Below are 56,156 nucleotides of genomic sequence, written 5' to 3' on the forward strand. Positions count from 1 at the left end.
TGATGACACCTCCGTGACGTCCTGTGTCCGGTGCCGAGAACCGTGACGCGCGCCGCAGCGTCGTATGCCCGGGGCACCTAATATCTGGTCATGGCAGATGGTGGAGCGGTGAGTGACGTGGAAGCGGGCGGGCCGACGGCGCACTGGGCCCCCGGGAGTCAGATCCTGTGGCGGTACCGGGAGAACGCCGGCCCGCGCTTTCACATCTGCCGCCCCGTGACCGTCGTACGGGACGACGACGAGCTGCTCGCGGTGTGGATGGCGCCGGGCACGGAGTGTGTGAAACCGGTGCTCGCCGACGGTACGCCGGTGCACGGGGAGCCGCTGGAGTCGCGCTACACCAAGCCGCGCGCGGTGCGGCGCGACCGCTGGTTCGGCACCGGGGTGCTGAAGTTGGCGCGGCCCGGCGAGGCCTGGTCGGTGTGGCTCTTCTGGGAGCCGGGCTGGCGTTTCAAGAACTGGTACGTGAACCTTGAGACCCCGCTGGCCCGTTGGGAGAGCGGGGTCGACTCCGAGGATCACTTCCTGGACATCTCCGTCCACCCGGACCAGAGTTGGCGCTGGCTCGACGAGGACGAGTTCGCGATGGCGCAGCGAGCCGGCCTGATGGATGCTCAACTGGCCGCACAGGTAAGGGAAGCGGGGTGGTCGGCGGTGGACGTGATCCGCGCCTGGGGCGCGCCGTTCTCGGACGGCTGGCAGCACTGGCGCCCGGATCCGTCGTGGCCGGTTCCCGCCCTGCCCGATGACTGGGACCGTACGCCCGCGCACGTGTCCTCATGAGACCCTTGATGCGCCCCCGTGGTACAACCGTAGGATCGTCTTCCGCAAGGGCGCACGGCAGCAACAACTCCCGCAGTACGAACTGGGCTTGACCATACGTCACCGAGGGGCGGCAGGACGTGAGCGAGGGGTACGAGGGCCACGACGGCGCGGCCCGCATATGGCCGTGCCGACCGCGCGGGCCCGCCATGGCGGCCGCGCCCGTCGTGGGGCCAGGCCCCGACGACGCGCAGATTCCGTTCCTGGGACACACATTCCGGGTATCGGGGCTGCGGGACGAACTGCACGCACGGCGCGCAGCCCCGGACGGATGGATTCGACACGCGTGACGGAGCACCCCACCTCGCACGAGCGCCGCCAGCCCGGCGCCGGCCGGCCGCCTGCCCCCGCGGACCCCCGCGGGGCGCTCCTGCGTACCCCGGAGCAGCCGTCCCCGCTGCCGGGCGCCACCGCGTTACCCGTCCAGGCCCGCACCGGCGACGCACCCAAGGGTCCCGGTACGACCACGTCGTGCGGCAAGCACGGCGCCACCGGCGGTCAGACCTCCGCCGGCACCGACATGTCCCCTTCCTCCGGCTCCGCCCCGGTCCCCGGCACCGGCGCGCCCACGCCGCCGCCCGCCTCCCCCGGCTCCGAGCACTCCCAGCCCTCGGCCGCCGAGCCCGATCCGCACCGCCCGCGGCCCGCTCCCGAGGCCATTCCGGCACAGCCGGCCAACGAGCAGGACCGGCAGTCGGGGAGCCCCGGCGGCAAGGACCGGCGCACCGGGCAGGGGCTGCCGCCGGGTGGCCCGATGCCGATGCGGCGCGACGGCGACCGGCTGCGCTTCGTGGGCGCCGCGACCCGTCGGATCGCCCGGGGCATCGACCTGGACGAGATCGTGATGGGCCTGTGCCGGGCCACCGTGCCGACGTTCTCCGACGCGATCCTCGTCTATCTGCGCGACCCGCTGCCCGTCGGCGACGAGCGGCCCACCGGCCCCGTCGTGCTGCGGCTGCGGCGCACCGACCGGATCCCCGAGGAGCGGGACACCGACGGCGGCTTCATGCCCGCGCTGCAACCCGAGCCCAGCGAGCTGCAGGCGATGACCGCCGAGCTGTGCGAGGTGCGCCCCGGCGGCGCCCTCGCCGAGGTGCTGCGCGGTGTCCGGCCCGTGTTCGCGGACGCGCCCGCAGCCCGCGCCGCGCTGCCCGAGTTGCTCGGCGACGACCTGGCCGTGCCGAGCGGGCAGCGCGCGATCCTGGCTCCGCTGCGCGGTCGCCGCCGGGTGATCGGCGCGGCGCTCTTCCTGCGCCGTCCGGAGCGGCTCGCCTTCGAGGCCGACGACCTGCTGGTCGCCGCCCAGCTCGCCACGCACAGCGCGCTCGGCATCGACAAGGCGGTGCTGTACGGGCGCGAGGCGTACATCGCCGACGAGCTGCAGCGCACGATGCTGCCCGAGACGCTGCCGCGGCCCACGGGCGTCCGGCTGGCGTCCCGGTATCTGCCGGCCGCGGAGACCGCGCGCGTCGGCGGTGACTGGTACGACGCGATCCCGCTGCCGGGCAGCCGCGTCGCCCTCGTCGTCGGTGACGTCATGGGCCACTCGATGACGTCGGCGGCCATCATGGGCCAGCTGCGGACGACCGCGCAGACCCTCGCCGGGCTCGATCTGCCGCCGCAGGAAGTGCTGCACCACCTCGACGAGCAGGCGCAGCGGCTCGGCACCGACCGCATGGCGACCTGCCTGTACGCGGTCTACGACCCGGTATCGCACCGCATCACCATCGCCAACGCGGGCCATCCGCCGCCGGTCCTGCTGCACCTGGGCGGGCGGGCCGAGGTGCTCCGGGTGCCGCCGGGTGCCCCCATCGGTGTAGGCGGGGTGGATTTCGAGGCGGTGGAGCTGGACGCGCCCGCGGGCGCCACACTGCTGCTGTACACGGACGGTCTTGTCGAGTCCCGCCTGCGCGACGTGTGGACCGGCATAGAGCAACTGAGGGAGCGGCTCGCGGCCACCGCGCAGCTGACCGGCCCCGACCATCCGCCGCCGCTCGAAGCGCTGTGCGACGAGGTGCTCGACATGCTCGGCCCGGGCGACCGGGACGACGACATCGCGCTGCTCGCCGCCCGCTTCGACGGGATCGCGCCGAGCGATGTCGCCTACTGGTTCCTGGAGCCGGAGGACGCGGCCCCGGGGCGGGCCCGTCGGCTGGCCCGTCGCGCGCTGTCCCGCTGGGGCCTGGAGGACATGACCGACTCCGTGGAGCTGCTCGTCAGCGAGGTGGTGACGAACGCCGTGCGCTATGCGTCACGACCGGTGACACTGCGGTTGCTGCGGACGGACGTGCTGCGCTGCGAGGTCGGCGACGACGTGCCGCAGCTGCCGCGGCTACGGCAGGCGCGCGTCACGGACGAGGGCGGGCGTGGGCTCTACCTGGTGAACAAACTGGCCAGACGGTGGGGCGCGACCCGGTTGAGCACCGGAAAGGTGGTCTGGTTCGAATTGAACCGCGGCTGAGGGGTACCCGCGCGGGGCGCCCCCGGCAGTCGTTCAGAACCGTGCCGGAGTTGGACCCAGTCCAAATGTTGCCGACATCCTGTCGGCGGAGTTGACTGCTGGGGTGAGCGAAGCGACCTAACCGACCCTCTTCTTCGACGGGAGGACGCTCGTGACGCAGGCACCCCAGAAGGCTCCGTACACCACGAACAACGTCGGAATACCGGTGGAGAGCGACGAACACTCGCTCACCGTCGGACCCGACGGCCCGATCCTGCTCCAGGACCACTACCTCATCGAGAAGATGGCCCAGTTCAACCGGGAACGGGTACCCGAGCGCGTGGTGCACGCCAAGGGCAGTGGCGCGTACGGATTCTTCGAAGTCACCAACGATGTCAGTCAGTTCACCAAGGCAGATCTCTTCCAGCCGGGCAGGCGCACCGAGATGCTGGCCCGCTTCTCCACCGTCGCCGGCGAGCAGGGCTCGCCGGACACCTGGCGCGACCCCCGCGGCTTCGCGCTCAAGTTCTACACCGAGCACGGCAATTACGATCTTGTGGGCAACAACACCCCGATTTTCTTCGTCCGTGACACGATCAAGTTCCAGGACTTCATCCGCTCACAGAAGCGCCACCCGGCGACCGGGCTGCGCAGCAACGACATGCAGTGGGACTTCTGGACGCTCTCGCCCGAGTCCGCGCACATGGTGACGTGGCTCATGGGCGACCGCGGCATCCCGAAGACGTACCGCAACATGAACGGCTACGGCTCCCACACCTACATGTGGATCAACGGCGCCGGTGAGCAGTTCTGGGTGAAGTACCACTTCAAGACCGACCAGGGCATCGACTTCCTCACCCAGGCCGAGGCCGACGAGCTGGCCGGGACGGACGCGGACCTGCACCGCCGGGACCTGTATAAGTCGATCGAGTCCGGGAACGCGCCGACCTGGAGCCTGAAGGTCCAGATCATGCCGTTCGAGGACGCGGCGGACTACCGGTTCAACCCGTTCGACCTGACCAAGGTCTGGCCGCACGGGGACTACCCGCTGATCGACGTCGGCCGGATGACCCTCGACAAGAACCCCGAGGACTACTTCATCCACATCGAGCAGGCCGCCTTCGAGCCCTCGAACCTGGTGCCGGGCATCGGCCCCTCGCCGGACAAGATGCTGCTGGGCCGGCTGTTCTCGTACCCGGACACCCACCGGTACCGGATCGGCCCCAACTACGCCCAGCTGCCACCGAACCGGCCGCACGCCCCGCTCAACTCGTACGCCAAGGACGGCCCGATGCGCTACGAGCCGTCGAACGCGGCCCGCCCGTATGCGCCCAACTCCTACGGTGGTCCCGCGGCCGACTACGGGCGCTTCGGCGACCCGGCGAGCTGGCAGACCGCCGGTGAGCTGGTGCGCGAGGCGTACAAGCTGCACCGCGAGGACGACGACTGGGGCCAGCCGGGCACGATGGTCCGCCAGGTCCTCGACGACGCGGCCCGAGACAGGCTCGTCTCGAACGTCAGCGGGCACCTGAAGGCCGATGTGTCGCGCCCGGTCCTGGACCGCGCGGTGCAGTACTGGCGCAACATCGACAAGGAGATCGGTGACCGGATCTCCCACAACGTCAACGGAGGCTGAACACACGGGAATTGGTCGTGGGGGCCCGGGAGAGGGGAACGGGCCCCCGGGGAGAAGAAACGTGTCACTCCCTCCCTGTCGAGGGCCGCGGACCGCGCCGGAGTCCGCGACGATGTAGTCGATTGCGGGCGTGGTGGCCATGGTGTTCCTTGTGATGACCACGTCCGCCCCGGGCGGCACGACCGTGCGTCACTCCCGCCGTGTAGCGTGCCGGGGCCGTCGTTCCTCGTGCCGGCCCCGAGCAGCGTCCATCCCGTGCTGAGCGGCTTGGCGTAGAGCTGGGTGCACTCCTTGCCCGAACTCACCACCTGCGGAGGCATGCCACCGCTCTGACAGGTCGCCGCGAAGGGGTACTCGTCACAGCTCGACGTGCTGTGCGGCGGCTTTGAATCGGGGTCGGGCACCCACTTGTCCGGACCGCTCTTGGGGCAGATTGACGTTGCGATTCGCCTTCTGGCCGTCGGAGTTCGCCAGATGGTTCAGCGGCGATGTGTGGTCCCGGGGGGTACGGCAGCTTCTGCATGAGGATCCAGTAGAACGCCGCCGCCGACGAGTTCGCCTCGGTGTTGACGACGTACGTCGGGACGTACTTCGATAAAAAGGGGCGCCCGGTGGATTACCGGGCACCCCTTTCGCACGCTGAATGACTGCCTCGCTATTGACTGTTCGGATCCAGCGGATTGTCCGGGACTCCGTCGGTCGGCGTGCCCGTCGGCGTGGTCGGCTTCGTGGTCGTCGGCTCCGTCGTCGTCGGCTCGTCCGTCGGAGTCGGCGGGCTGCTGCTCGTCGGCGGCTCGGTCGACGGCTCCTCGGTGGTCGGCGTCGACGAGGGGGTACTCGAAGGCGTCCGCGTGAACGTGGGCGTCTCGGTGGGCTCCACCGCGGCGCCCGACGTGGTGTTCAGGTCGAACTCGCTGACCTTGCCCATCGCGTCGAAGGTGTACGCCGCCCAGATCTGGGCCGGGAAGCCACCACCGTTGACACGGCCGCTCTCCGCGACCAGGCCCGTGGCGCCCTTCATGGAGACCTGCTTGCCCGCATTGGCGCTGCCGACCGCGCCCTCGCCGAACAGGCCGACCGAGGTGACCAGGTTCGGCGTGTAGCCAGTGAACCAGGCCGACTTGTTGTTGTCGGACGTACCCGTCTTGCCGGCGACCTGCTGGCCGTCGCGGTTCGGGTTGTCCCGCACCGAGACGCGGGCCGTACCGTCGTCGACCACACCGGTCAGCACCGAGGTGACCGTGTCGGCGGCCTCCTCGCTGATGACCGGGTCGCCGATCGGGTCGGGGAACTTGACCGCACGGTCCTTGTGCTCGGCCGAGGCAATGAGGGCCGGGGTGACCTTCTTGCCGTGGTTGTCGAGCGTGGCGTACACGCCGGCCATCTCCAGCGGGCTCGCCCCCATGGAACCGAGGGTCTGCGCGGGCACCGCCTGCAGTCCCTTGGTGTCCATGCCGAGCTTGCCCGCGACCTTCAGCACCTCGTCCATCCCGACGTCGACGCCCATCTGCGCGAAGACGGAGTTGATGGACTTGTTGGTCGCGGTCTGGACGGTGACGTCGCCGTAGCTGCGCTCGTCCTCGTTCGGCGGCGAGAAGGCGATGTCGCTGCCCACGACCGGGCGCCGGTTCGTGCCGTCGTAGATCGTGTTCGCCATGATCGGCTTGCCGCTCTGGGTCTTGGCCTGCTCGTCCAGCGCAGCCGCGAAGATCAGCGGCTTGAAGGTCGACGCGACCTGGTAGTCACGGCGGGTCGCGTTGTTGTAGTAGTGCTTGACGTAGTCCTGACCGCCGTACATCGCCAGGACCTTGCCGGTCCTCGGGTCGACGGACGCGGCACCGGCCTGGATGTCGGCGTCGACCTTGCGCTTCTTCGGGTTCAGCTTGCTGGTCAGCTGCGCCTTGACGGTCTTCTCGAGCAACGACTGCTTCTTCTTGTCGATGTTGAGCTTCACGGTCCAGCCGCCCGCGTTGACCATCGCCTGGGCGTCGTCGAGGCTGGGCGCCGTGCCCTCCGCGAGGAGTTGCTTCGCCAGCGCGCTCTCCGCCGCCTTCACCAGATAGCCGGTCTGCCCTTCCATGCCCGGCGCGGCCTTGGGGGGCTTGGGCACCGGGAACTTCATGGTCTGGCGCTTGGCGGAGTCCAGCCAGCCCTCCTCGACCATGTTGTCGAGGGTGTAGTTCCAGCGGGCCTTGACGAGCCTCTTGCCGGTGTCCGTTGCGTTCGCCCAGTCGTACTGGCTCGGGGCCTGCAGCAGCGAGGCGAGGTACGCGCCCTTCTCGACCGTGAGATCGCTCGCGTCGACGTGGTAGTACGCCTGCGCCGCGGCCTGGATGCCGTAGGCGCCCTCTCCGTAGTAACTGGTGTTGATGTAGCCCGCGAGAATGTCGTCCTTGGACTTCTGGCGGTCCACCTTCAACGAGATGACCAGTTCCTTCAGCTTGCGCGTGACGGTCTGGTCCTGGCTGAGGTAGTAGTTCTTCACGTACTGCTGGGTGATCGTCGAACCACCCTGCTTGCCCTTGCCGGACAGGGTGTTGATCAGACCTCGGGCCGTGCCCTTGAGGTCGACGCCCGCGTCCTTGTAGAACGACTTGTTCTCCGCGGCGACGAAGGTCTTCTGGACCCCCTTGGGCACCTTGTCCAGGTCCACGATCTCGCGGTTGACGTCACCGGTGCGGGCGAGCAGCGTGCCGTCGCTGTACTCGTAGATGTTGCTCTGCTGCTTCGCGGCCGCGTTGCCCTCGGGGACGCTGACGACCATGTAGAGCACGATGAAGGCGCCCATGCCGAGCAGGCAGAGTCCGAAGAACGTGCCGAGGATCGTCTTCCAGTTGACGAACCGGCGTATGCCGCTGCGGCGGCTCTTCCCGCCGGTGCGGCCGGACTTGCCCCCGGCCGACGCTCCGGCCGACGCGTTGGCCGTCGCCCCGGACGAGCGCTTGGGCGCCGCGCGGCGGCCCCGCGCCTGCCGCGCTCGTCTCTCTTCCGCTCGTCCCATGGGTCGATCCGCTCCGCTTCACTCTCGTGTGGCACACAGGTTCGTCGCTCAGGTCAGCTCAGAAAGCTAACACCGCGCGCTATGACAAAGGGCCGCCGATCCGGTCTTTTCCGGACGTGACAATCAGCACGCCACGCGCACCCGCCCCAACAAATCCGACGAGTAAGTGGGGTGGAAGGTTGCTGGGATGAGTAAAGTGTTATCACTTAGCTAGACCAAAGCTATGCCGCAGGAGCGATCGAAGCGGGGATCACCTATGTCCACGCACGACTCGCCCACCTCCTCACCCACGGCCGATGCGCCAGGGACGCCCGCTCCGCGCGTCCGCGAGTTCGCCGCGCACAGCATCGGCGGGGGGCTCACACTGCTGCTCGGCCTTGTCTGGCTGCTGCCGGGCGCCGCTCTCATCCCCCTCGACGGCGGCGTGGCGCAGGCGAGCGGCGCCAAGGCCCCGCTGATCACCGTCGGCATCCTGGTCGGCATCGCCGCGTTCTTCGCGATGTCCGGTCTGAACACCGTCGCGCCCGGAGAGGCCCGCGTCGTCCAGCTCTTCGGGCGCTACCGCGGAACGATCCGCCAGGACGGACTGCGCTGGGTCAGCCCCCCCCCCACGGGGGCACCTCCCACTCCTGTAGCCAGTGGGGGAGGAACATCGTGGAGCTGGACTCCGAACGGAAGGCGGCGATGGTGTCGAATCTGATGGTGGTGCTGTGCGGGGACCGTGCGGCGCAGCCGGTCCTGAACACCGGGTCCCTTTACCCGTGACGGCTCCTTCCGAGGGGTCCTCACCCCGGCGGCAGCCGCAGCAGCGCAAGCAGGTGCTGCTGCGGCTGGATCCGCTGGTGTACGAGGCGCTGGCCCGCTGGGCCGGGGACGAACTGCGCTCCGCCAACGCCCAGATCGAGTTCCTGCTGCGCAGGGCCCTGGCCGAGTCCGGCCGCCTGCCCGACGGGGCCGGACCGATCCCCCGCCGGGGGCGCCCGCCAACTTCCGGCGAGCCGGAGAGCTAGGAGAACCGTGGGGGTTTTCGCCCCTCCGCCCCTACCCGTCCCGACCAGCCTTTCGGCTGCGGGTGGGTGGGGGCTGGTCGCGCAGTTCCCCGCGCCCCTTTTTAGGGACGCGGGGAACTGCGCGATCTTTTAGGGGGGCCTGGGGGCGCAGCCCCCAGGGACGATGGGGGTCCCCCGCTCGAGCGAAGCCGAGAGTGGGGGAGGGCAGGGGCGGAGGGGGCGAGAAAAGCCGGTGACAGAACCGTGACAATCAGCCCTGACCTGCGGAACCACGGACCTCTCCATGATCTATTCGCCCCGTGTATACGCAGGGTGTATACGCCCTGTGTAGAGTGCTCCGCATGTCCATCGGTCACACCCTCCTAGGGCTCCTGGAGTCCGGCCCCCGTCACGGTTACGACCTGAAGCGGGCCTTCGACGAAAAGTTCGGTCACGACCGGCCGCTGCACTACGGCCAGGTCTACTCGACGATGTCGCGACTGCTCAAGAACGGGCTCGTCGAGGTCGACGGGATAGAGGCGGGCGGCGGCCCCGAGCGGAAGCGCTACGCGATCACCGAGGCCGGGATCACCGACGTACAGCGGTGGCTCGCGACGCCGGAGAAGCCCGAGCCGTACCTCCAGTCGACCCTCTACACGAAGGTCGTCCTCGCACTGCTCACGCACCGCAACGCGAGCGAGATCCTCGACACGCAGCGCTCGGAGCACCTGCGCATGATGCGCATCCTGACCGACCGCAAGCGCAAGGGCGACCTCGCGGATCAGCTGATCTGCGACCACGCCCTCTTCCATCTGGAGGCGGACCTGCGGTGGCTGGAGCTCACCGCCGCGCGCCTCGACAAGCTCGCCGAGGCGGTGACGACCCGATGACTCCTCCCCCCGGCTCCCTGCTCGCCGCGTCGGAGCTTCGCAAGACGTACGGACCGACCACCGCGCTCGACGGCGCGGAGTTCTCCATCCATCCCGGCGAGGTCGTCGCCGTGATGGGCCCCTCCGGCTCCGGCAAGTCCACCCTGCTGCACTGCCTCGCCGGGATCGTGCCGCCCGACTCGGGATCGATCACGTACAACGGCCGGGAGATGGCCGGCATGAGCGACGCCCAGCGCAGTGCGCTGCGGCGCAGCGAGTTCGGGTTCGTGTTCCAGTTCGGGCAGCTCGTGCCCGAGTTGACCTGTGTCGAGAATGTCGCGCTGCCGCTGCGGCTGAACGGCACCGGGCGCAAGGAGGCCGAGCGCACCGCCCTGTCGTGGATGCAGCAGCTGGAGGTCGACGACCTCAAGGGCAAACGGCCCGGCGAGGTCTCCGGCGGTCAGGGCCAGCGCGTGGCGGTGGCCCGTTCGCTGGTCACCAACCCGCGTGTGCTGTTCGCTGACGAGCCGACCGGCGCGCTCGACTCGCTCAACGGTGAGCGCGTGATGCAGTTGCTGACCGACGCGGCCCGCTCGACCAACGCCGCCGTCGTGCTCGTCACGCACGAGGCGCGGGTGGCCGCGTACTCGGACCGCGAGATCGTCGTGCGCGACGGCAAGTCCCGGGACATGGAGCGCGTCGTATGAATGTGCGTCAGTGGTCCAGGGACCTGGCCATGGGGGCCAAGTTCGCCTTCACCGGCGGGCGCGAGGGCTGGACCCGGGTCCTGCTGACAGCGGTCGGCGTCGGTCTCGGCGTGGCACTGCTGCTGCTCACGACGGCGATACCGAATGCCCTGTCGGTCCGGCACGACCGCGAGAGCGCGCGCACGGACATCACCTACAGCAACGCCCGTAAGCCCAAGGCCGACAACACCCTCCTCGTCGCGAACGTCGACACCTCCTTCCGCGAACAGGACGTCCGCGGGCGGGAGTTGGAGCCCGAGGGGGCCCGGGCGCCGCTGCCGCCGGGACTGAGCGAGTTCCCGGCGAAGGGCGAGATGGTGGTCTCCCCCGCGCTGAAGAGGCTGCTGGCGTCGGACGACGGGAAGCTGCTGCGGGAGCGGCTGCCGGACCGCATTGTCGGCACCATCGCCGAGCGCGGTCTCATCGGCTCGGCCGAACTCGCCTTCTACCGGAACGGCGAGGGGCTCGCGTCGCAGGTCGACGGCGCCAGGGTGGCCCGTATCGACCGGTTCGGGGATCCGCATCCGTCGACGGAGCGGATGGACCCCGTCATGGTCCTGCTGATCCTTGTCGTCTTCGTGGTGCTGCTGATGCCCGTCGGGGTCTTCATCGCGGCGGCCGTGCGGTTCGGCGGCGAGCGGCGCGACCGGCGGCTCGCGGCGCTGCGCCTCATCGGGTCCGACAGCCGGATGACCCGTCGGATCGCCGCCGGCGAGGCGCTCTCGGGCGCCCTGCTCGGGCTGGTCTTCGGCACTGGCTTCTTCCTGATCGGCCGTCAGATCGCGGGCTCCGTCGCGATCCTCGACGTCAGCGTGTTCCCGAGCTATATGAACCCGACGCCCGCGCTGGCCGCGCTGGTGGCCGTCGCGGTCCCGGCTTCGGCGGTGCTGGTCACCCTGTTCGCCCTGCGCGGCGTGGTCATCGAGCCGCTCGGCGTGGTGCGCACGGCACGGCCCGCGCGACGCCGGCTGTGGTGGCGGCTGCTGCTGCCGCTGGGCGGGCTCGCGATGCTCTACCCGATGCTCGGGAAGGGCCGGAACAACGGGAACTTCAACCAGTACATGGTGACCGGCGGCGTCGTCCTGCTGCTCGTCGGCATCACCGCGCTGCTGCCGTGGATCGTCGAGGCGGTCGTCGCCCGGCTCGGCTCCGGCGGAGTGGCTTGGCAACTGGCCGTCCGCAGGCTCCAGTTGAGCAGCGGCACGGCGGCCCGGATGGTCAACGGCATCGCGGTGGCGGTGGCCGGAGCGATCGCTCTGCAGATGCTGTTCGCCGGGGTCCAGGGCGACTACACCAAGCAGACGGGCCAGGACGTCTTCCGGGCGCAGATGCAGGTGCGGGTGCCGAGCGATGTCCCGCTCGCCTCGGCCGTGCGGAAGTTCACGGAGACCAAGGGCGTGCGCCAGGTCACGGCGTACTCCGAGGGCTACCTCGGCGACCGCAAGGCGGAGCCCGACCTCTCCGTCGGCATCACCGTCGGCGACTGCGCCTCCCTGCGCGAGGTGGCGACGCTGCCCTCGTGCCGCGACGGCGACGTCTTCGCCATGCGTGGCGCCCAGTACGACACCGATACGCCGAAGCTGGCCAAGCCGGGCCGCACGCTGTACATCGACCCGTCGTACAGCGGTCTCCCCCGCAGCAAAGAGATCGCCTGGACACTGCCGCAGGACCTGAAGTACGCCCAGGCGCGCAAGAATCCGATCGACAGGTATCGCGGCGGGTTCCTGATCACCCCGAGCGCCCTGCCCGAGCGGGCCGCGCAGACCGTCACCGGCCAGATCTATCTCAGGCTCGACGAGTCCGTACCGGACGTGCGCGAGCTTGTCCGGAACACCGCGGCGTCCGTCAGTCCGCTCTCGGACCCGATGATGTGGGCGGCCAGCGAGCAGTCCCGCCGCTTCACCTCCATCCGCACCGGCCTGTTCGTCGGCGCGACCTGCGTCCTGATCCTCATCGGCGCGAGCCTGCTGGTCTCCCAGCTGGAGCAACTGCGCGAGCGCAAGAAGCTGCTGTCGTCGCTGGTCGCCTTCGGCACCCGGCGCCGCACACTGAGCCTGTCGGTGCTGTGGCAGACCGCGATCCCGATCGCGCTGGGCCTCACGCTGGCGTCGATCGTCGGCCTTACCCTGGGCGCGGTCCTGCTGAAGATGACCAGCACCCCGGTGGCCGTGGACTGGGCCGGCGTGCTGTCGATGACCGGCATCGGCGCGGGTGTCGTGGTGCTGGTGACGGCGCTCAGCCTGCCGCCGCTGATCCGCCTGATGCGGCCGGACGGACTGCGCACGGAGTAACCGGGTCCACCGCACCCGTACGGCAGTGGCCGTCCGGATCTACAACACCCGTACGGGCAACGGCCGCAGCGCTTCCCGGAGCGCTGCGGCCAGTTCCTCGTACTCGGCGCCGCGCGCCGCGCCCGCCCGCATCGCCAGGGCGATGCGCCGGGTCGGCGCCGGATCCGCGAAGTACCCGGTGAGGAGCTGGTTGCTGCGGGTCGTCTCCACCTTGACGGCGGTACGCGGGAGGAGGGTCACGCCGAGACCGCCGGCGACGAGTTGCACCAGGGTGGACAGACCTGCGGCGGTGGTGGTGACGGGGGCGTCGGCACGGCCCGCCTCCCGGCAGATGTCGAGAGCCTGGTCGCGCAGACAGTGGCCCTCGTCGAGCAGCAGCAGATTCAGCTCCCGCAGGGCCTCGCGGGGAATCCCCTCTCTGCCCCCCAGCCAGTGGTCCAGCGGGGTCACGAGCACGAAATCCTCGTCGAACAGGGGAAGTTCGGTGACGGTGGGCACACCGAGCGGCACGGCGAGAAGCAGCAGATCGAGGCGGCCGACGGCCAGCCCCTCCAGCAGATTGGCCGTCTGCTCCTCGTGGACCTGGAGGTCGAGGTCCGGGTAGCGGTCGTGGACGAGCTTGAGGACGGTGGGCAGGAGGTAGGGCGCGACGGTGGGGATGACGCCGAGGCGCAGGGCCCCGGTGAACGGCGCGCGGACGGCCTCGGCTTCTTCCATGAGCGCGCCGACCGCCTCCAGTACGGCCTTCGCTCGTACGGCCAGACGCTCGCCTGCAGGTGAGAGCAGGACCTTGCGGGTCGTACGCTCCAGCAGGGTCACCCCGAGCGTCTCCTCAAGGGCGGAGACCGCGCCCGACAGCGCGGGCTGGCTCATGCCGATCGCGGCGGCCGCGTCGCGGAAGTGCAGATGCTCGGCCACGGCGGCGAAGGCGCGCAGCTGGGCGAGACTGGGCTGGCGGCGCCCGTTCCCCTTGGAGATCGCCTTGCCGCCCATCGGGCTTGCCATGGCCGCACCTCTTACTCATAGTCACTGATAGCTGTAGCCGATCAACACGACCGAGTGTAGCTATTTCCCTAATCAATGCAGCGTGTGCCAACATCAACCACGTCCAACCCATGGAAAAAGCCCCCAAAAAGGGCGTTTCCTCGCTGCAAGGAGAGCGCGTGCTCACTGTCGGTGACAAGTTCCCCGAGTTCGACCTGACTGCCTGTGTCTCGCTGGAGAAGGGCAAGGAGTTCGAGCAGATCAACCACAAGACCTACGAGGGCATGTGGAAGATCGTCTTTGCGTGGCCCAAGGACTTCACCTTCGTGTGCCCGACCGAGATCGCGGCCTTCGGCAAGCTGAACGACGAGTTCGCCGACCGTGACGCCCAGGTACTCGGCTTCTCCGGCGACTCCGAGTTCGTGCACCACGCCTGGCGTAAGGACCACGAAGACCTGCGTGACCTGCCCTTCCCGATGATGGCCGACTCGAAGCACGAGCTCATGCGTGACCTCGGCATCGAGGGCGAGGACGGCTTCGCCAAGCGTGCCGTGTTCATCGTCGACCAGAACAACGAGATCCAGTTCTCCATGGTGACCGCCGGCTCCGTAGGCCGTAACCCCAAGGAGGTCCTGCGGGTCCTGGACGCCCTGCAGACGGACGAGCTCTGCCCGTGCAACTGGACCAAGGGCGAGAACACCCTCGACCCGGTGGCGCTCCTGGCGGGTGAGTAACCCTCCATGGCCCTCGACGAACTGAAGTCCGCCATACCGGACTACGCGAAGGACCTGCGCCTGAACCTGGGCTCGGTCATCGGCAACTCGGATCTCCCGCAGCAGCAGCTGTGGGGCACCGTGCTGGCGTGCGCCATCGCTTCGCGTTCGCCGCGCGTGCTGCGTGAGCTGGAGCCCGAGGCGAAGGCCCAGCTGTCGCCCGAGGCGTACACCGCCGCCAAGTCGGCTGCCGCCGTCATGGCGATGAACAACGTCTTCTACCGGACGCGGCACCTGCTGTCGGACCCCGAGTACGGCACCCTGCGCGCCGGTCTGCGGATGAACGTCATCGGCAACCCCGGTGTCGAGAAGGTCGACTTCGAGCTGTGGTCGCTCGCCGTCTCCGCCGTGAACGGCTGTGGGCAGTGCCTCGACTCCCACGAGCAGGTGCTCCGCAAGGCGGGGGTCGACCGGGAGACCATCCAGGAGGCCTTCAAGATCGCGGCCGTGATCCAGGCGGTCGGCACGACGCTGGACGCGGAGGCGGTCCTCGCGGAGTAACCTCTGCAGGCCCGCTCCTTCTTGGGCCCCGTCCACCTCCGCTGGGGGGTGGGCGGGGCCTTGGGCTTTTTTACCCCCTCCGCCCCTGCCCGTCCCGTACCTGGGGGCTGCGCCCCCAGACCTCCGCTCAGAAGTTTGCGCAGTTCCCCGCGCCCCATTTCAGGAGCGGCGGGGGCGAAGAAGACTACGGTGTCGGCCGGTGGGCCGGGGACGCGTCCACGGCTGTGGCGCCCCGGGGCTCCGGTGAATGGCGGAGGCCCGCCTCGTAGGCGTAGGAACGCAGGTACACGACCACCGTGTTGGTGACCGCGACCAGCGGCACCGCGACCACGGCGCCACCGATTCCGGCGATCATTCCCCCCGCGGCGACCGAGAGGACCACCGCCAGAGGGTGGACCCGAACCGCCCGCCCCAGAATGAACGGCTGCAGAATGTGGCCCTCGATCTGCTGCACCGCGAGCACCACGACCAGCGTCATCACCGCCGTGAACACACCCTGCGTCACCAGCGCGACCACCACCGCCAACGCCCCGGAAATCACGGCACCCACGAGCGGGATGAACGCCCCCAAGAAGATGAAGACCGCCAGCGGGACGGCCATGGGGACATCGAGGAAGTAGATGCCCAAGCCGATGAAGGTCGCGTCGATCAACGCCACTATCACCGTCCCGCGCACATACGCCGTCAGCGTGCGCCACGCCCGCGGCCCCGCGCCCGCGACACCTGGCCGGGCGGCGGCCGGGACGAGCTTGAGGGTCCACTCCCAGATCCGCTTGCCGTCGTAGAGCAGGAAAAGGGTCGAGAACATCGTCAGGAGGATGCCGGTCAGCGCCTCCACGATGACCGTCACGCCCTCGAGACCCGCCGACGTTATCTGATCCGTGTTCGCGCCGATCGCGTCGCGCAGGTTCTTGGCGATCTCGTTGATCTGCTTGTCCGTCACATGGAACGGGCTGTTGAGGAGCCACTTGCGCAACTCGTCGATGCCGTCCTGGACTTGGTCGGAGAGGTTGTCGATGTTCTCCTGGACCTGCCAGACCACGAACCAGCCGACCAGCCCCATGATGACGAAGCCGAGGATCGCGGTGAGCGCGGTGGCCAGCCCGCGCGGCACTCCGTAACTCTTCAGTCGGGCCACCGTCGGCTGCAGCAGCGCGGTGATGAGCAGCGCGGCCACGAAGGCCAGCACCACCAGCTGTACGGCGCTGATGACCCGCATCAACACCCAGACGGTGCCCCCGAGCACGAGCAGCCGCCAGCCGGCCTCGGCCGCGACCCGCACACCCCACGGCACGGCGAGGGCGGGGTCGGGGCGATCGGCTGCCACCGGCACGTACGCGACGGGAGCCGCGGAAGCGCCTTCCCGGGGTCGGCTCGCGGAAGAGTTCCGAGGACGATTCCCGGAAGGGTCCTCGGGAGGGTTCCCGGCAGCGGGCGCGGATGTCCCGGCGGCCGCGAGCGGCGAGTCCTGTGGTGCCTCGTCCTCGTGGATGCCGAGCGCGTCCTCGGAGTCGAGGGAGCCCCCCGACTCCTTCTCCACCTCGGCGCGGCGCTTGTCCAACCGCTCCCCCAGCTCGGTCAGTCCGGCGCCCAGCCGGCCGAGCCACCCTGGCACTCGCGACATGATCCGTCCTTTTCCCCCGTTGCTCCCCACCACTCCCCCCTGGAGTCGTCGGTTCCGACCGTACATGGCCGAAGCCCCTCACCCTAGGACGGGGAGGGGCTTCAGAAGGTTGAGCGGCCGGCGTACGGCGTGGGGCTCAGTACCAGCTGTTGGCCTGCCAGAACGACCAGGCCTCGCACGGGCTGCCGTAGCGGCTGTTCATGTAGTTGAGGCCCCACTTGATCTGTGTGGCCGGGTTCGTCTGCCAGTCGGAACCGACGGACGACATCTTGGAGCCGGGGAGGGCCTGGAAGAGACCGTAGGCACCCGAGGAGGCGTTGACCGCCTTGTAGTTCCAGCTGGACTCGTGGTCCACGATGTTGCTGAAGCACTGGAACTGGCCGCTCGGCACCATCTGGCGTGCCATCGCCTGGATCTGCGCGGTGGTGTACGAGGACTGGACGGAGAAGCTGGAGGCGTCACGCGTCGCGGAGCGGCTGGCCGCCTCCTGCGCCGCCTTGCGCGCCTTGGCTTCCTTCTCGGCCTTCTCCGCGGCCTTCTGCTTCGCGATCGCGTCCTCGGCCGCCTGCTTGCGGGCAGCCTCCTCCGCGTCCTTCTTGGCGCTCGCGTCCGCGGCGATGGCCTGTGCGTCGGCCTGCTGCGTCAGGGACGCGGTCTGCACCTGGGCCTGCTGGCCCGCAGGTATGTCCGCGAGGAGGGTTGAGTCACTTGCCGTCGCCTCGGCATCGTTCGGCTGAGCGGTGCTGCCCGAGGCAACTCCGACGACGCTTCCGACGGCGGTGACCGCGGTGGCCGAGGCCACTGCGAATCCCCGGACCGAAATCCGGCTCACACGGTTTCCTTCCAGCATCGCCCGCTTCGGTGACCCTGGCGGACGCAATCGTGCCCCTGGCTCTGGTCTCCCAACTGCGGGGTCACGGGAGACACGGGCCCGGTGGGCAACTCCCGCGAGGGGAGCGCCGCGTGGTGCTCGGGCGGCATACGACGGCTCTATGGAGTTCTGAGGTTCCTGTTGTGCCGTACCGCTGGGGGTACAGGTGTGTCGTATGCGGGGCCTGACAGGAGTGAGACTCTGCCGTAACCCGACGCCGCAAGGCAATTCCGAGTTGCGTGTGAAAGCTCACACCTCGTTTGCCCCAGGAGTTTTCCGGAAACGAGCACACGCCAAGACGCCGCCCGACTAGGCTCTTCGCCTTTGCCGGACGGCGCCAACCACCGTGTATCCGCCACCTTTTGACCAGGTGGGGTGAGTCGGGTCAGATCTGACCGTCCTCCAGCATTTCGGTCACAAGGGCAGCAATCTGGGACCTCTCGGACCGATTGAGGGTCACATGCGCGAAGAGCGGATGGCCCTTCAGCTTCTCGACGACGGCGACCACTCCGTCGTACCGGCCGACGCGCAGATTGTCCCTTTGTGCCACGTCATGGGTGAGAACAACCCGTGAATTGGCGCCGATTCGGGACAGAACGGTCAGCAGCACATTCCGTTCCAGCGACTGGGCCTCGTCCACGATCACAAAGGCGTCGTGGAGGGAGCGGCCGCGGATGTGGGTGAGCGGCAGTACCTCCAGCATGCCGCGCGCGGTGACCTCCTCGATGACCTCGCGGCTGGTGACCGCGGAGAGGGTGTCGAAGACCGCCTGCGCCCAGGGGCTCATCTTCTCGGACTCGGAGCCGGGCAGATAGCCGAGCTCCTGCCCGCCCACCGCGTACAGCGGCCGGAAGACCATCACCTTCTGGTGCTGGCGCCGCTCCAGGACGGCCTCCAGGCCCGCGCAGAGCGCGAGCGCGGACTTGCCGGTGCCGGCCCGGCCGCCCATCGACACGATCCCGATGTCGGGGTCGAGGAGCAGATCAAGGGCGATGCGCTGTTCAGCGCTCCTCCCCTTGATGCCGAAGGCCTCCCGATCGCCGCGTACGAGACGGACGTTGCCCTCGGACGTGACGCGCCCCAGCGCCTTGCCGCGCTCCGACTGGATGGTCAGGCCCGTGTGCACCGGCAGTTCGGCCGCCTCGGGGACGTAGGCGTGGCCCACGTCGAAGAGGACGTCCACCTGCTCGCCCGAGAGGGTCAGCTCGGACATTCCGGTCCAGCCGGAGGAGCCCGTGATGGCGAGTTCCGCGCGGTACTCCTCGGCGAGGAGTCCGACGGACGAGGCCTTGATCCGGAGCGGCAGGTCCTTCGACACGACCGTGACGTCGTACCCCTCGGCCTGCAGATTGCGGGCGACCGCGAGGATCCGGGAGTCGTTGTCCCCCAGGCGATAGCCGCTGGGCAGCACACTGGGGTCCGAGTGATTGAGCTCGACGCGAACGGTCCCGCCGAGGTCCCCGATCGGGATGGGCGAGTCGAGGCGGCCGTGCCGCACCCGGAACTCGTCGAGCAGGCGCAGCGCCTGCCGGGCGAAGTAGCCGAGTTCGGGATGGTGCCTCTTGGCCTCCAGTTCCGTGACCACGACGATCGGAAGCACGACCTCGTGCTCGTCGAAGCGGCTCAGGGCATTCGGGTCGGCCAGCAGGACGCTGGTGTCGAGAACATAGGTGCGCCGGTCTGGCTTGTGGCGCTTTGTGCTGGTCACCACGGAAGGACGTACCCCCTCGGATGAGGTCGGGGAGCGACGGAGAGGAGCTGGACCGGTCCTGGCCGCATTGCGCGGGCCGAAAACCGGCCCTCCGTCTCGTCCGTACTGACCGCACGGTCGGGCTGGTGCAAAGGGCCTCCCGGGCGGACGGCCCCGTGCCGTCCGCTGAGATCCGACACCCGTGGTTCGGGCATCGACCTGGAAGGCTTATGCCCTCGAACACGCCACGCCATGCCACGGCATATGACGGCGCGTTCGTTAACTCCTGATGACCTACGGCCCCCGGGTGCCGGTGGGATCAGCCACCGTAACGACGGTGTCGCGCCGCGTAATCGCGCAGGGCACGCAGGAAGTCGACCTTGCGGAAGGCCGGCCAGAAGACTTCGCAGAAGTAGTACTCGGAGTGGGCGGTCTGCCAGAGCATGAATCCGGACAGCCGCTGCTCGCCGCTGGTACGGATCACCAGGTCGGGGTCGGGCTGGTCGCCGGTGTAGAGGTGCTTGCCGATGAGGTCGATGTCGACCGTGTCGGCGAGGTCCTCGATCGAGGTGCCCTTCTCATGGGCGTCGAGGAGCATCGAGCGGACGGCGTCGGCGATCTCCTGCCGGCCGCCGTAGCCGATGGCGACGTTGACGAGTATCCCGTCGACGTGCGCGGTGGACTCCTCGGCCTCCTTCAGTACCGTCTGCATCCCCGAGGGCAGCAGGTCGGGCGTGCCCACGTGGTGCACACGCCAGCGGCCGTCGGCGGCAAGGGTGCGGACGACGCCCTCGATGATGCCGAGCAGCGGGCCGAGCTCCTCCTGCGGGCGGTCGAAGTTGTCCGTGGACAACAGCCACAGGGTGACGACCTCGACATCGGTCTCCGAGCACCAGCCGAGGAATTCCTCGATCTTGTCGGCGCCGGCCCGGTGGCCCTGGGCCGTGGTCGAGCCCGCGGCCTTCGCCCAGCGCCGGTTGCCGTCCATGATGACCCCGATGTGCTTGGGCACCTGGTCGTGGTCGAGGTGGCCTTCCACCCTGCGTGCATAGAACCTGACCAGCAGACGGCGCAGGTTGTCGCGCAAGGTCACGTGTTGTCAGCCCCTCCGTGCGGGTCGGACAGGCGCGAGCGAGCACAGTCCCTGTCCGTATGGCGGTCCCCCGGGGCGAAGCCTACCCCCGCAGCGCGTCCTCCCGGGGGGCACCCCGGGCCCCCGGCCGAGCCCTTGCTGTGGGGTGTCAGTGACTTGTCGTAGTTTCCTCTGCATGAACGACACGTCTGTATACCGCGCCGCAACGGACCGGTACGACTCGATGGAATACCGGCGTACCGGCCACAGCGGACTCAAGCTGCCCGCCGTCTCGCTCGGCCTGTGGCACAACTTCGGCGACGACCGCTCGCTGGACTCCCAGCGCGCGATCCTGCGCCGCGCCTTCGACCTGGGCGTCACCCACTTCGACCTGGCGAACAACTACGGGCCGCCGCCCGGCTCGGCCGAGCTCAACTTCGGCAAGCTGCTGAAGCGGGATTTCGCCCCCTACCGTGACGAACTGGTCATTTCGACCAAAGCGGGCTACCTCATGCACCCCGGCCCGTACGGCGAGTGGGGCTCCCGCAAGTACCTCCTGTCCTCCCTGGACGCATCGCTGAAGCGGATGGGCGTCGACTACGTCGACATCTTCTACTCGCACCGCTTCGATCCGGACACTCCGCTGGAGGAGACGATGGGCGCGCTCGCGTCCGCGGTCCAGCAGGGCAAGGCGCTGTACGTCGGCGTGTCGTCCTACACCAGTGAGCAGACCGCCGAGGCAGCCCGGATCCTCACCGACATGGGTGTCCGTCCGCTCATCCACCAGCCCTCGTACTCGATGATCAACCGCTGGACCGAGGACGACGCACTGCTCGACACGCTCGAGGACGCCGGCATGGGATGCATCTCCTTCGTGCCGCTCGCGCAGGGCCTGCTGACGGGCAAGTACCTCAAGGGCATCCCGGAGGGCTCGCGCGCCACGCAGGGCAAGTCGCTGGACCCGAACCTGCTGAGCGACGAGGTGGTACGCCGGCTGAACGGCCTGAACGACATCGCGGCCCGCCGCGGTCAGTCCCTCGCCCAGCTCGCGCTCACCTGGGTGCTGCGCGAGGAGCGGATGACCTCCGCCCTGATCGGCGCGTCCAGCGTGGCGCAGCTGGAGGAGAACGTGGCGGCGCTGGCGGCGCCGAAGCTCACGGACGAGGAGCTGAAGGAGATCGACACGTTCGCGGTGTCGACGCCGGGCACCAACATCTGGGCCGGTCGGAGCTGACGCCGGTCGGCGAGCCGGCCGCCGTTGGGCACTGAGTCACCGGGGTGTGTGTCGGCGGGGACGGGGGCGCACGGGGGCGCCCGTCGGGCCGCCGCGTGCGGGCACAAAAAAACGGGCCGGTCCGTGGGGGGGAGACGGACCGGCCCGAGGGGGGGTTTCCACCATAACCCTTCGTAAGTGATGCTGCGTGCATCGGCGTGCCACAACTACTCTCCGAAACCGGCCGACAACGCCCCGATGGGCCCGGAAGCCCCGATTCAGGGCCTGATCATGGCCGGATCGCAGCTGATTCAAAGGGAATCGCGGAGGATGCGGAGAGATCCGACGGGTTTGCGCCCGGCTGCGATTCCCTCGCCGACTCGCCGTGACGTACGCCAGGCGGGTGACGCCCGCGGCGCACGCCCGCTTGACGCCGCCGCTAACTTCGCAGCCATGGTCACATTCACCACTCCCGAGATGCCCGAGCCGGTGCCGCTCGAGTTCGCCGATTCGGCGCGCTCCCGGCGGCGCGGACTGCTCGGACGCGACGGGATCGAGGGCGCGCTGCTGCTGAGTCCGGCGAGCTCGGTGCACACCGTGGGGATGCGGTTCGCGATCGACGTCGCCTATCTGGACCGGACGTCGCGGGTCCTGGCGGTGCGGACGATGCGTCCGGGCCGGGTGGGGCTGCCGCGGCCGCGGGCCCGGCGCGTCCTGGAGGCGGAGGCCGGGGCGATGGAGCGGTGGGGCGTACGGCGCGGGGTGCGGGTCACGGTCCACCAGGTGTGACGTCGCGTCAGAGTATGGAGGCAGCACCGCGCAGCCCCCTCCACTGCGCGGTGCCACACGCGCAGCTTTGCTCACGCGAATACCTTGGTCTGAACTTACGTGAGGCGAACAGTCGAGGCGAGCCACCCTCGATAACGATGTGGAAAACCTGTGGAGATGTGGCCCGTGATGCCCAGCACACGTCCGCGATACGGACGGCCGTCTCACGCGGAGCGGGTCTCATTGGGGTGTTTTCGGTCAATCAGCTCGCGCATGTGTCGATCACCCCATTCGCCCAGTGGCAGCAGGGCGGTGTTGAGTGTCTCCCCGAGGTCGGTCAGCGAGTACTCCACCCTGGGCGGCACCTCCCCGTACACCTCCCGGTGCACGATTCCGTCGGCCTCCAGCTCGCGCAGTTGCTGGCTCAGCATCTTCTCGCTGACCCCCTGGACATGGCGGCGCAGCTCCCCGAAGCGCAGCGTTCCGCCCGCGTGCAGCGCCCACAGGATCATCGGCTTCCACTTGCCGCCGACGACATCCACGGCGGCGTCGAGACCGCAGGTGTAGGGGCCTTTGCCCTTCGACATGGTCAACTCCTCGTCAGGTTCGGCAGGATGGTGCGCCATGAGGATGTCCGGCACAGCGGACAGGCTCTGACCTCTTTGCGCTCTAGCGTCGCCCCATGACCTTGAGGATCACATGGGACGAGGCGAGCGCGCGGCGCATGGCACGGCAGTTCCTGGCCGTTCCCGCGAAGGCCGGGACGCCGGTCGCCGAGGTGGTCGGCGCGATGCTCGGCGCGCACGCCCAGGTGCTGTCGGCGGCCGAGGTGTCGGTGGGGGTCCGGGCCGAGGGAGTGACCCGGGCGGACGTGCGCGCGGCGTTGTGGGAGGACCGCTCGCTGGTGAAGACATACGGCCCGCGCGGCACACTGCACCTGCTCCCCTCCGCCGAACTCCCCCTCTGGACCGCCGCGTTGGCTGCCGTCCCGACCGGCCCCAGCCCGTTCCGGCCGGACGTACGGCTCACCGACGCGCAGGCGGACGAGGTCGTCGCGGCGATCGGTGACGCCCTGGACGGCGCGTCCCTCACCATCGACGAGCTGGGCGACGAGGTCGTGGCACGCACCGGACCGTGGGCCGGGGACCTGGTGATGCCCGCGTTCCAGGGGATGTGGCCGCGCTGGCGCCAGGTGATGCACCGGGCGGGCCAGCGGGGCGCGCTGTGCTTCGGCCCGAACCGGGGGCGCAAGGTGACGTACACGCGCCCCCCGCGTTTCGAGCCGCTCGCTGCCGACGAGGGGCTCTCCCTGCTCGTACGGCGCTATCTGCGCGCCTACGGACCCGCGACGGCACCGCACTTCGCCAAGTGGGCGGCGGCGCCCCGGGGCTGGGCTCTTGAACTCTTCGCTTCGCTGGCGGACGCGGGGGACATCGAGGAGGTCGACTTCGCGGGCGGTCCGGCGTGGGTGCTGGCGGGCGACGCGGAATTTCCGCAGGAGCCGGTGCGCGGGGTGCGGCTGCTGCCGTACTTCGACGCGTACGCCATTGGCTGCCAGCCGCGTGAGGTGCTGTTTCCCGGTGCGGCGTACGAGCGCGCGCTCGCCGGCGGGCAGGCCGGGAACTACCCGGTGCTGCTGGTCGACGGCGTGGTCGCCGGGGTCTGGCACCAGCGGCGCCAGGGACGCAGTACGACGGTCACGGTGGAGCCGCTGGGACGGCTGACGCCCGCGCGGGAGCGGGAGTTGGCACGGCAGGTGGAGCGGGTGGGCGAAGTCCTGGAGGCGAGGCCGGAGTTGGTGGTGGGGAAGGTGACGGCGGGACCGCATGCGTGACCCTTATACCTCCGGCTTGCGCGCCTCGATCAGGAAGCGGGTGCTGTGGGCGACGAACGGGCCCTTCGCCTCGATCTGCTCGTGCAGCGCGCGGAGCGTGGGCCGGTACTGGTCGACGGTGAAGCCGGGCACCATCCAGATCACCTTGCGCAGGAAGTGGACGACGGCTCCGATGTCGTAGAACTCGATGCGCAGCCGCTCCGCGCGCAGGTCCACGACATCGAGCCCGGCGGCCTCGGCGGCGGCACGGGCACGGTCGGGGTGACGGGCGTTCTTGATGTCGTCCGGCTGCGGGCCGAGGAAGTACGCGACGAGTTCGAAGACGCTCGCGGGGCCGATCTGCTGGGAGAAGTAGGTGCCTGTGGGGCGCAGTACGCGGGCGATCTCGTCCCAGTACGTCCGCACCGGGTGCCGGCTGGTGACCAGGTCGAAGGCCTCGTCCGCGAACGGCAGCGGCGCGTCCTCCGGGGAGGCGACGACCACGGCGCCACGCGGGTGCAGCAGGGCGGTGGCCTTGGCGACGTTAGGTGGCCAGCCCTCGGTGGCGGCGGTGAGCGGGGGCAGCTTCGGGGCGGAGCCGAGGACTTCGCCGCCACCGGTCTGGATGTCGAGCGCGGCGGACGCGCGGGCCAGCCGCTCCCCCATCGCCCGCGCATACCCCCACGAGGGCCGCTCCTCGGTGGCCCGGCCCTCGAACCAGGAGAAGTCCCAGCCGTCGACGGACGCGGCCTCGGCTTCGGCGACGAGGTCTTCGAAGGTGCGGGCGGTGGCGGTCATGGCGGCGATCGTCTCAACGGGCACGCGCGGACGCGAGGGAATTTCCTTCGCCGGGCGTTGTCGGTGCCAGCTGCTACGTTCCGGGCATGACGACGAGTCCAGGAGCCGTCCGGGTGCCGTACACCGGTGGCGAGAAGGAAAGTCTGCACGCGAGTCTCCACCGGCATCGGGACGCGGTGCTGTGGAAACTGGAGGGCCTCGACGACGAGCAGGTACGACGCGTGATGACGCCGTCGGGCACCAACCTGCTGGGCCTGGTGAAGCACCTCGCGTCCGTCGAGTACGGCTGGTTCTGCTCGACCTTCGGGCGCGAGGTCGAGCCGCTGTGGTTCGACCCGGCCAGTGCGGAGGACATGAGCGCGGGGCAGGGCGAGACGACGGCCCAGATCGTCGAGTTCTACGGCCGCGCCCGCGCCGCCGCCGACCGCACCATCTCCGAGCTGTCGCTCGACGACCTGGGCACGTCGTGGAACGGCACGACGGTCTCGCTGCGCTGGGTCCTGATCCGCATGATCGAGGAGACAGCCCGGCACGCGGGGCACATGGACATCGTGCGGGAGCTGATCGACGGGACTGCGGGGGATCACCGGCCGGGGTGATCGAGGCACGTCGGGAGCCTCGAACGCCGCGCGTCCGGTGGTGGGGTGGGTCGGGGCCGTGCACCGGCGAGTGCGGGTGCGCTTTTCAGCCCGTCCGGCGTTTGCGGACGAGGCCGCTCAGGCCGAAGGGGGGTCTGGGGGCACAGCCCCCAGGTACGGGACGGGTAGGGGCGGAGGGGGCGAAAAAACCCAGGCGGTAACCCGAGGGAGCGGGAGGGCGGGCGTGGTCATGCGTGAGGACGAGCAGGCCGGACGCTGTCATCGGTCGAGTACAAGCAGGGCATGCTCGTTGTCGCCGTGGCGGACGGTCCCCGCGTGCTGGAAGCCGTGCCTCTCCAAAAGGCGTACCGAGGCGGTATTGCCGATGAACGGGTCGGCGTACAGGGGCCGGTTCTTCTCGGCGCACAGGAAGAGGCCGAGGGCCCGGGTGCCGATGCCGCGGCCCCAGTAGGGAAGGCCGAACCAGTAGCCGATGTAGCGCCGCTGTCCCTCCCACCAGGCGACGATGGAGCCGGCCGGTCCGCCGTCGACAGTGACCGTCTGGACGAAGACGGTGCTGTCGCCGAGGATCCTCGTGACCCAGTGGGTCATGAAGGCCTCCCGCTCCCGGGAGGGAAACCTGGAACGCCGCACCGCCTCCGCGTCCAGCTGCTGCTCGAAGAACGGCTCCAGATCGGCCTCGGTCACGTCCCTCAGACGTACGTCCTCATCCATGTTCACCGAGTGTGGCACCGGCCACTGACACTCACCCCCGACCGGAGGAGTGGGGTGCTCAGGGGATCAGTGGGCGCACTTCCTCGGCCACGAACCGTACGAACCCCTCGGGATCCGGTTCGTCGGCGGTGGGCTGGAGGATGACAGTGTCGGCCCCGGCATCCGCGAGGCGCTGGACGGCCTTGGCGACGGCGCCCGCGTCACCGGCGGCTCCGTGCTCCGGGACCGGATCCTCCCCGTTGGCCTCGATCTCGGCGCGCAGCCGGGCGGCGGCGTCGGGCCCAGTGGCGGCGTGGAGATAGACGACCACTCGGTGCCGGTCGGTCCGACCGGCCGACTGTCGCCCCTCATCGATGAGCTGGCGTGCCCGCCGTACCCCTTCGGGAGCGGTGGCGGCGGTGAGGATGGTGCCGTCGGCGGCCTCGCCGGAGAGCCGGAGCGTACGGGGCCCGGTGGCGCCGGCGAGGACCTCCGGCACCGAGGTGGGCGGCCAGTCGAGGGCGACGCCGTCGAGCTTCACGTACCGCCCGTCGGTGGTGACCCGCTCCCCCCGCAGCAGCGCGCGCAACGCGTCGAGGTACTCGCGCAGCAGCGTCACGGGCGACTCGGCCCGCGCCCCGACCTGCCCCATCCAGTCCTGCACGCCGTGGCCCACGCCCACGACGGCCCGCCCCGGGAACAGCCGGTGCAGCGTGGCGGTCTCCATCGCGGTGACGGCGACGTTCCGCAGCGGGACGGGCAGCAGCCCCACCCCGACGCGCACGCGTTCGGTCCAGGCGAGGGCGGCCGCGGCGGCGGAGATCCCTCCCTCGAGGAAGCAGTCCTCCCACAGCCACAGCTCCTCGAGCCCCGCGTCGTCCGCGACGCGCGCGAGGGCGCGGAGCCGTTCGGGAGGAAGTTGGGGTCGGAACACGGCGCCGAGTCCAGTCATGCGCACTTCCTACCCGGACCCACCTCCAGAACAACCGCTTTACGACGCCGCGGCGTTGGCACGTTCGTACCGCAGCTGTACGACACCGTTGCCGAAGACCCGCGCCTCGATGAGCCGGAGCCGGGTCAGGGCGTCCGCCTCCGGGAACAGTGGCTTGCCGCGGCCGAGGAGCACCGGATGGACGTACACCCAGAACTCGTCCACGAGATCGTGCCGCATGAACGCGGCGGCGAGATCGGCCCCACCGAGCCCCAGATCTCCGCCCGACTGCTCCTTGAGCGCCCTGATCTCCTCGGGCACGACCTCCCGCACGATGGTGGTGTGCCCCTCGGCGCGCTGCAGCGTCCGCGAGAACACCACCTTGGGCATGTTCCGCCAGATGCCGGCGAACTCGACCACCTCGGGCGTACTCTCCGGATCCTTGTCCGCCGTCGGCCAGAACCCGGCCATCAGCTCGTACGTCACCCGCCCGTTCAGCAGCGCACCCATCTCCCGGATCTCGCGATTGAAGTGCCGGTGCAGCTCGGCGTCGACCATGTGCCAGTCGATCTCACGGTTCGGCCCCTCGATGTACCCGTCAAGGGACACGGACATCATCAGGACGATCTTTCGCATCACGAACCTCGCCGACGTCGTTTACGGGCCAGCCCCAGGGCATGGCGACAAAGGCATGCGGACAAGGGCATGCGGACAAGGGCATCGTGGCAGGAGACTCAGCCGGTCGACCAGGTTGTGGCGCCCGTGTCGGACCGGAGTGTCAGTTCGGCGCCACCCTCAGAGGGCATGGGCCAATTGGGCATCCTGTCTCAGGAATTCATCAGCGCGCCTCGCATACGTCCAGGTCAGATGCCTCATGGCAGCAGCCCTCCAGAGACGGACGAGACAGTTACCCCTCCCGGCTCCGTCTTGTCGCCGGGTTATCCACAGGGGGATCGGCTGGGGGCGGGGGTGCGGGAGAGTTGGGGCGTGCGGGAGTTGCGGGATGTGGCCCGGGGAGGGCTGTTGCTGACGTCGTGGGCGGTGGCGGAAGGGTGGTCTCGGGCCTCTGTCTTCCGGCGCCTGAAGGAGGAGGGGTGGACGGGGCTCGGGCGTGGTGCCTGGGCGCACCCGGGGATGGGGCCGGACTTTCGGATACGGCTCAGGGCGGCCCAGCTGGCCACGCCGGAGCTGGTGGTGAGTCACCGGGCGGCGGCCTGGCTGTGGCGGATCGAACTCCTTCAGGTGGAGGCGGAGTTCACCGATCCGGAGGGGCTGCGGAAGCGGAGGGGGATGCGGGTTCACCGCAGTGCGCTGCGCGCCGAGGACGTGGTCGAGCGGGGCGGGCTGCGGGTCACGAGCGTCAACCGCACGCTGGCCGACCTGCTCCTGTCCGGGCCCCGGGACGAGGCCCTGGTGGCCGTGGACTCCGCACTCGCCCGCCGTACGGTCACGGTGGGCGAACAGCGGGTTCGCCGGGCGCCGCTCACCCGGCTCGACGCGGTCACTGCTGCCCTCGAACACCGGTCGCGCGGCGCCGTCCGGGCCCGCGGGTGGCTGACGCTCGCCGACCCGGCGTCCGGGTCGCCGGCGGAGACGGTGGCCCGGCTGCGGATGCACGACGCAGGGCTGCACCCGGAGACGCAGGCCGAGGTCGTCACCTTGACCGGACGTGTCCTGCGCCCCGACTTCCTGTTCCGGGCGCAGGGCGTCGCCGTCGAGATCGAGGGGTACGCCTACCACGGCCGCCGCGAGGACCACCGTCGCGACGTCGCCCGCTTCAACGACCTCCAGCAGTGCCCCAACGTACGGATCACCCTGCGGTTCACGGCGGCAGAGGTGTTCCGCTCGCCGGAAACGGTGATCGCCACGATCCGGCAGGCGGTGGGAGGCGCCACGTCCTCTGCCGGATGAACGGAATCAGGCCCCGGAGGACAAGGAAAACGGCTCCGAGGGTCAGTGCCACGATGGTCCCGACCCATGACGTGCCGCCGACCCATGACGTGCCGCCGGCCCCTGCCGTGACGCCGGCCCCTGCCGTGACGCGGGTACCGAGCAGGAAACTGCTCCAGGATCGACCAGCCCTTCTGGGCACATGCCGCCTCGAACAGCTCGCAGTCGGTGCGCAGGCCGTTGACGTTCGCGAGGACGACTATGCGGTGGTTGAACCTGGCCAACCCGTCAGCCCTGCTGGCTCTCGCCCGTCGACGCGCCCCTCGGGAACGTCACCTCCACGCGGCGGTTCTTCCTGCGGCCCTGTTCCGAGGTGTTGTCCGCGATCGGGTAGTCCTCGCTGTAGCCGCGGACCTCGAAGGTGACGTCCGTCGAGCCGAGGGCGGCGGCCAGTTGGTCGTGGACCGCTTCCGCGCGCTTTTTGGAGAGGGTCAGGCCGTGGGCGTACGAACCGAGGTTGTCGGTGAAGCCGAAGACTCGGACCGTCGTCGCGTTCTGGGCCTTGATCTCGTCCGCGATCGCCTGGATACGGGAACGTGCCTCCGGGTTCAGTTTCGAGCTGTCCTTGGGGAACAGCACCTCCGCCTGCAGCGCGAACGTCACGTCCGAGTTCGTGTCCTCGCGGCGCTCCTCACCGCCGAGGTCCTCCACGACCGACTTGATGTCCAGCACCTTGGCGGGCGCGAGCGTGGCGCCGTCGGCGAGCTTGAGACCGGGGCTGTTGGCGTCCACTTCGGGGGGTGGGGAGGTGGTGATGCTGCCCGGGGGGGCGCTCGGGTCATCGTCGTCGGCATAGGCCGGGCCGCCGCCCGGGAGGCCGAGCGTGATCAGCACGGCCAGGGCCGTGAACGTCGTCGCGGCGGTGCGGCGCGCGAGGGCCATCGGTCAGCCCTCGGAGATTTCGATGGAGGCGGGGGGCATGGAGCCGACTTGGAAGTCGACCTTGGTGGTGTCGGCGGGTGGGGCGGGGAATTGGGCGAACCAGTCGGCCGACCGACCGGCGTCCACACCTCCTCCGTCGAATTTGGTGCACAGGCAACGCCCTTGGGTGTCCCGCAGGACCAGGTACTTCTTCTTGCCCTTGCTGTCGACCAAGGAAGCCCCGGCCATGGATGCGCCGTTCCTGCTCAACTCACGCTCGTCCCCACGCCAGTTCGAGGCGATCCAGAACTGGCCCCCGCCATTGGTCACCTTGCCGCTCACGGTGACGAAGCCTCCCTGGTCACGAACTGCCGAAGTGATCGTGAGCGTTACGTCGTCGCCCTTGACCTCCGCAAGCGCCGTGTCCTGACTCGACGTCTGCGACTCTTGCTTCCCACTACCGCTGCCACTCTTGCCCGACTGGGATGAGGACGCAGCCGCCTTCGGCTTGTTACCGCCGTCTCCCCCACCGCACCCGGACACCGTGAGGAGCAACCCAGTCGTGATCGCCATCGCAGCCATGGCCCTGCGGCCCTTCATGGTGTGCCGGAGATCCATCGGTACGGCTTCCTCTCACTCGGCCAGATGCACAGAGAACAGCACGGACGCGTCGGGAAGGTCGTCCGAATTGAAATCTTCGGGATCGATGTCTACGGGGTCGCCGCCGCAGTCCAGCTCCACGAGCTTCTTGGGGTCCGCGTCCGGGGCGAAAGTGCAGCGTGGCTCGATGACTGCCGTGGCATGGGCCTTGGCGTGCCTGGTCTCCGTGCCTGGGATGATGGAGTCTCCGACCGTGTAACGGGTCTCGATCGTCACTCGGTAGCCCGGAAATCCGTTCACGGTGGTGAGCTGGGCCCCACCCGGCACGGTTGCGTCGTTCTCGGCAGCCAACCGCTCGGCCGCAGCAGTGGCTCCCGCTCCCTTGAACAGATCGCCATCGAGCCAGTCCAACCATTGGTCGTCCTTGCCGATGGCGCCTGCCAGGCCCACCATCAGCTCGTCGCGAGAGTCCTGCGCGGCCGCCAACGCCGCAGCGTCCGCCGCAGATTGAGCTCCATTGCGGGCGGACGCTGCTTGGGCGAACGCGAAGAAGGCAAACGCAGCGAAGAGCAGTATCCCTGTCAGCCAGATGTAGATGGGGAGGGTCTGCCCTCGGTCACTGCGGACCGGCCGGATCAGCCGCCGCCAGTGACCTGGGTGACGGCGGTCCTGATCGCTCCTGAGATCAGCCCGTCCAAGCCGATCTGGTCGATCAGCGTGAAGATCCCCGCAATGATGATCATCAGGCCCGCATACTCCACGAACCCGGCCCCCGCGTCCCGTTCCCTCCCCCGTATCCGGGAGACAACGGTTCGCGTCCACCAGTCGAACCTGCTCATCGTCACTGCCCTCCCACCCGACGCCACTACCGACCCGTGCACCGTACGTGAGAACGCGCCTACTCCGGGTGGGCCCAGGGGCCCAACTTCTGGTGGGTGGAGTCATCGGCCCCACCCCTCGTGGGTCGTGCCCAGCCAGTGGGCGATGGCTTCGCTGCGCGAGGAACTGTGCAGCTTTGCGAAGATGCGGTTGATGTGGTTCTTGACGGTCTTCTCGCTGATGAAGCAGGTGGCGGCGATTTGGCGGTTGTTCATGCCGGCCGCAATGAGGTCCATCACCTCCACCTCCCTTGAACTCAGGCCGAAGTCGGGCCGGTTGGGGTTCCGGCGGGGCCGTCCCGTCGTGTATGCGGGGCGAGCCTTTGACGACTGTGTCATAGATGGTTGCAGATGCGAAGCGAGTTCGTTCGGTTCGTACGAAACTCCGAGTGAATCCGGGACAGTTGGCCTGCCGTTCCGCAGGTCGCGTACGGCCGTGATCAGTTCGGCGGCGGTGAACTCGCCGTGGACCAAGTAGCCGGACGCGCCTCGGCGCAGGGCCGCGGCCACGACCTCGGGTTCGCGGCTGTAGGTCAGCATCATCACGGGGGCCAGGCGGGCCAGTTCGGGGAGTGCGGTCAGGCCGTCCGTGCCGGGCATGCGGACGTCGAGGAGGACGACGTCCGGGGTGAGGCGTGCGGCGGCCTTGAGGGCCTCGTCGCCGTCGGGTGCCGCCGCGACCACCTCGATGTCCGGATGGCCGTCGAGCAGCGCGGTCAGGCCGGCCCGGACGACCGGGTTGTCGTCGGCGACGAGTACACGCAGGGGCGGGCCGGTGAGTGCCTGGTCAGGCATGAGCGGCCTCCTCTTGGGGAGTGGGGGGCGTGTGGGAGGCGGCGGCCGAGGAGAGCGGGAGGGTCAGGTGGACCTCGGTGCCGCCCTGCGGAGGGCGGTTCAGGGCGATGCTGCCGCCGAGCGAGGCGGCTCGTTCCGTCATGCCGAGCAGACCGAAGTGGCCGGTTCTCGTCAGGTCGTCGAGGGTGAGAGAGGGGGGCAGACCCACTCCGTCGTCCCGGACTCGTAGCGCGAACTCGGCCTCTGAGACTTCGAGTTCGACCGCGACCCCGCTCGCGTGCGCGTGACGATGGGCGTTCTCCAGCGCCTCGGACGCGATCGCCAGGACGTGGTGGGCCATGGCGTAGGGGAGGATCGCGCGCCCGCCCCGGTGTCGTACTGCCGTGGTGAGCTGGGTGCGGGACTCGAACTCCACTGTGCGGGCTTGGAGTTCGGAAAGGACGTCGGTGTCCCGGGTCGTGAGGTCCGTGTGGCGGCGCAGGTCCGAGAGGAGTGCGCGGGACTCCGTCGCCGCGCGGCGCGCCGCGCCTGCCACGAGCGTCGCCTGGCGTTTGAGCACCTGCGGGTCCGACTCCTCCGCCGAGGATGCCAGCGCCTCCGCCGCCAGGGCCAGACCGTGGAGGGTCTTCGCCACGGAGTCGTGCATCTCGCGGGCCAGGCGGGCGCGTTCGGACTCCACGGCCTCCGCCACGGCAAGGCGGGAGGTCGCCTCGGACAGCGCCTGGCTGGCCGTGCCGAAGCGGAACATCAGGTTGCGGAGGGTTACGCCGATGATGCCGGCGCCGACGCAGAAGCCCGCGATGAGGAGGGTGTTGGCGCCCGCTCCCGGGTGGTGTTCCCAGGCCCGGTAGACGGTGAGGAGGACGATCAGCTGGAGGCCCGTGAAGATGCCTGAGCCTCGCCAGCCGTACAACAGGCCCGCGAGGAGCGGGGTGCAGACCGTCGCGTAGGCGAGAGGGGAGGCGGGGGACGCCGTCAGGAGCAGGATCGCTCCGAAGGTGAGGTCCACTGCCATGAGAGTGGGGTGTGCGAGGAGGCGGGGGCCCAGGCGGTCCCAGTCCCTGAGCATGGCGTACGAGCCCATGACGCCGAGGACCGCTGCGGCGAGGACCGTGTAGCGGGGTGGGCCGTCTGTCGCGTTGCTCATCGCGAAGGGGGCGCCTATCGCGATGGCTGCGAGGCGTACGGCGAAGGCCTGGCGGCAGAGGGCCTGGAGGGCGTTGAGCTGGAGCCTGACGCCGCCCGGCACCGGGGCGTCGTCCTCCAGGTACCCGCGGCTGCCACCCTTGGGCCAACTTGCGCTTGCCCCTGCTGCCGGTTGCCCGGCGTGATGGTTGCCGTCGGGGAGGGGGCGCTTACCGGCGCTCGCAGGGTGCCGCTTTGCCCACCCGTGCCGCCCCGAGCGGCACGCATGCCCACAGCTACGGAGGAGACGCCTCATCATCGGCCCAGGATCGAGCCGAAGTTGGTCCCCGACCCCAAGAACATTCCCGTTGCGATCAGGATCATCGTGGCCGGGAGCATGAAGACCAGCGTGACCATCGTCGCCTTGGGGATGGTCTTGGCGGCGCGGCGGCGGGCGTTCTGGGCGTCCGTTCGGCGCATGTCCGTGGCGAGTTGGATCAGGGTCTCCGCGATGGGGGAGCCCAGCTCCTCGCCCTGTTGCAGGGCCGACACGAACTGGGCCACCTGCTCCGACGAGTTGCGTTTGCGGAGCTCGTCGAAGGCCTGGCGGCGGCTGACGCCCATGTCCATCTGGCGGAGGGTGATGCGCAGCTCGTCCGCCCAGGGGCCCTCGTACTTCTCGGCGACGCGGTCCAGGGCCTGGCGGAAGCCGAGGCCCGCCGAGACGACGACGGCGAGGACGTCGAGGAAGTCCGGCAGCGTGCGGTCGATGACCTCCTTGCGTTCGCGGACGGCCTGCCAGATGGCGGCATCGGCGGCGACGAGACCGAAGGCCAATGCCAGGGCGGCGAAGAGGAGTTGGCCGTTGGAGAGGAAGATGAAGGCCAGTACGACGCCGAAGATGCCGTATACCGCGCGGCGGGCCGCGTAGCGGTTGAGCGTCAGGCCGCCCGGGTTGCCGGCCATGTCGATGCGGCGGCGCTTGGCGTCGACGCGGCGCGGGCCCATCAGGCGCAGGACCGTGGGCGCGAAGCGCATGCCCAGGCGGTCGACGGCCGAGTCCGCCTTGGAGACGCGGGTTCCGCCGACCTCCAGGGCGAGCGCGAGGTCGCTGGGGAGTTTGGCGTCGGCGCGGATCATGCGGATGCCCAGGAGGACGCCCGCGACGGCCGCGCCCATCAGGACGGCGAGCAGCAGCGGCAGCAACGTAACCCCTCCCTCATACTTCGATCTTGCCGAGGCGGCGGATGACGAAGAAGCCGACGGTGTAGAGGCCGAGGGCCAGCAGGACCAGGCCCTGGCCGAGCGGGGAGCCGGTGACGCGGGCCAAGGCCCCCTCGTTCGAGGAGTTGATCAGGACCAGTGAGCCGATGCCCAGGAACGGGACCGTGAAGGCCGTCGCGTTCACCTCGGAGAGCATCGTGCGGACCTCGCGGCGCGTTTCCTTGCGGTCTTCCAGGGTCTGGGTGAGGTTGCGCAGGGAGCTGACGACCGAGCCGCCCGCCTTGTTGGCGAGGACGAGGGTCGTGACGAGGACGATGAGCTCGCGGGAGGGCAGGCGTTCGGAGAGTTCGCCGAGCGCGTCGTCGATCGTCCGGCCCATCATCAACTGGTCTGCCACATGCGCGAGTTCCTCGCCCGCCGGGGCCTCCAGCTCCTCCGCCGCCATGGCCAGGGCCGTCCGCAGGGCCAGTCCCGCCGCTGTGGCGTTCGCCAGCAGGCGTGCCACGTCGGGGAGTTGGTTGATGAAGGCCTCGATGCGTTTCTGGCGTTGCCAGTTGAGGAAGATGGCCGCGCTCCAGACGCCCAGAACGGCCGCGATGGGGCCGAAGAAGGGGGCGAGGGTCGCGGAGGCGATCAGCCAGAGAGCCACGACCACCGCCGTGACGTACGTGAAGAACTCCCCCGCCGTCACGTCGAGTCCCGTCGCCGACAGGCGCAGGTGGATGGTGCGACCGAGGCGGGTGCGGCGCAGCCGGCGGTCGATGCCGGCGAAGCGGCGCACGCGGCCGGCCGCCGTACGCAGTGGGCCGCCGCCGGAGAGGCGGTCGACGAGGGCCTGGCGCTGGGCACGCCCCGAGGCGTACGTGTGCACGCCGGCGACGGCGAGTGTGCCGCCGAGGAGGGTCGCGCCGAGGGCGAGCAGGGCGGGGTTGTTCATGGCTGCCTCCCTTCGGAGGAGGAGTCGACGGTGGGGGACGTCATCCGATGGCCTGCCTCGTGTTGAGTACGTCGATGGCCTCCGCGACGCCGAAGGCGGGCGGCAGCGGCTCGTTGGCGACGTACAGCTTCTCCGCGATCTGACGCGGGAGGGGGAGGTGCTCGAAGTGGCCGTGGACGATGCGGTCGGGGCCGACGGGGCGGGGGACGAAACGGGTGACGGGCGCGATACGGAACTGCTCGCGGCCGTGCGAGACGAGCAGGGCGATCTCCGTGACCTTGCGGGAGCCGTCGGCGTGCCGGGCCAGCTGGACGACGACATCGACCGCCGAGTTGATCTGGTCCTTCAGGGCCTCGAAGGGGATCTGGACCTCGGACATCGAGCCCAGGGTCTGGAGGCGCATCAGCGCGTCCTCGGCGGAGTTCGCGTGGACGGTGGCCAGGGAGCCGTCGTGACCGGTCGACATGGCCTGGAGCATGTCGAGGGTCTCGCCGCCGCGGACCTCACCGACGATGATGCGGTCGGGGCGCATGCGCAGGGAGTTGCGGACCAGGTCGCGGATGGTGATCTGGCCCTTGCCCTCCACGTTCGGGGGGCGGGATTCGAGGCGGATGACGTGCTCCTGCTGGAGCTGGAGTTCGGCCGAGTCCTCGATGGTGATGATGCGTTCGTGGGACGGGATCAGGCCGGAGAGGGCGTTGAGGAGCGTCGTCTTTCCGCTGCCGGTGCCGCCGCTGACGATGACGTTGAAGCGGGCCCTGACGAAGGCCGCCAGCAGCATGAGCATCTGCTCGTCGAGCGAGCCGAGGCCGATCAGCTCCGGGAGGGTGTAGGCGCGCGGGAAGCGGCGGATCGTGAGCGTCGGGCCGGTCAGGGCGAGCGGCGGGATGATGACGTTGACGCGCTCGCCGGTGGGGAGGCGGGCGTCGACCATAGGGTTCGACTCGTCGACGCGGCGGTTGACCGTCGAGACGATGCGTTCGATGGTCTGCATGAGCTGCTCGCTGGACGCGAAGCGCAGGGGGAGCTGCTCCACGCGGCCGGCCCGCTCCACGAAGATGGAGTCGGGTCCGTTGACCATGATCTCGGTGATCGACGCGTCGGCGAGGAGCGGTTCGAGGACGCCGAGGCCGAGTGCCTCGTCGACGACCCTGCGGATCAGCTGGGAGCGTTCCGCGGTGGAGAGGACCGGGCCCTCTCGGCTGATGATGTGGCCCAGTACGCGCTCCAGGCGTACGCGGCGTTCGGCTGCCGCCAGGCTGGACATCTCGGCGAGGTCGATCTCTTCGAGGAGCTTCGCGCGGTAGACGGCGACGAGATGGCCGTCCTCACGGGCGGGGCCCGACTCGTCGGGGGTGGCTATGCGGGAACGCAGGCTCATGGCTTCGGCTCCTCCCGGTCAGTCGTCGGTGGGCATGGTGGCGTGGCGTACTACGGTCACGGCGCCGAAGAGGGGGATGACGGAGGGGACGTGGACAGTGACCGTCGCAGTGGTCGTGTCGGCGCCCCTGGCGGGAGGGGGAACGTCCGGGTGCAGCCATCCGCTCACGGCCGCGTGGCCCGCCGCCGAGCCGTCGCCGTCCTGCGAGGCGACCCGCGCGGCGGCTCGCGCCCCGGTGCCCGCCTGGTTGATGCCGTAGCCGACGAGGCCGAGCTGGATGGCGGCCAGGCCGATGACGAGCAGGATGGGCAGGAACCCGGCGAACTCCAGGATGGAGACGCCGCGGTCGTCCCAGCGGCGCCGCCGCGGCCGGGCCGCGCGACTCGGCTTCGCCGGGGTGGCGGCGGATTCGGCACCGCCGGACCGCGCCGCCGTGGTCGCACGCCGTCGCGGCGGAAACCGACGACCAGGCAACTGGAGAACGCTCATCCGCCGTCTCCCTCCAGCGCCGCCCCCGCGTCCCCGTCCACATGCCACCCCGCGTCGAACCCCGGGAAGAACAGCGGCACATCGACCTTGACGGTGGCCTTCATCACCGAGCCCGCCGGGGTGCAATTGATCTCCGCCCCGCTCCAGGCCCCCGGCAGATGCTTGCTCCCCGCCGCCTCGCACGCGCCCTCGTACGCACCGGGAGTGACCGCGTTCGCCGCCGTGGCGGCCCGCGCCGCCTCGTCCGCCGCGTTCCCGGCCAGCGAGTACGAGTAGCCGTACAGCACGCACTGCCACAGGATCGTCATGACCACGAGCAACAGCGGGAACATCCCGGCGAATTCGAGGGTGACCGCTCCCCTGTCGCCGCCCCGTCGGCGGAGCGCGAGCGCGCCCCGGTCCGACGACGCCTTACGACGCCTGCCGCCGCCCCCGCCCTCCTGGGCGACCACAAGCCCCAGTTCGCCCGCCAGCGCCCACAGGGCCTGTTTGACCGTCGAGCGGGTGTCCAGGTCCTGGAGCCGGCCGGCGTCGACCACGGACTGGAGTTCCTTGAAGGCCGCGGGGACCGCGGAGCGGGCGACCTTGGTGCCGGTGACGCGTTCGACGAGAGAGAGCTGGATCTCCGTACCCCTCGAAAAACGGTTCACGACCGTCGTCGTCTCCTCCGCCTTGCGGATCTGGAGGCGGTCCCACATGCGGACCATGCGTTTGGCGGCGCGGACGGCGACGACATCCGGGGTGACGAGGAGCAGCGCCTGGTCGGCCATTTCGACGGCGGCGGCGGTCGCCGCGTTCATCTGGGAGCCGCAGTCGACGACCACCACGTCGTGGCGGGAGCGCAGGGCGGACAGGACCTGGCGGGCCACCCGGTCGGTGACCTCCTCGCCGCGTTCGCCCTCGGCCGGGGCCAGCAGCAGGCCGATACCGCTGTCGTGGGTGTAGATGGCGTCCTGGAGGACCCGTGGGTTGATGTCGCTGATGCCGGCGAGGTCGGCGACCGACCGTCGGAACTGCACGTCCAGGTACGACGCCACGTCCCCGGACTGGAGGTCGAGGTCCACCAGCGCCACGGTGCGGCCCGACGCCGCTGCCGCCAGGGCGAGTTGGACGGCGGTCAGCGTCACGCCGACGCCGCCCTTCGCGCCGGTCACCGTGACGACCGTGCCGCCGGGCCCCGCGTACAGCTCGGGCGTACCGCTGCCGAGGTGGCGGCGCATGCCGGCGGACCACGCGGCGGCCGCCTGGACGCGTTCGGCGAGGGCGTCGTAGCCCAGCGGCAGGCCGATGATGCCGCGGGCGCCGGAGTCCATGGCGGCGGTGAGGACGCCGGTGCTGGCGTCGGCGGTGATGAGGACGACGCCGACCGCCGGGAAGCGCATCACCAGGTCGCGGATCAGGTCCAACGCCGGGACGGGGCCTATCCGTTCGTGGACCAGGACCACTTCCGGCAGTTCGTCGAGGGACTCGGCGGCCAGCCTCGCCAGTGTGTCCAGCAGCGCCGTCGAGTCGGGGACGGGCGGGGCCGGTTCGGCGTCGGCGAGCTGGCTCAGCAGGGTGGTGAGCGCGCGGGCCGAGTCGATGTCACCGACAGCCGGCAGGATGCGGATGGTCATCGGCACAGCCCCGTACGCATCGACCCCGTGCGCGGCCATCGGCACAGGCCCGTACGCATCGACCCCGTGCGCGGCCATCGGCACCGCCTCGTAGGCATGGACCTCATGAGCGGCCTCCTACTTGTCCTCGTCGAGGGTGTACGTACGGTCGCCGGGCGCGACGGTCGCGTCGGAGCCGCCCGCGACCAGGGCCAGCCGGACGTGTTCGGCGAACGACTCGGCGTACGCCACGCGTTGGGCGTCGGCGGTGTCGAGTGCGAAGGTGATGGGGACGGCCTGGGTGGCGCTGTTGCGGCGGTCGGAGGTGGACTGGCCGGGGTCGAGCGCGGTGAGCTTGCCGACGTCGATGACGCGGGCGTTCTCGACAATGACCTTGGACTGGTCGGTGCCCTTGTCGTTCTCGGCCTTGAAGGTGGCGTAGATGTTGACCCGGGAACCGGGGTTGATCTTGCCCGCGACGCCGGTCGCCGCGTCGATCATGATCGCGATCTCCTGTTGCCCGGCGGTCAGTTCCGGCCGGTCCACGATCATGTCGGTCTGCAGCAGGGAGCCCTTCTCCAGCTGGGTGACCGCGATCTTGCCGCGGATCTGGGAGAGGCTGGTGACGGCCGTGGACGACAGCCAGCGCTTGGGCATCGAGATCTTCTGGAACTGGTCGGCCGACAGCTCCTTGTAGGGCGCGATGTCGCCCTTCAGGCGGTACGCCGCCACCTCCGGGCCGACCTTGGAGTTCACGTCACGGATCACCGAGAGCACTCCGGCGAAGGCGCCCAGGGCGCACAGGGCCGAGAGGACCAGCAGGATGACGCCGCGGCGCTGGCGTGAGTTCATGATCCGGACAACCTCGATCTGCGGGGGACGGCGGGGTCGAGCGGTCGTTCCTGGTGTTGTGGAGTTGTGCTTACGTGGCGCCTCGGGGCAGCGCGCGTACCGAAGAGGCTGCCCGGACGGCGGCGGCCGGAAGCCCCTGCGACGGTGAAGGCGGTGGCAGCGGCGCGGCGCAGAACCCGCAACGGTCCCCGATGAGTTCGAGGCCGCACCAGTGGCACTCCTCCCGCCGCACGGACGAGACGAGCTGGTAGAGCACGGAGACGTCGTACAGGCCGGCGGCGAACTCCGCGAGCCGCGACGTGCCCCACCAGCGGGCCGACTCCTCCGGCAGCGGCACGGTCGCTACGCCCTGCACCCGCCAGGCGGGCGCGAGCTCTGCGGTGACCCAGTCGGAGGGCGGCTGACCCGAGGCGACGAGCAGCCGGGTGCCGAACTCGGGCCCGGGCAGCTCCTCCTGGCCGACTCTGACGAGCTGCGGTCGCGGATTGGCCAGTACGGCGAACTGGGCGCCCGGCACCCAGGACTTGGCGTGCGATTTCAGGGACACCGGAACCCGGTCGAGCTTGGCGACCGAGCCGAGCAGGGCACCGGCGTAGATGTAGTGGGCGAGCAGCCGGGCGGAGGAGGCCAGCACACCCGGGCTGAAGTCGCAGACCGACAGCTGGCGCAACTGCTGGGCCAGCAGGGCGAGTCCGAGCGGCGGCAGGTCGATGCCGAGCAGCGCGATGCGGTCGCTCTCGAGGACGGAGCGCACAGTGTGCAGTCGCCGGGTCACGTCACCGGAGACGGAGGACGGGTAGAGCGAGATGACGTACCCGTGCTGCTCGATGAGCGCGTGCATCCCGGTGAGGGAGCTTTCGAGGGTGTCGAGCGGCTGGACGACTGCGGGCGGGGTCTGCCGGTCGTGCGGTGGGAGCACCAGATCGGGACTGGTGACGGCTATCGCGGTCGGCACGCTGCACACACCCCGTTCGCTGCGGCGGGGTGGTCAACCGCCGCCTCAGATCGCCCCTGTTTCGCCATGGACCGTCACAGATGGCCACAGATCGTCACTGTGACGTCTCTTGCATCAGCACCATATCCACGGCATGCCCCGCTCAACACCGACTTCCCGAGATCAACTCACCGAAGGTGTGGGCTTGATCAACGGAGAGTGAGCCGCATATGCCGCAACTCGACGTCCGGACAAGGGTGTTGATGGCTCCAGAGGTCTTGACAACCGAATTGGTCTGGACCAGCTTGTACATCCAACGGTGGCCACCGTTCCGTATCCCCCCTCCCCTCCCCCTCACCGGAGGTCCCAGTGGACCGCGTATCAGGCATGCCCGGACGCAGACGCACCTGGGCGGGACTCCTCGCCGCCGCGCTCGCCGCGTCAGCCCTCACCCTCACCGGTCTCGCCAGCGAGGCCTCGGCCGCGGACGTCAACAACGCCAAGAACGGCGGCTACGAGTCGGGCCTGAGCAACTGGACCTGTTCCGCGAGCAGCGGTACGACCGTCTCCTCCCCCGTGCACGGCGGCTCGGCCGCGCTGAAGGGCACGCCCGCGGGGCAGGACAACGCCAAGTGCACCCAGACCGTCGCGGTCAAGCCCAACTCGACGTACACGCTGAGCGCCTGGGTGCAGGGCGGCTACACCTACCTCGGCGCGACCGGCACCGGGACGACGGACGTGTCGACGTGGACGCCCGACTCCTCCTCCTGGAAGCAGCTGACGACCACCTTCACGACGGGCGCGTCGACGACCTCGGTGACGGTGTACACGCACGGCTGGTACGGGCAGGCCGCGTACTACGCGGACGACCTGTCGGTGTACGGGCCCGACGGCGGCGGTGGCGGCGACCCGGCCCCCACGGTCCCCGCGACGCCGGCCGGTCTGTCCGTCGCGTCCACGACCTCCTCCTCCGTGTCCCTGTCCTGGAACACGGTGTCGGGCGCGACCGGCTACAACGTCTACCAGGGCGGTACGAAGGTCCAGTCGGTGACGGGGACGTCGGCGACCGTCTCCGGGCTCGCCGCCTCGACGTCGTACTCCTTCCAGGTCACGGCGACGAACTCGGCTGGTGAGTCGGCGAAGTCGTCGGCGGTCACCGGCACGACGACCGCGTCCTCCGGCGGCGGTGGCGGCACCGTGCCGAAGCACGCCGTCACGGGCTACTGGCAGAACTTCAACAACGGCGCCACGGTCCAGAAGATCTCCGGCGTGCAGTCGCAGTACGACATCATCGCCGTCGCCTTCGCCGACGCCACCGGCACACCAGGCGCGGTGAGCTTCACCCTCGACTCGGCCGGACTCGGCGGCTACACCGTCGACCAGTTCAAGGCCGACATCAAGGCCAAGCAGGCCGCGGGCAAGAAGGTCATCATCTCCATCGGCGGCCAGAACGGCACGGTGTCGGTGAGCGACTCGGCCTCCGCGACGAACTTCGCCAACTCCGTCTACTCCCTCATGCAGACGTACGGCTTCGACGGCGTCGACATCGACCTGGAGAACGGTCTCAACGCGACGTACATGTCGCAGGCCCTGCGGTCCCTGTCGTCGAAGGCCGGATCGTCCCTCGTCATCACGATGGCCCCGCAGACCATCGACATGCAGTCGACGTCGAACGCGTACTTCCAGACGGCCCTGAACATCAAGGACATCCTGACCGTCGTCAACATGCAGTACTACAACAGCGGTTCGATGCTCGGCTGCGACGGCAAGGTGTACTCGCAGGGCTCGGTCGACTTCCTGACCGCGCTCGCCTGCATCCAGCTGGAGGGCGGCCTCGCTCCGTCCCAGGTGGGCCTCGGCCTCCCCGCCTCCACCAGCGGCGCGGGCAGCGGCTATGTATCGCCGACGATCGTGAACAACGCCCTCGACTGCCTGACCAAGGCCACCAACTGCGGCTCCTTCAAGCCGTCCAAGACCTACCCGGACCTGCGCGGAGCGATGACCTGGTCGACGAACTGGGACGCGTCGGCGGGCAACGCGTGGTCGAACGCGGTGGGCCCGCACGTGCACGCGCTGTAGCAAGAAAGAACCATCCCACCCCGCTCGTCGCGACCGCGGCGAGCGGGGTGAAACATTTCCGGGGGCCCACCGCATCAATGGAGTGAGGACGGTGGCGACTACCGGGGGGAAAGCGCATGAGACAGGTCGGTGCGGACGACTACGCGGAGTTCGCGGCGGCCCGGGCGGGGCATCTGTACCGGTCGGCGTGTCTGCTCACCGGCGGTGACACGCATCTCGCCGAGGACCTCGTGCAGGAGGCGCTCGGCCGGATGTACGTCAGCTGGGGGCGGGTGTCCCGGAGCGAGAATCCGGCGGCGTACGCGCAGACCGTCCTGACGCGTACGTTCCTCGCCCACCGGCGGCTGCGCAGCAGCGGGGAGCGCACGACCGACGTGGTCCCGGACGTCCCGGACCCGGGCACCGCCGACGGTGACACGCCGCTGCGGCTCACCCTGGTCGAGGCGCTGCGCCGGCTGCCCCCGAAGGACCGGGCCGTGGTGGTCCTGCGCTACTGGGAGGACCGCAGCATCGAGGAGACCGCCGACGCGATGCACACCAGCTCGGCCGCCGTACGCACCCGCTGCGTCCGCGCCCTGGCCAAGCTGCGGGCCCTGCTGGGCGACAGCCTCAACGAGCACGCGACACCCTGACCGCCCTCTGCTCTCGCCTCTCTCTCACTCACTTCTCTTCAGAAACGGTGGTTCCCCATGCATGCCGAAAACTCCCCCGTCGAAGACCCTTTCGAGGACCGGCTCGGCGAGGCCCTGCGCCACGCGGGCGACACCTTCGACACCGACCGGCGGGCCCTGGCCGCCGCCGGGCATACGCGCGGGCGCAGGCTGCGACTGCGGCGCCGCATCGCGATCACCGGGAGCGTGGCCGGTCTCGCACTCGTGGGGGTGGGCGGGGCGCTGCTGATGCCGGGGGCGGACGCCGGACAGCCGCAGCAGTCGGCCGCGAGCCCGTCGAAGGTGCGGACGGGCAGCCAGGCGAGTGAGGTGTCGGGAGCCGAGTTGCTCCGGACGCTCGAAGGGCTGCTCCCGTCGGGCAAGTTCAGCGGAGAGCAGGCACGCTCCACCAGCCATGTCCTCGGCCCGACCGCCCATGTCGTGTACGACGACGGTGACGGAAAGGCGGCCGTCGAGGTCGGGCTGGGTCGCATCGACCCGGGGAGCCAGATGGCCCGGGAGTCGACCACGTGCCCGGACAAGAACCTGGTGTCCTACGACGCCTGCACGGCAAGCAAGCTGGCCGACGGCTCCGCCCTCATGATCTTCCAGGGGTACGAGTACCCGGACCGCCGCGCGGACACGAAGAACTGGTACGCGCAGCTCGTCACCCCGAAGGGCCAGCAGATCAGCGTGTACGAGTGGAACGCGCCGGCCGAGAAGGACGCTCCCGTCAGCAGGGCCAATCCGCCGCTGTCGCCGGCGCAGTTGAAGAAGGTCGTCACGTCCACGGCGTGGCGTACCGCCGTCGACGCCATCCCGAAGAAGGCGAAGGGGAAGGAGACGGCGCCGTCGACGGCCCCGCGGCCCTCGGCCGACGGCAAGGCGGTCGCGTCCACCCTCGTCTCACTCCTCCCCAAGGACGTCGAGGTGAAGGCGAAGGGCGGCCAGGAGAGCGAGTACGCCTACGTGATCGCCGACGACGGCAAGGGCAGGAGCCTCGTCCAGATCAATGTGCAGGCCGACATGTCCGACGTCGAGGGCCAGCTCTTCGGCTCCGACGCCGAGACCCTGCCCGACGGCACGAAGGTCACCACGCGCAAGGCGGCCGGTGAGAAGGGCGGCAAGGGGGTCGTGATGTGGACCGCCGACACCATCAGGACCGACGGCATGCGCGTGGTCGTCAGCGCGTTCAACTCCGGGAATCAGGAGAGCGCCGCGACCCGCGCCACCCCCGCGCTGACCATGAAGGAGCTGAGGACGATCGCCCTCAGCCCGAAGTGGCGCGAGCTGCTCAAGTAACCCGTACGGAAGCAGGCGGGCGCTAGAAGAACTCCGACCACGGCTGGTCCCAGATCTGCTTCACGCACAGGATCAGGAACAGGAGTCCGGCGAGGGCCAGCATGGAGTTGCTCAGTGCGCCGTTGCGCCATTCGCCGGGCGTGCGGGAGGAGTTGAGGAGCCAGATCAGGGTGAGGGCCAGGAAGGGGAGGAAGGCCGCGCCCAGGACGCCGTACAGGATGATCAGGCGGAAGGGCTGGCCCTGGAACAGCAGCACGATGGGCGGGAAGGTCAGCCAGAGCAGATACGCGCGAAACGGCCACGACCTCTCCCGCTCGCCGGAGGCGACCTCCTCCCCGGTCGTCGCCGCGCCCTTGCGGTAGCGCACCACGAAGTCCGCGAACATCAGGCTCACGCCGTGCCAGACGCCGATCAGCGAGGTGAAGGAGGTCGCGAAGAAACCGATCAGGAAGAACTTGGCGGTGGCCGTGCCGTACTCCGCCTCCAGGATGTCACCGAGCTGGATCAGGCCCTTGTCACCGTTCGCGATGGCCACGTTCGCGGAGTGCAGGAGCTCCGCGCCGACGAAGAGCATCGCGACGACGAAGATGCCGGTGGTGGCGTACGCGACCCGGTTGTCGAGCCGCATCACCTTCATCCAGCCGGTGTTCGTCCAGCCCTTGGCGTTGACCCAATAGCCGTACGCCGCCAGGGTGATGGTGCCGCCGACCCCGCCGATCAGACCGAGCGTGTTGAGGATCGAGTCCTTCTCGTCCGGCAGGACGGGGAGCAGCCCCGCGAAGGCGTCGCCGAGGTTGGGGGTGACGCGGATCGCCAGGTAGACGGTGACCACGAACATCACGCCCACCAGCACCGTCATGACCTTCTCGAAGACCTCGTACTTGTTGAACCAGACGAAGACGAGGCCGACGAGCCCGCAGATGACCGCCCACGGCTTGATCGACCAGTCGGCCGGGAAGACGCCGGGGAACAGCGCCTGCAGCGGCAGCGCGCTCGACGACATCGCCGCCGCGCCGTAGACGAAGCCCCAGACGACCGCGTAGACGACGAAGAAGTACGTCGTCCACCGGCCCAGGCTCGCCCAGCCGTCGAAGAGGGTGCGCCCGGTGGACAGATGCCAGCGTCCGGCCGCCTCCGCCAGCGAGATCTTGACCATGCAGCCGATCACGGCGGCCCAGAGCAGGGTGTAGCCGAAGTTGCTGCCCGCGATGAGCGTCGCGACGAGGTCCCCGGCGCCGACGCCGGTCGCGGCGACGACGATGCCGGGGCCGATGTATTTCCAACTGGACTTGCGGGGACCGGAGATGGCCTCACCCGACGCTGACTTCCCGGACTTCCCAGCGGTCTCCGTCATGCGATTCAAGAAATCGTAAAGGGGGCGGGGGCACAAGGGAGCGCGCGGGGATCACCACGCGACGCACACATGGTCAGGCCGATTTTCGGCCGATTCCCGCCCTGGCCTCTTTGTCGTCCCTTGACCTGCTCATGCCATGGCCTCACGATGAGCGCCACACCCGCATCAGGCACGTCGCCATGAACCACCCCCCGCTCCACTCCCCACATTCCGGAGATCCCGGAATTCCTGGAGAAACAAGGAGACTTCATGCGACTTCGCATACGCGGCAGCGGCAGTCCCGACGGCAACAGCAGAAGCGGACGGCGCACCGCCGCCCTCGCCGTGCTCGCGGCCCTCGCCCTCGCGGCACCCCTCACCGCCACCGCCACCGACGCCACGGCGAGCGCCACGAAGGCACCGGCGCCCTCGTCCGACGACATCCGCCAGTACGAGATCCACCAGAGCACGACTCCCGTGACCCGTACGGCGATCCAGCAGGCCGGCGTGACCGTGGACGAGGCCGACGAGGAGACCGTCGTCGTCTCGGGCCGCGCGGACCAGATCAAGAAGCTGCGCCGACTCGGCTACCAGGTCTCCCTGCTGGGCTCGGCGCCGAACCGTTCGAACGGCGCCGACGACGTACGGATCCTCGACTTCCCCTCGGCGGACTCGAAGTACCACAACTACGCCGAGATGAACACGGAGATCGACCAGCGGCTGGCGGCGTACCCGAGCATCATGAGCAAGAAGGTGATCGGCAAGTCGTACCAGGGCCGGGACATCGTCGCCATCAAGGTCAGCGACAACGTGGCGACCGACGAGAACGAGCCCGAGGTCCTCTTCACCTTCCACCAGCACGCCCGCGAGCACCTGACGGTGGAGATGGCGCTGTACCTGCTGCGCGAGCTCGGCGCGGGCTACGGAAGCGACTCCCGCGTCACCAACATGGTGAACAACCGCGAGATCTGGATCGTCCCGGACCTCAACCCCGACGGCGGCGAGTACGACATCGCCACCGGCTCGTACCGCTCCTGGCGCAAGAACCGCCAGCCCAACTCCGGTTCGTCGTACGTCGGCACGGACCTGAACCGCAACTGGAACTACAAGTGGGGCTGCTGCGGCGGCTCTTCGGGGTCGAAGTCGTCCGAGACCTACCGGGGCGCGTCCGCCGAGTCGGCGCCCGAGGTGAAGGTCGTCGCCGACTTCGTACGCGGCCGGATCGTCGGCGGCAAGCAGCAGATCACCGCCGGGATCGACTTCCACACCTACAGCGAGCTGGTGCTGTGGCCGTTCGGCTACACCTACTCGAACACCACCACCGGCATGACGGCGGACGACTACAACGCCTTCAGGACCGTCGGCGAGAAGATGGCCGCCAGCAACGGCTACACGCCCGAGCAGTCCAGCGACCTGTACATCACGGACGGCTCGATCGACGACTATCTCTGGGGCACCCAGAAGATCTTCAGCTACACCTTCGAGATGTATCCGACGTCCAGCTCCGGCGGGGGCTTCTACCCGCCCGACGAGGTCATCGAGCGGGAGACGTCACGCAACCGGGACGCGGTGCTGCAACTGCTGGAGAACGCGGACTGCATGTACCGGTCCATCGGCAAGGAGGCGCAGTACTGCTCGTGACGAGCGCATGGCCCGTCACGAGCCGATGAGGCACTCGGGGAACTGCGGGCCGGCCGCGGCTGGTCACGCAGTTCCCCGCGCCTCTTACGGGGCGCTTTCCTCGGCCGGGTCCTCTTCGTCCGCGCCCTCTTCGAAGTACGCGTCCAGCACCTCGTCCAGCGCGGCCTCCCACTCCTTGTGCTGGGACTTGGCCTTGGCCTCGATCTCGACCGGGTACCAGCGCCGGTCCGGTGTGTGCACCGTGACGGTGAACCGCTTGCCGAAGCGCGGCGCCTCCGTCTCGACGGCGCCGATCTCGTCCCAGCGGAACTCGCACTCCTGGTCGTCCAGGCGGAGTCGTAGGCCGCGGTGGTCGGCCGTGATCGAGGCACGCCGGTCGGACGCCTCGAAGACGGGGCCGTCGGGGTCCGCCTCCTCGGCGGCCTCGTCCGTGACCTCGTCGGAGGCCGCCTCTTCGGTCGCGGTCTCCTCGGTCGCGGTCTCGGCCGTCGTGGCCTCCTCGGTCGCGGTCTCCTCGACCGCGTCCTCCGGCTCCGCCGGGGCTGGTGACGTGAGCCCGGGGATGTACGCCGGATCGACCGCGGCGGCGGGGACGTCCACGGGATGGCTGCTCGAACCTATGCGCTGCTCCACAGCGGGCAGTATGGTCGAAGATCCTGTGTCGGGAACAGTCGCCCCCCACGCCTCGTCGGACTCAATCGGGCGCAGGGGACGCACAGATACCGTCCGATGACCGCCCCGGTCCCCATTTGTCCGGGTGGTAGCCGAGCGCCCAGTGCGCGCTCGACGGTGTACGGACCGATGGGTGCGGCGGCCACCCTCGACTCCCCCTGCCCTGCCCGCGGAAGGTCACAGAACTGCCGATCGGGCCTGAGAGGGGGAGCGGAGAGAGGGGGACCTAGACGAAGAGGCTCAGCACCGCCGCGACCGCGAAGCCCGCCACCGACAGCACCGTCTCCAGGACGGTCCAGGACTTGAGGGTGTCGCGCTCGGAGATGCCGAAGTACTTGGCGACCATCCAGAAGCCGCCGTCGTTGACGTGGGAGGCGAAGATGGAGCCCGCCGAGATCGCCATGATGACGAGGGCGACGAAGGCCTGGGAGTGGTGGCCCTCGGCGAGCAGGGGCGCCACGATGCCGGCCGTGGTGACGATCGCGACCGTCGCCGAGCCCTGGGCCACCCGCAGGACCACGGAGATCAGGTAGGAGAGGACGATCACCGGGAGGCCGACGTCGTTGAAGGTGTCGGAGAGGGCCTGCGCGACACCGCTCGCCTTCAGCACGGCGCCGAAGATGCCGCCCGCGCCGACCACGAGCAGGATGTTGCCGACCGGCTTCAGGGACGAAGTCGACACCGTCTCGAGGGACTTGCGGGACCAGCCGCGGCGGATGCCGAGGAGGTAGTACGCGAGAAGCAGCGCGATCGTGAGGGCGACGAAGGGGCTGCCGAAGAACTCGATGACCGAGCGGCCGGTGGAGGGGTCGAGGGCGATCGAGGAGAACGTGGCCGCGAGGATCAGCACCAGCGGCGTACCGATGATGCCGAGGACCGTGCCGAGCGGCACCGGCTTCTCACGCGGTTCGACGCCGGCCGCACGCTGTTCCTCGATGACGGCCAGCTTGGCCTCCGCCGCCGCCTCGACCATGTCCTGCGGCACGGCGACGAAGATCCGCTTGCCGATCCAGGCGGAGAAGACCCAGGCGGCGAGCACGGCGGGGATGCCGCAGACGATGCCCATGAGGATGACCCAGCCGAGCTGGACGTGGAGGAGACCGGCCGCCGCCACCGGGCCGGGGTGCGGGGGCAGGAACGCGTGGGTCATCGACAGGCCGGCCAGCAGCGGCATGCAGTAGAGCAGGATCGACTTGCCGGAGCGCTTGGCGGCGGCGTACACGATCGGCGCGAGGACGAAGATGCCGACGTCGAAGAAGACCGGGATACCGAAGATCAGGCCGGTGAGGCCCATCGCCAGCGGCGCCCGCTTCTCGCCGAAGAGGTTGAGCAGCCGGGACGCCAACACCTCGGCGCCGCCGCTGACTTCGAGGATCGCGCCGAGCATGGTGCCAAGGCCGATGATGATCGCGACATGGCCGAGGATGCCGCCCATGCCGGACTCGATGACGGAGACGGCCGTGGACCGCTGGACCGTGCCGAAGAGCTCGGTGACCGAGAGTCCGGCCGCGAGGCCGACGGCTATGGAGACGGCGAGCAGGGCGACGAACGGCTGGAGTCTGGCCTTGATGATCAGGACCAGGAGGAGGGCGATACCGAGGGCCGCGACCGTGAGCAGGCCTGCGGTGCCATCGACGAGGAGGAGCAGGCCACCGGTGTGGGGTGGGGTCTCGGGGGCGGCTGGGGCTGTCGCTGCGAGCGGATACGACAACAAGGGGGACGGCATGGAGGGCCTCTGTTCCGTAAGTGCATGGGGCTTTCAGGGCAGGGGGTATCGCGGTGCGGCGCCCCGGGATGACGGGCGCCGCACCGTGACGACGTACGGAGTGCGGGAGTTGCGGGAGGAGCGCCGGCTCAGGAGTGACGAGCGTCAGCTCACGAATGCCGACCGCCGGCTCACGAGTGACGTCAGCCGAGTACGGCCAGTACGTCGATCTCGATGAGGAGTCCGGCCGGCAGGCCGACGTAGACCGTCGTGCGGGCGGCGGGGGGCGCGGTGAGGTCCTGCTCCTCGAAGTAGGCGTTGTAGATCTGGTTCATCTCGGCGAAGTGGTCGACGTCCGTGAGGTAGACGCGGATCATCATCGCGTCGTCCCAGCTCGCACCGCCCTCTTCGAGGATCGCCCGGACGTTGGCGAGCGTCTGGAGGGTCTGCTCGCGCAGGGTCGGGCCTGCGGGCGTCGGGGGCTTGCCCTCCTCGGCCGGCAGGAAGCCGACCTGTCCGGCGACCTGGAGGATGTTCCCCTTCTTCACGCCGTGCGAGAACTTGGCGGGCGGGCTGGTGTGGGTCTTGGGGGTGAGGGCGATCTTGTCTGTCATACGGGGTCCTTAGCTGGGGTCCTTCGGCGGCTTTCCTGAGTAGTCGCGGCTGATGGCGTCGGCGGTACGGCGCACCAGCGGGAGCAGTGTGAGGAGTTCGTCGGCGGTGACGACGACGTTGGGCGCGGAGACCGACATCGCGGCGGCGACACGCCCGTCGGCGCCGCGGATGGGGGCCCCGACGCAGTTGATGGACTCCTCGTGGCCACCGAGATCGGTGGCCCAGCCCTGTTCGCGCACCGTCGCCAGCTCCTTGAGGAAGGCCGGGGCGTTGGGGATCGAACGGGCCGTGTACATGGGGTAGTCGAGCTTCTCCGCGAGGACGCGGCGCTCGGCCTCGGGAAGGTCGGCGAGCAGCAGCTTCGCGACGGCGGCGACGGTGATGGCGACCGGCTTGCCGATCCGCGAGTACATGCGCACGGGATAGCGGCTCTCCACCTTGTCGATGTAGAGGACCTCGTTCTCCTCGTACACCGCGAGGTGGACGGTGTGCCCGCACTGCTCGTTGAGGCGTACGAGGTGGGGGTGGGCGATCTCCCGGATGTCCAGGTTCTCGACGGCCTCCTGGGCGAGCGCGAAGAGACGGGCGCCGAGGCGGTAGCGCTGGTCGGACTGGCGATAGACCAGACCGTGCTCGTGGAGCGTGCGCAGGAGGCGGAGCGCCGTGGACTTGTGGACGCCGAGGCGGTCGGCAACCTGCCCGAGGTCGGCGGGCCCCTCGGCGAGCAGCGGCAGGATGCTCAGCGCTCGGTCGACGGTCTGGCTCATGGGGTACGTACCTCCTCCTCGGCCCGATCGACGGCTTGGTCGACGGCTTCGGTCCAGCCGGGGCCGAGTCGAAGTGTCTCCCACGCGCCGTCGTCCAGAGCGGCCAGCCGGTCGGCGTGGACCCGGCCGGGAGGCGCGGCGAGGTCGCCGGGCACGGTGAGCGCGGCGGCGGCCATGAGGTGACCGTGCCGCAGCCGGTCCTTGGCCGGGAGTCCTCGCAGCGTGGCGGAGAGGAACCCGGCGGCGAAGGCGTCCCCGGCGCCGACGGGGGCGACGACGTCGACGTGGAGGGAGGGGACGAAGGTGACGGTGTCGCGGGTGGGTGCGGCGTCGGTGAGAGGCCTGCGGGTTGTCGCCCCCTCCCTTCCCGTACCTGGGGCCCGCGGCGGAGCCGCTGGTGGATGCAGCGCCCCCGGGCCCCCGTATCGCGCTTCGCGCTCGTCCTCGAACTCCCCCGAGTTCTCGGCTTCGCTCGAACAGGGGGGACCCCCATGACGGGCTGAGAGCGGCTCCTCGGCTCGCTCGAAGAGCGTTGCGCCGCGTGCCCCCTGCTTGACGACCAGGGCCCGGGGTTCGGGCAGCGCCGCACGAATCGCCGACGCGCCGCCGGTGATGCCCCACGCGGCCTCGGCCTCGTCCTCGCCGACGAAGACGAGGTCGCCGCCACGGGCAAGCTCCATGAGGACAGCGCCCGGGTCCTGGCCGTTCCAGAGGGTCACCCGGTGGTTCACGTCGAACGAGACGAGAGGGCGGCCGGGGCCGGGAGCGACCAGCGTCCGCAGCAGGGCCAGGCAGTCGTCGGACAGGGCGGCGGTGATGCCGGACAGGTGCAGCACGCGGCCCGAACGGACGGCGGTCAGGTCCACGTTCTCCGCCGCCATCGCGGATGCGGCGGATCCGGCCCGGTAGTACGCGACCTCGTGGGCGTCGGTCGCCCGGTCCCCCGCCGTACGGAAGTAGATGCCCGTGGGACGTGCGGCATCCCGCGGTACGGCGCTCACGTCGACCCCGTACGAGCCGATGCGCTCGACCAGATGCTGTCCGAAGCCGTCGGCGCCCACCCGGCTGACCCACCTCGTGGTGTGCCCGGCGCGAGCCAGCACGCACGCCACGTTCGACTCCGCGCCCCCGATCCCCCGCTCGAACGACGGCACGTCGGCGAGGCGTCCCGGGCGGGAGGGCAGGAACGTGACCATGGACTCGCCGAGTGCGACAACATCGACGCGGCCGACGAGGCCGACGAGGCCGACGAGACCGACGGCATCGGCGGCGTCGGGCGCGGCACCTGCGGGTCCGTTGGGGGGCACGATGACTGGGGCTCCTCGCTCTAGCGGCCAAAGGCGCTCCGTGCACCGTTGACCCTGCGTTGGCTGGGATGTTAGACAGCAGTAAGCGGCATACGCAATGACCGTTGCACATGATGCAACATGCCCCCGAGACCCCCGCACCGCATCCGCGGCGCACCGCACCTCACCTCGTCAAAGGAGGCCCCATGGGCGCCGAGACCGCCGCAGCACAACTGGCCGCACTCACGGCGGACCGCGTCGACCACCGCTTCAAGGGCCTCCCCCCGGACGCCGCGGGCCTGACCGTCGGCGAACTGGCCGCCCAGCGCCGCAACCTCTTCACGGACGGCTTCACCACCCCCGTCCTCGCCCTCTCCGCCGAGCGCCTGACGCACAACCTCGAACTCATGGAGACGTACGCGGCCCGCCACGGCCTCGCCTTCGCCCCGCACGGCAAGACCTCGATGGCCCCCCAGCTGTTCTGGAAGCAGATCGAGCACGGCGCCTGGGGCATCACGCTCGCGGTGCCCCACCAGGTGCGCGTGGCGAGGGAGTTCGGGATCGACCGGATCTTCCTCGCGAACGAGCTCGTCGACGCGGCCGCGCTGCGCTGGATCGCCGCCGAGCTGGCCGAGGACGCGGACTTCCGCTTCATCTGTTACGTCGACTCCGTACGCGGCGTCGAGCTGATGGACGCGGCGCTGCGCGGGACGCCCCGCCCCCTCGACGTCGTCGTGGAACTGGCCGCCGGCGAGGGCGCGCGCACCGGCGTCCGTACGGAGGTGGAGTGCGCGGCGGTCGCCGACGCGGTGGCCTCGACGGCGACACTCCGCCTGGTCGGCGTGGCGGGCTACGAGGGCGAGGTCCCGCTGGCGGACCCCGAGCGCGTGCACGCCTGGCTGCACCGGCTGACCGCGCTGGCGGCGGACTTCGACAAGGCGGACCGGTTCGCGGGCCTCGACGAGATCGTCGTCAGCGCCGGCGGCAGCGCCTGGTTCGACGCGGTGGCCGATGTCTTCGCGCAGATCCCCGAGCTCTCCCTCCCCGTCCTGAAGTTGCTGCGCTCCGGCGCGTACGTCTCGCACGACGACGGGCATTACCGCAAAATCACCCCCTTCACCCGCATCCCGCAGGAGGGCGCCCTGCACCCCGCCTTCCGCCTCTGGTCCCAGGTCGTCTCCCGCCCCTCCCCCGACCAGGCCTTCACCAATGCCGGCAAGCGGGACGCGGCGTACGACCTGGACCTCCCCTTCGCCCAGGTCCTCCGCCGGGACGGCGCCGAGTGCCCCGCCACCGGCATCACGGTCACCGGCCTCTCCGACCAGCACAGCTGGCTCCGTACGACCCCGGAGGCGGACCTCCAGGTCGGCGACTGGCTCGGCATGGGCCTCTCCCACCCCTGTACGTCCTTCGACAAGTGGCAGCTGATTCCGCTGGTGGAGGCGGACGGAACGGTCGTCGACTACGTCCGCACGTTCTTCTAGGAGACCCCTGTGATGGATCTCGTCATCCGCGACGCGGAGGTCGTCGACGGCACCGGTGCCCCCTCGTACCGCGCCGACGTGGGCATCGAGGGCGGCATGGTCACCACCGTGGTCAAGGAGGCCGCGGCGGCGGGCTGTCTGCGCCCGGTCGCCCGCCGCGTCCTGGACGCCGAAGGCCTGGCGCTCGCGCCCGGTTTCATCGACATGCACGCGCACAGCGACCTCGCGCTGCTCCGGGACCCGGACCACAGCGCGAAGGCGGCGCAGGGCGTGACCCTGGAGGTCATCGGCCAGGACGGCCTGTCGTACGCGCCGGTGGACGACCGCACGCTCGCCGAGGTCCGCCGCGCGATCACCGGCTGGAACGGGTACGGCGACGACATCGACTTCGACTGGCGGTCGGTCGGCGAGTATCTGGACCGACTGGATCGCGGAATCGCCGTGAACGCGGCGTACCTCATCCCGCAGGGCACCGTCCGTATGCTCGCCGTCGGCTGGGAGGACCGCGCGGCCACGCCCCAAGAGCTGGACCGGATGCGGCAGTTGGTCGCCGAGGGGATGGCACAGGGCGCAGTCGGCATGTCCTCCGGGCTGACGTACACACCCGGGATGTACGCCAAGGGCGCCGAGCTCACCGAGCTGTGCCGGGTGGTCGCCGAGTACGGCGGCTACTACTGCCCGCACCACCGCTCGTACGGGGCGGGCGCCCTGGAGGCGTACGCGGAGATGGTGGCCCTCACCCGCGAGGCCGGCTGCCCGCTCCACCTTGCGCACGCCACCATGAACTTCGGCGTGAACAAGGGGAGGGCCCCGGACCTGCTCGCCCTGCTGGACAAGGCGCTGGCGCAGGGCGCGGACATCAGCCTGGACACATACCCCTACACCCCGGGCTGTACGACGCTCGTCGCCATGCTGCCCAGCTGGGCGAGCGAGGGCGGCCCGGAGGCGGTCCTCGCGCGGCTGGCGGACGAGGACACCGCCGAACGGATCCGCCACCACATGGAGGTCGTCGGCGCCGACGGCTGCCACGGTGTGCCCATCGAGTGGGACACGATCGAGATCTCGGGAGTGAACGACCCGGCGCTCGCGCCCTACGTCGGCAGGACGGTCCGGCAGTCCGCGGACCAGCGCGGCGAGGCCCCCTGGGTGACCGCCCGCCGTCTTCTGCTCGATGACCGGCTCGGCTCGACGATTCTCCAGCACGTCGGCCACGAGGAGAACGTCCAGGCGATCATGCGGCATCGCGTGCACACGGGCGGCTCGGACGGCATCCTGCGGGGCGACAAACCGCACCCGCGCGCGTACGGCACCTTCCCGCAGTATCTCGGGCGGTACGTGCGGGAGTTGGGCGTCCTCTCACTGGAGGAGTGCGTCGCCCATCTCACCGGCCGCCCCGCCGCCCGCCTGCGCCTGCCCGACCGCGGGCTGGTCCGCGAGGGATACCGCGCCGACCTGGTCCTGTTCGACCCGGCCACGGTCGCGGCGGGCTCGACCTTCGAGGAACCCCGCACGCCGCCGACGGGCATCCCGCACGTCCTCATCGACGGCCGCTTCGTGATCGAGGACGGGCGCAGGACGGACGTACTGGCGGGACGGGCGGTCCGCCGTACTCCCCGGTGACCGCCCGCCTCCACCTTCTTACGGCCTTACGGCCTTACGGCTTGGGCAGGGTGCACCCGGTGCGGCTCAGGTCGAGCTTGTTGTCGAGACCGAAGCAGGGGACGATCTGGTACGTCTCCTCGGCGTAGTTGATGCCCTGACGGACGGTCACATTGCCGTTCGCGTCGACCTCGCACGGGTTGTTCTCGGTGCAGCGCTCGCCGTCTTCGTTGCCGGTGTTGTTGACGGCGACGACCTTGCCGGTGGCGTTGTCGATG

General features: G+C 69.7%; 51 protein-coding genes and 2 pseudogenes (1 of these 53 running past the window's edge). 22 read left to right on the top strand and 31 right to left on the bottom strand.

Features of this window, described 5'->3' with window-relative positions; translation table 11 throughout:
* Positions 1–90: 90 nt before the first annotated feature.
* From fomD to ACZ4RZ_RS02000, 3 genes are all read left to right on the top strand, one after another.
* On the top strand, positions 91–783 hold the full coding sequence (gene fomD, locus ACZ4RZ_RS01990; protein WP_467741082.1) for a cytidylyl-2-hydroxypropylphosphonate hydrolase: 693 nt from the start codon (positions 91–93) through the stop codon (positions 781–783).
* A 310-nt stretch (positions 784–1,093) separates the two neighbouring features.
* Positions 1,094–3,283 carry a SpoIIE family protein phosphatase gene (locus tag ACZ4RZ_RS01995; protein ID WP_467741084.1) on the top strand — a complete coding sequence of 730 codons (2,190 nt, stop codon included), beginning with the start codon at positions 1,094–1,096 and terminating at the stop codon, positions 3,281–3,283.
* A gap of 151 nt (positions 3,284–3,434) precedes the next feature.
* A complete protein-coding gene (locus ACZ4RZ_RS02000) occupies positions 3,435–4,898 on the top strand; it encodes a catalase (protein ID WP_467741086.1) in 1,464 nt (487 codons plus the stop codon).
* Between the two features lie 655 nt (positions 4,899–5,553).
* Here ACZ4RZ_RS02000 and ACZ4RZ_RS02005 read toward each other — a convergent pair.
* Positions 5,554–7,899, bottom strand: a complete 2,346-nt coding sequence (locus tag ACZ4RZ_RS02005; RefSeq protein ID WP_467741088.1) for a transglycosylase domain-containing protein — start codon at positions 7,897–7,899, stop codon at positions 5,554–5,556.
* 256 nt (positions 7,900–8,155) lie between these two features.
* On the opposite strand from ACZ4RZ_RS02005, the pseudogene ACZ4RZ_RS02010 reads away from it, so the two are divergent.
* The 6 genes and pseudogenes from ACZ4RZ_RS02010 to ACZ4RZ_RS02035 all read left to right on the top strand — a co-directional run.
* Positions 8,156–8,503 (top strand): annotated as a pseudogene (locus ACZ4RZ_RS02010) (SPFH domain-containing protein); the annotation flags it as partial.
* Positions 8,504–8,547: 44 nt separating this feature from the next.
* A pseudogene (locus ACZ4RZ_RS02015) lies at positions 8,548–8,664 on the top strand (SPFH domain-containing protein); the annotation flags it as partial.
* A complete protein-coding gene (locus tag ACZ4RZ_RS02020) occupies positions 8,610–8,909 on the top strand; it encodes a type II toxin-antitoxin system antitoxin (protein WP_467741090.1) in 300 nt (99 codons plus the stop codon). The pseudogene ACZ4RZ_RS02015 and the gene ACZ4RZ_RS02020, both read left to right, overlap by 55 nt.
* Before the next feature lie 341 nt (positions 8,910–9,250).
* On the top strand, positions 9,251–9,778 hold the full coding sequence (locus ACZ4RZ_RS02025; RefSeq protein ID WP_362031506.1) for a PadR family transcriptional regulator: 528 nt from the start codon (positions 9,251–9,253) through the stop codon (positions 9,776–9,778).
* Complete coding sequence (locus ACZ4RZ_RS02030) at positions 9,775–10,464, top strand: ABC transporter ATP-binding protein (protein ID WP_467741092.1); 690 nt, start codon at positions 9,775–9,777, stop codon at positions 10,462–10,464. Before ACZ4RZ_RS02025 ends, ACZ4RZ_RS02030 begins: the two co-directional genes overlap by 4 nt.
* A complete protein-coding gene (locus ACZ4RZ_RS02035) occupies positions 10,461–12,794 on the top strand; it encodes an ABC transporter permease (RefSeq protein WP_467741094.1) in 2,334 nt (777 codons plus the stop codon). Before ACZ4RZ_RS02030 ends, ACZ4RZ_RS02035 begins: the two co-directional genes overlap by 4 nt.
* Before the next feature lie 39 nt (positions 12,795–12,833).
* Here the strand turns inward: ACZ4RZ_RS02035 and ACZ4RZ_RS02040 are convergent, their stop codons facing one another.
* Positions 12,834–13,799 (bottom strand): LysR substrate-binding domain-containing protein, encoded by a 966-nt coding sequence (locus ACZ4RZ_RS02040; protein WP_467741096.1) that lies wholly within the window; start codon positions 13,797–13,799, stop codon positions 12,834–12,836.
* Positions 13,800–13,957: 158 nt separating this feature from the next.
* Here ACZ4RZ_RS02040 and ACZ4RZ_RS02045 point away from each other — a divergent pair, with 158 nt between their 5' ends.
* Positions 13,958–14,512 carry a peroxiredoxin gene (locus tag ACZ4RZ_RS02045; RefSeq protein WP_467741098.1) on the top strand — a complete coding sequence of 185 codons (555 nt, stop codon included), beginning with the start codon at positions 13,958–13,960 and terminating at the stop codon, positions 14,510–14,512.
* 6 nt (positions 14,513–14,518) lie between these two features.
* Positions 14,519–15,052: an alkyl hydroperoxide reductase gene (locus ACZ4RZ_RS02050; RefSeq protein WP_467741100.1), complete on the top strand. Its 534-nt coding sequence runs from the start codon at positions 14,519–14,521 to the stop codon at positions 15,050–15,052.
* Between the two features lie 184 nt (positions 15,053–15,236).
* Here ACZ4RZ_RS02050 and ACZ4RZ_RS02055 read toward each other — a convergent pair whose 3' ends face one another.
* The 4 genes from ACZ4RZ_RS02055 to ACZ4RZ_RS02070 form a co-directional block, all read right to left on the bottom strand.
* Positions 15,237–16,676, bottom strand: a complete 1,440-nt coding sequence (locus tag ACZ4RZ_RS02055) for an AI-2E family transporter (protein WP_467741102.1) — start codon at positions 16,674–16,676, stop codon at positions 15,237–15,239.
* 136 nt (positions 16,677–16,812) lie between these two features.
* Entirely contained in the window at positions 16,813–17,508 is a 696-nt protein-coding gene (locus ACZ4RZ_RS02060) for an aggregation-promoting factor C-terminal-like domain-containing protein (protein ID WP_467741104.1), read from the bottom strand.
* 424 nt (positions 17,509–17,932) lie between these two features.
* Positions 17,933–19,258: a PhoH family protein gene (locus tag ACZ4RZ_RS02065; RefSeq protein ID WP_388877841.1), complete on the bottom strand. Its 1,326-nt coding sequence runs from the start codon at positions 19,256–19,258 to the stop codon at positions 17,933–17,935.
* 298 nt (positions 19,259–19,556) lie between these two features.
* Complete coding sequence (locus tag ACZ4RZ_RS02070; RefSeq protein ID WP_467741106.1) at positions 19,557–20,330, bottom strand: isoprenyl transferase; 774 nt, start codon at positions 20,328–20,330, stop codon at positions 19,557–19,559.
* Positions 20,331–20,505: 175 nt separating this feature from the next.
* Here ACZ4RZ_RS02070 and mgrA point away from each other — a divergent pair, with 175 nt between their 5' ends.
* Together mgrA and ACZ4RZ_RS02080 are read left to right on the top strand one after the other, a co-directional pair.
* The gene (gene mgrA / locus ACZ4RZ_RS02075; RefSeq protein ID WP_467741108.1) at positions 20,506–21,543 is read left to right on the top strand and encodes an L-glyceraldehyde 3-phosphate reductase; all 1,038 of its coding nucleotides are present in this window, start codon (positions 20,506–20,508) and stop codon (positions 21,541–21,543) included.
* Positions 21,544–21,975: 432 nt separating this feature from the next.
* Complete coding sequence (locus ACZ4RZ_RS02080) at positions 21,976–22,311, top strand: DUF192 domain-containing protein (protein ID WP_467741110.1); 336 nt, start codon at positions 21,976–21,978, stop codon at positions 22,309–22,311.
* Positions 22,312–22,514: 203 nt separating this feature from the next.
* Here the strand turns inward: ACZ4RZ_RS02080 and ACZ4RZ_RS02085 are convergent, their stop codons facing one another.
* Entirely contained in the window at positions 22,515–22,877 is a 363-nt protein-coding gene (locus ACZ4RZ_RS02085) for a winged helix-turn-helix transcriptional regulator (protein WP_467741112.1), read from the bottom strand.
* 95 nt (positions 22,878–22,972) lie between these two features.
* Between ACZ4RZ_RS02085 and ACZ4RZ_RS02090 the strand changes: the two genes are divergently transcribed.
* Complete coding sequence (locus ACZ4RZ_RS02090; RefSeq protein WP_467741113.1) at positions 22,973–24,124, top strand: winged helix DNA-binding domain-containing protein; 1,152 nt, start codon at positions 22,973–22,975, stop codon at positions 24,122–24,124.
* Positions 24,125–24,127: 3 nt separating this feature from the next.
* Here the strand turns inward: ACZ4RZ_RS02090 and ACZ4RZ_RS02095 are convergent, their stop codons facing one another.
* A complete protein-coding gene (locus tag ACZ4RZ_RS02095; protein WP_467741115.1) occupies positions 24,128–24,901 on the bottom strand; it encodes a class I SAM-dependent methyltransferase in 774 nt (257 codons plus the stop codon).
* A gap of 86 nt (positions 24,902–24,987) precedes the next feature.
* Here ACZ4RZ_RS02095 and ACZ4RZ_RS02100 point away from each other — a divergent pair, with 86 nt between their 5' ends.
* The gene (locus tag ACZ4RZ_RS02100; RefSeq protein WP_467741117.1) at positions 24,988–25,500 is read left to right on the top strand and encodes a DinB family protein; all 513 of its coding nucleotides are present in this window, start codon (positions 24,988–24,990) and stop codon (positions 25,498–25,500) included.
* A 258-nt stretch (positions 25,501–25,758) separates the two neighbouring features.
* Here ACZ4RZ_RS02100 and ACZ4RZ_RS02105 read toward each other — a convergent pair whose 3' ends face one another.
* Genes ACZ4RZ_RS02105 through ACZ4RZ_RS02115 form a run of 3 tightly spaced genes read right to left on the bottom strand, consistent with a single transcriptional unit; the run spans position 25,759 to position 27,760 of the window.
* Positions 25,759–26,214, bottom strand: coding sequence for a GNAT family N-acetyltransferase (locus tag ACZ4RZ_RS02105; RefSeq protein WP_467741119.1), 456 nt, complete (start codon positions 26,212–26,214; stop codon positions 25,759–25,761).
* 58 nt (positions 26,215–26,272) lie between these two features.
* Positions 26,273–27,145: an LLM class flavin-dependent oxidoreductase gene (locus tag ACZ4RZ_RS02110; RefSeq protein ID WP_467741121.1), complete on the bottom strand. Its 873-nt coding sequence runs from the start codon at positions 27,143–27,145 to the stop codon at positions 26,273–26,275.
* A 39-nt stretch (positions 27,146–27,184) separates the two neighbouring features.
* Positions 27,185–27,760, bottom strand: coding sequence for a dihydrofolate reductase family protein (locus ACZ4RZ_RS02115; protein ID WP_467741123.1), 576 nt, complete (start codon positions 27,758–27,760; stop codon positions 27,185–27,187).
* Between the two features lie 498 nt (positions 27,761–28,258).
* Here ACZ4RZ_RS02115 and ACZ4RZ_RS02120 point away from each other — a divergent pair, with 498 nt between their 5' ends.
* A complete protein-coding gene (locus ACZ4RZ_RS02120; protein ID WP_467741125.1) occupies positions 28,259–29,035 on the top strand; it encodes a hypothetical protein in 777 nt (258 codons plus the stop codon).
* A 267-nt stretch (positions 29,036–29,302) separates the two neighbouring features.
* On the opposite strand, the gene ACZ4RZ_RS02125 is transcribed toward ACZ4RZ_RS02120, so the two are convergent.
* The 13 genes from ACZ4RZ_RS02125 to ACZ4RZ_RS02185 form a co-directional block, all read right to left on the bottom strand.
* A complete protein-coding gene (locus tag ACZ4RZ_RS02125; protein WP_467741127.1) occupies positions 29,303–29,956 on the bottom strand; it encodes an OmpA family protein in 654 nt (217 codons plus the stop codon).
* Positions 29,957–29,959: 3 nt separating this feature from the next.
* Complete coding sequence (locus ACZ4RZ_RS02130; RefSeq protein WP_467741128.1) at positions 29,960–30,553, bottom strand: hypothetical protein; 594 nt, start codon at positions 30,551–30,553, stop codon at positions 29,960–29,962.
* Between the two features lie 15 nt (positions 30,554–30,568).
* On the bottom strand, positions 30,569–31,174 hold the full coding sequence (locus ACZ4RZ_RS02135; protein ID WP_467741931.1) for a pilus assembly protein TadG-related protein: 606 nt from the start codon (positions 31,172–31,174) through the stop codon (positions 30,569–30,571).
* Positions 31,171–31,374, bottom strand: a complete 204-nt coding sequence (locus ACZ4RZ_RS02140; protein ID WP_467741129.1) for a hypothetical protein — start codon at positions 31,372–31,374, stop codon at positions 31,171–31,173. The genes ACZ4RZ_RS02135 and ACZ4RZ_RS02140 overlap by 4 nt, the downstream gene beginning before the upstream one ends.
* 102 nt (positions 31,375–31,476) lie before the next feature.
* Complete coding sequence (locus ACZ4RZ_RS02145; protein WP_467741130.1) at positions 31,477–32,208, bottom strand: response regulator; 732 nt, start codon at positions 32,206–32,208, stop codon at positions 31,477–31,479.
* Complete coding sequence (locus tag ACZ4RZ_RS02150) at positions 32,201–33,457, bottom strand: sensor histidine kinase (protein WP_467741132.1); 1,257 nt, start codon at positions 33,455–33,457, stop codon at positions 32,201–32,203. Before ACZ4RZ_RS02150 ends, ACZ4RZ_RS02145 begins: the two co-directional genes overlap by 8 nt.
* Before the next feature lie 191 nt (positions 33,458–33,648).
* The gene (locus ACZ4RZ_RS02155) at positions 33,649–34,539 is read right to left on the bottom strand and encodes a DUF5936 domain-containing protein (protein ID WP_467741134.1); all 891 of its coding nucleotides are present in this window, start codon (positions 34,537–34,539) and stop codon (positions 33,649–33,651) included.
* A gap of 13 nt (positions 34,540–34,552) precedes the next feature.
* Positions 34,553–35,494 carry a type II secretion system F family protein gene (locus tag ACZ4RZ_RS02160; protein WP_467741136.1) on the bottom strand — a complete coding sequence of 314 codons (942 nt, stop codon included), beginning with the start codon at positions 35,492–35,494 and terminating at the stop codon, positions 34,553–34,555.
* Positions 35,495–35,534: 40 nt separating this feature from the next.
* A complete protein-coding gene (locus tag ACZ4RZ_RS02165; RefSeq protein WP_467741138.1) occupies positions 35,535–36,875 on the bottom strand; it encodes a CpaF family protein in 1,341 nt (446 codons plus the stop codon).
* An 18-nt stretch (positions 36,876–36,893) separates the two neighbouring features.
* Positions 36,894–37,364 carry a TadE/TadG family type IV pilus assembly protein gene (locus ACZ4RZ_RS02170; protein WP_467741140.1) on the bottom strand — a complete coding sequence of 157 codons (471 nt, stop codon included), beginning with the start codon at positions 37,362–37,364 and terminating at the stop codon, positions 36,894–36,896.
* Positions 37,361–38,980, bottom strand: a complete 1,620-nt coding sequence (locus tag ACZ4RZ_RS02175; RefSeq protein WP_467741933.1) for an AAA family ATPase — start codon at positions 38,978–38,980, stop codon at positions 37,361–37,363. The genes ACZ4RZ_RS02170 and ACZ4RZ_RS02175 overlap by 4 nt, the downstream gene beginning before the upstream one ends.
* A 117-nt stretch (positions 38,981–39,097) precedes the next feature.
* On the bottom strand, positions 39,098–39,811 hold the full coding sequence (gene cpaB / locus ACZ4RZ_RS02180) for a Flp pilus assembly protein CpaB (RefSeq protein ID WP_467741142.1): 714 nt from the start codon (positions 39,809–39,811) through the stop codon (positions 39,098–39,100).
* 70 nt (positions 39,812–39,881) lie between these two features.
* Positions 39,882–40,766: a hypothetical protein gene (locus ACZ4RZ_RS02185; RefSeq protein WP_467741144.1), complete on the bottom strand. Its 885-nt coding sequence runs from the start codon at positions 40,764–40,766 to the stop codon at positions 39,882–39,884.
* A gap of 366 nt (positions 40,767–41,132) precedes the next feature.
* Between ACZ4RZ_RS02185 and ACZ4RZ_RS02190 the strand changes: the two genes are divergently transcribed.
* The 3 genes from ACZ4RZ_RS02190 (at position 41,133) to ACZ4RZ_RS02200 (ending at position 44,776) form a co-directional block, all read left to right on the top strand.
* Positions 41,133–42,824 carry a chitinase gene (locus tag ACZ4RZ_RS02190; RefSeq protein ID WP_467741146.1) on the top strand — a complete coding sequence of 564 codons (1,692 nt, stop codon included), beginning with the start codon at positions 41,133–41,135 and terminating at the stop codon, positions 42,822–42,824.
* Between the two features lie 116 nt (positions 42,825–42,940).
* Positions 42,941–43,456 (top strand): SigE family RNA polymerase sigma factor, encoded by a 516-nt coding sequence (locus ACZ4RZ_RS02195; protein ID WP_467741148.1) that lies wholly within the window; start codon positions 42,941–42,943, stop codon positions 43,454–43,456.
* Positions 43,457–43,513: 57 nt separating this feature from the next.
* Positions 43,514–44,776, top strand: coding sequence for a hypothetical protein (locus tag ACZ4RZ_RS02200; protein ID WP_467741150.1), 1,263 nt, complete (start codon positions 43,514–43,516; stop codon positions 44,774–44,776).
* 22 nt (positions 44,777–44,798) lie between these two features.
* Here ACZ4RZ_RS02200 and ACZ4RZ_RS02205 read toward each other — a convergent pair whose 3' ends face one another.
* A complete protein-coding gene (locus ACZ4RZ_RS02205) occupies positions 44,799–46,130 on the bottom strand; it encodes an Nramp family divalent metal transporter (protein WP_467741152.1) in 1,332 nt (443 codons plus the stop codon).
* A 249-nt stretch (positions 46,131–46,379) separates the two neighbouring features.
* Between ACZ4RZ_RS02205 and ACZ4RZ_RS02210 the strand changes: the two genes are divergently transcribed.
* The gene (locus ACZ4RZ_RS02210; RefSeq protein ID WP_467741154.1) at positions 46,380–47,750 is read left to right on the top strand and encodes a M14 family metallopeptidase; all 1,371 of its coding nucleotides are present in this window, start codon (positions 46,380–46,382) and stop codon (positions 47,748–47,750) included.
* Between the two features lie 84 nt (positions 47,751–47,834).
* On the opposite strand, the gene ACZ4RZ_RS02215 is transcribed toward ACZ4RZ_RS02210, so the two are convergent.
* The 5 genes from ACZ4RZ_RS02215 to ACZ4RZ_RS02235 all read right to left on the bottom strand — a co-directional run bounded on the left by ACZ4RZ_RS02215 (position 47,835) and on the right by ACZ4RZ_RS02235 (position 52,705).
* Positions 47,835–48,383 carry a hypothetical protein gene (locus ACZ4RZ_RS02215; protein ID WP_467741156.1) on the bottom strand — a complete coding sequence of 183 codons (549 nt, stop codon included), beginning with the start codon at positions 48,381–48,383 and terminating at the stop codon, positions 47,835–47,837.
* 265 nt (positions 48,384–48,648) lie between these two features.
* Positions 48,649–50,133, bottom strand: a complete 1,485-nt coding sequence (locus ACZ4RZ_RS02220) for a GntP family permease (RefSeq protein ID WP_467741935.1) — start codon at positions 50,131–50,133, stop codon at positions 48,649–48,651.
* A 197-nt stretch (positions 50,134–50,330) separates the two neighbouring features.
* Positions 50,331–50,741, bottom strand: a complete 411-nt coding sequence (locus tag ACZ4RZ_RS02225) for a RidA family protein (protein WP_467741158.1) — start codon at positions 50,739–50,741, stop codon at positions 50,331–50,333.
* A 9-nt stretch (positions 50,742–50,750) separates the two neighbouring features.
* Positions 50,751–51,509 carry an IclR family transcriptional regulator gene (locus ACZ4RZ_RS02230; RefSeq protein WP_467741160.1) on the bottom strand — a complete coding sequence of 253 codons (759 nt, stop codon included), beginning with the start codon at positions 51,507–51,509 and terminating at the stop codon, positions 50,751–50,753.
* On the bottom strand, positions 51,506–52,705 hold the full coding sequence (locus ACZ4RZ_RS02235; protein WP_467741937.1) for a sugar kinase: 1,200 nt from the start codon (positions 52,703–52,705) through the stop codon (positions 51,506–51,508). Before ACZ4RZ_RS02235 ends, ACZ4RZ_RS02230 begins: the two co-directional genes overlap by 4 nt.
* A gap of 296 nt (positions 52,706–53,001) precedes the next feature.
* Between ACZ4RZ_RS02235 and ACZ4RZ_RS02240 the strand changes: the two genes are divergently transcribed.
* Together ACZ4RZ_RS02240 and ACZ4RZ_RS02245 are read left to right on the top strand one after the other, a co-directional pair.
* A complete protein-coding gene (locus tag ACZ4RZ_RS02240) occupies positions 53,002–54,279 on the top strand; it encodes an amino acid deaminase (protein WP_467741162.1) in 1,278 nt (425 codons plus the stop codon).
* A 9-nt stretch (positions 54,280–54,288) separates the two neighbouring features.
* Entirely contained in the window at positions 54,289–55,899 is a 1,611-nt protein-coding gene (locus ACZ4RZ_RS02245; protein ID WP_467741164.1) for an N-acyl-D-amino-acid deacylase family protein, read from the top strand.
* Positions 55,900–55,933: 34 nt separating this feature from the next.
* On the opposite strand, the gene ACZ4RZ_RS02250 is transcribed toward ACZ4RZ_RS02245, so the two are convergent.
* A protein-coding gene (locus ACZ4RZ_RS02250) for a S1 family peptidase (RefSeq protein ID WP_467741165.1) crosses the window boundary here: on the bottom strand, positions 55,934–56,156 show its final stretch. Its footprint extends 653 nt past the window's final position; the window shows 223 of its 876 coding nt (coding positions 654–876); the start codon falls outside the window, past its right edge; its stop codon occupies positions 55,934–55,936.

The organism is Streptomyces sp. NPDC027189 (assembly GCF_055566975.1).

What these genes read in the sequence shown, in the direction of transcription:
- fomD (WP_467741082.1), top strand. Translation starts at nt 91, where the DNA reads ATGGCAGATGGTGGAGCGGTGAGTGACGTGGAAGCGGGCGGGCCGACG.
- ACZ4RZ_RS01995 (WP_467741084.1), top strand. Translation starts at nt 1,094, where the DNA reads ATGGATTCGACACGCGTGACGGAGCACCCCACCTCGCACGAGCGCCGC.
- ACZ4RZ_RS02005 (WP_467741088.1), bottom strand. Translation starts at nt 7,899, where the DNA reads ATGGGACGAGCGGAAGAGAGACGAGCGCGGCAGGCGCGGGGCCGCCGC.
- ACZ4RZ_RS02025 (WP_362031506.1), top strand. Translation starts at nt 9,251, where the DNA reads ATGTCCATCGGTCACACCCTCCTAGGGCTCCTGGAGTCCGGCCCCCGT.
- ACZ4RZ_RS02030 (WP_467741092.1), top strand. Translation starts at nt 9,775, where the DNA reads ATGACTCCTCCCCCCGGCTCCCTGCTCGCCGCGTCGGAGCTTCGCAAG.
- ACZ4RZ_RS02035 (WP_467741094.1), top strand. Translation starts at nt 10,461, where the DNA reads ATGAATGTGCGTCAGTGGTCCAGGGACCTGGCCATGGGGGCCAAGTTC.
- ACZ4RZ_RS02040 (WP_467741096.1), bottom strand. Translation starts at nt 13,799, where the DNA reads ATGGCAAGCCCGATGGGCGGCAAGGCGATCTCCAAGGGGAACGGGCGC.
- ACZ4RZ_RS02050 (WP_467741100.1), top strand. Translation starts at nt 14,519, where the DNA reads ATGGCCCTCGACGAACTGAAGTCCGCCATACCGGACTACGCGAAGGAC.
- ACZ4RZ_RS02055 (WP_467741102.1), bottom strand. Translation starts at nt 16,676, where the DNA reads ATGTCGCGAGTGCCAGGGTGGCTCGGCCGGCTGGGCGCCGGACTGACC.
- mgrA (WP_467741108.1), top strand. Translation starts at nt 20,506, where the DNA reads ATGAACGACACGTCTGTATACCGCGCCGCAACGGACCGGTACGACTCG.
- ACZ4RZ_RS02080 (WP_467741110.1), top strand. Translation starts at nt 21,976, where the DNA reads ATGGTCACATTCACCACTCCCGAGATGCCCGAGCCGGTGCCGCTCGAG.
- ACZ4RZ_RS02085 (WP_467741112.1), bottom strand. Translation starts at nt 22,877, where the DNA reads ATGTCGAAGGGCAAAGGCCCCTACACCTGCGGTCTCGACGCCGCCGTG.
- ACZ4RZ_RS02090 (WP_467741113.1), top strand. Translation starts at nt 22,973, where the DNA reads ATGACCTTGAGGATCACATGGGACGAGGCGAGCGCGCGGCGCATGGCA.
- ACZ4RZ_RS02095 (WP_467741115.1), bottom strand. Translation starts at nt 24,901, where the DNA reads ATGACCGCCACCGCCCGCACCTTCGAAGACCTCGTCGCCGAAGCCGAG.
- ACZ4RZ_RS02100 (WP_467741117.1), top strand. Translation starts at nt 24,988, where the DNA reads ATGACGACGAGTCCAGGAGCCGTCCGGGTGCCGTACACCGGTGGCGAG.
- ACZ4RZ_RS02105 (WP_467741119.1), bottom strand. Translation starts at nt 26,214, where the DNA reads ATGGATGAGGACGTACGTCTGAGGGACGTGACCGAGGCCGATCTGGAG.
- ACZ4RZ_RS02110 (WP_467741121.1), bottom strand. Translation starts at nt 27,145, where the DNA reads ATGACTGGACTCGGCGCCGTGTTCCGACCCCAACTTCCTCCCGAACGG.
- ACZ4RZ_RS02115 (WP_467741123.1), bottom strand. Translation starts at nt 27,760, where the DNA reads ATGCGAAAGATCGTCCTGATGATGTCCGTGTCCCTTGACGGGTACATC.
- ACZ4RZ_RS02120 (WP_467741125.1), top strand. Translation starts at nt 28,259, where the DNA reads ATGGGGCCGGACTTTCGGATACGGCTCAGGGCGGCCCAGCTGGCCACG.
- ACZ4RZ_RS02125 (WP_467741127.1), bottom strand. Translation starts at nt 29,956, where the DNA reads ATGGCCCTCGCGCGCCGCACCGCCGCGACGACGTTCACGGCCCTGGCC.
- ACZ4RZ_RS02130 (WP_467741128.1), bottom strand. Translation starts at nt 30,553, where the DNA reads ATGGATCTCCGGCACACCATGAAGGGCCGCAGGGCCATGGCTGCGATG.
- ACZ4RZ_RS02140 (WP_467741129.1), bottom strand. Translation starts at nt 31,374, where the DNA reads ATGAGCAGGTTCGACTGGTGGACGCGAACCGTTGTCTCCCGGATACGG.
- ACZ4RZ_RS02145 (WP_467741130.1), bottom strand. Translation starts at nt 32,208, where the DNA reads ATGCCTGACCAGGCACTCACCGGCCCGCCCCTGCGTGTACTCGTCGCC.
- ACZ4RZ_RS02160 (WP_467741136.1), bottom strand. Translation starts at nt 35,494, where the DNA reads ATGAACAACCCCGCCCTGCTCGCCCTCGGCGCGACCCTCCTCGGCGGC.
- ACZ4RZ_RS02165 (WP_467741138.1), bottom strand. Translation starts at nt 36,875, where the DNA reads ATGAGCCTGCGTTCCCGCATAGCCACCCCCGACGAGTCGGGCCCCGCC.
- ACZ4RZ_RS02170 (WP_467741140.1), bottom strand. Translation starts at nt 37,364, where the DNA reads ATGAGCGTTCTCCAGTTGCCTGGTCGTCGGTTTCCGCCGCGACGGCGT.
- ACZ4RZ_RS02175 (WP_467741933.1), bottom strand. Translation starts at nt 38,980, where the DNA reads ATGACCATCCGCATCCTGCCGGCTGTCGGTGACATCGACTCGGCCCGC.
- cpaB (WP_467741142.1), bottom strand. Translation starts at nt 39,811, where the DNA reads ATGAACTCACGCCAGCGCCGCGGCGTCATCCTGCTGGTCCTCTCGGCC.
- ACZ4RZ_RS02190 (WP_467741146.1), top strand. Translation starts at nt 41,133, where the DNA reads ATGCCCGGACGCAGACGCACCTGGGCGGGACTCCTCGCCGCCGCGCTC.
- ACZ4RZ_RS02195 (WP_467741148.1), top strand. Translation starts at nt 42,941, where the DNA reads ATGAGACAGGTCGGTGCGGACGACTACGCGGAGTTCGCGGCGGCCCGG.
- ACZ4RZ_RS02200 (WP_467741150.1), top strand. Translation starts at nt 43,514, where the DNA reads ATGCATGCCGAAAACTCCCCCGTCGAAGACCCTTTCGAGGACCGGCTC.
- ACZ4RZ_RS02205 (WP_467741152.1), bottom strand. Translation starts at nt 46,130, where the DNA reads ATGACGGAGACCGCTGGGAAGTCCGGGAAGTCAGCGTCGGGTGAGGCC.
- ACZ4RZ_RS02210 (WP_467741154.1), top strand. Translation starts at nt 46,380, where the DNA reads ATGCGACTTCGCATACGCGGCAGCGGCAGTCCCGACGGCAACAGCAGA.
- ACZ4RZ_RS02225 (WP_467741158.1), bottom strand. Translation starts at nt 50,741, where the DNA reads ATGACAGACAAGATCGCCCTCACCCCCAAGACCCACACCAGCCCGCCC.
- ACZ4RZ_RS02230 (WP_467741160.1), bottom strand. Translation starts at nt 51,509, where the DNA reads ATGAGCCAGACCGTCGACCGAGCGCTGAGCATCCTGCCGCTGCTCGCC.
- ACZ4RZ_RS02235 (WP_467741937.1), bottom strand. Translation starts at nt 52,705, where the DNA reads ATGGTCACGTTCCTGCCCTCCCGCCCGGGACGCCTCGCCGACGTGCCG.
- ACZ4RZ_RS02240 (WP_467741162.1), top strand. Translation starts at nt 53,002, where the DNA reads ATGGGCGCCGAGACCGCCGCAGCACAACTGGCCGCACTCACGGCGGAC.